The sequence below is a fragment of the Kitasatospora sp. SC0581 genome (assembly GCF_048159585.1).
GTDB lineage: Bacteria > Actinomycetota > Actinomycetes > Streptomycetales > Streptomycetaceae > Kitasatospora.
Map to the genome: position 1 here is coordinate 57672 of NZ_JBLRWA010000002.1, position 55392 is coordinate 113063.

The 55392-nt window shown below is 73.8% G+C and carries 53 protein-coding genes and 1 pseudogene (1 of these 54 cut by a window edge); 26 read left to right on the top strand and 28 right to left on the bottom strand.

Going from position 1 to position 55392, the window contains the following annotated elements; genetic code table 11:
* Positions 1-268 precede the first annotated feature (268 nt).
* The 4 genes from leuA (at position 269) to ACLWS4_RS03345 (ending at position 4808) form a co-directional block, all read left to right on the top strand.
* Positions 269-2065: a 2-isopropylmalate synthase gene (leuA, locus tag ACLWS4_RS03330; protein ID WP_375876395.1), complete on the top strand. Its 1797-nt coding sequence runs from the start codon at positions 269-271 to the stop codon at positions 2063-2065.
* A 239-nt stretch (positions 2066-2304) separates the two neighbouring features.
* Entirely contained in the window at positions 2305-3000 is a 696-nt protein-coding gene (locus ACLWS4_RS03335) for a hypothetical protein (RefSeq protein WP_049651094.1), read from the top strand.
* A gap of 223 nt (positions 3001-3223) precedes the next feature.
* Positions 3224-3970 carry a DNA repair protein RecO gene (gene recO, locus ACLWS4_RS03340; protein ID WP_049651095.1) on the top strand — a complete coding sequence of 249 codons (747 nt, stop codon included), beginning with the start codon at positions 3224-3226 and terminating at the stop codon, positions 3968-3970.
* Positions 3971-3974: 4 nt separating this feature from the next.
* A complete protein-coding gene (locus ACLWS4_RS03345) occupies positions 3975-4808 on the top strand; it encodes an isoprenyl transferase (RefSeq protein WP_049651096.1) in 834 nt (277 codons plus the stop codon).
* 77 nt (positions 4809-4885) lie between these two features.
* Here the strand turns inward: ACLWS4_RS03345 and ACLWS4_RS03350 are convergent, their stop codons facing one another.
* From ACLWS4_RS03350 to ACLWS4_RS03365, 4 genes are read right to left on the bottom strand one after another with little or no spacing between them, the layout of a single operon-like run.
* Complete coding sequence (locus ACLWS4_RS03350) at positions 4886-5296, bottom strand: Fur family transcriptional regulator (protein ID WP_049651097.1); 411 nt, start codon at positions 5294-5296, stop codon at positions 4886-4888.
* 35 nt (positions 5297-5331) lie between these two features.
* Complete coding sequence (locus tag ACLWS4_RS03355) at positions 5332-6261, bottom strand: metal ABC transporter permease (protein ID WP_049651098.1); 930 nt, start codon at positions 6259-6261, stop codon at positions 5332-5334.
* The gene (locus tag ACLWS4_RS03360; RefSeq protein WP_049651099.1) at positions 6258-7022 is read right to left on the bottom strand and encodes a metal ABC transporter ATP-binding protein; all 765 of its coding nucleotides are present in this window, start codon (positions 7020-7022) and stop codon (positions 6258-6260) included. Before ACLWS4_RS03360 ends, ACLWS4_RS03355 begins: the two co-directional genes overlap by 4 nt.
* A 14-nt stretch (positions 7023-7036) precedes the next feature.
* Positions 7037-8119: a metal ABC transporter substrate-binding protein gene (locus tag ACLWS4_RS03365; protein ID WP_416873317.1), complete on the bottom strand. Its 1083-nt coding sequence runs from the start codon at positions 8117-8119 to the stop codon at positions 7037-7039.
* A gap of 191 nt (positions 8120-8310) precedes the next feature.
* Between ACLWS4_RS03365 and ACLWS4_RS03370 the strand changes: the two genes are divergently transcribed.
* On the top strand, positions 8311-9693 hold the full coding sequence (locus ACLWS4_RS03370) for a glycine--tRNA ligase (RefSeq protein WP_030233601.1): 1383 nt from the start codon (positions 8311-8313) through the stop codon (positions 9691-9693).
* A gap of 176 nt (positions 9694-9869) precedes the next feature.
* Here the strand turns inward: ACLWS4_RS03370 and ACLWS4_RS03375 are convergent, their stop codons facing one another.
* The 9 genes from ACLWS4_RS03375 to ACLWS4_RS03415 all read right to left on the bottom strand — a co-directional run bounded on the left by ACLWS4_RS03375 (position 9870) and on the right by ACLWS4_RS03415 (position 17818).
* Positions 9870-11036, bottom strand: a complete 1167-nt coding sequence (locus ACLWS4_RS03375; protein ID WP_416873318.1) for a hypothetical protein — start codon at positions 11034-11036, stop codon at positions 9870-9872.
* Between the two features lie 68 nt (positions 11037-11104).
* Positions 11105-12265, bottom strand: a complete 1161-nt coding sequence (locus ACLWS4_RS03380) for a hypothetical protein (protein WP_416873319.1) — start codon at positions 12263-12265, stop codon at positions 11105-11107.
* A complete protein-coding gene (locus tag ACLWS4_RS03385; protein WP_079271723.1) occupies positions 12262-12840 on the bottom strand; it encodes an NADAR family protein in 579 nt (192 codons plus the stop codon). The genes ACLWS4_RS03380 and ACLWS4_RS03385 overlap by 4 nt, the downstream gene beginning before the upstream one ends.
* 88 nt (positions 12841-12928) lie before the next feature.
* The gene (locus ACLWS4_RS03390) at positions 12929-14038 is read right to left on the bottom strand and encodes a threonine aldolase family protein (protein ID WP_416873320.1); all 1110 of its coding nucleotides are present in this window, start codon (positions 14036-14038) and stop codon (positions 12929-12931) included.
* 27 nt (positions 14039-14065) lie between these two features.
* Complete coding sequence (locus ACLWS4_RS03395) at positions 14066-14722, bottom strand: hypothetical protein (protein ID WP_416873321.1); 657 nt, start codon at positions 14720-14722, stop codon at positions 14066-14068.
* Between the two features lie 91 nt (positions 14723-14813).
* On the bottom strand, positions 14814-15677 hold the full coding sequence (locus ACLWS4_RS03400; RefSeq protein WP_416873322.1) for an alpha/beta fold hydrolase: 864 nt from the start codon (positions 15675-15677) through the stop codon (positions 14814-14816).
* Between the two features lie 217 nt (positions 15678-15894).
* Positions 15895-16464, bottom strand: a complete 570-nt coding sequence (locus ACLWS4_RS03405; protein WP_416873323.1) for a DUF6939 family protein — start codon at positions 16462-16464, stop codon at positions 15895-15897.
* 110 nt (positions 16465-16574) lie between these two features.
* Positions 16575-17012 (bottom strand): nucleoside deaminase, encoded by a 438-nt coding sequence (locus ACLWS4_RS03410; protein ID WP_416873324.1) that lies wholly within the window; start codon positions 17010-17012, stop codon positions 16575-16577.
* Positions 17009-17818: an LLM class flavin-dependent oxidoreductase gene (locus tag ACLWS4_RS03415; protein ID WP_416873325.1), complete on the bottom strand. Its 810-nt coding sequence runs from the start codon at positions 17816-17818 to the stop codon at positions 17009-17011. The genes ACLWS4_RS03410 and ACLWS4_RS03415 overlap by 4 nt, the downstream gene beginning before the upstream one ends.
* Before the next feature lie 93 nt (positions 17819-17911).
* Here ACLWS4_RS03415 and ACLWS4_RS03420 point away from each other — a divergent pair, with 93 nt between their 5' ends.
* Both ACLWS4_RS03420 and ACLWS4_RS03425 read left to right on the top strand, forming a co-directional pair.
* The gene (locus tag ACLWS4_RS03420; RefSeq protein WP_416873326.1) at positions 17912-18358 is read left to right on the top strand and encodes an Lrp/AsnC family transcriptional regulator; all 447 of its coding nucleotides are present in this window, start codon (positions 17912-17914) and stop codon (positions 18356-18358) included.
* A gap of 176 nt (positions 18359-18534) precedes the next feature.
* Positions 18535-19662: a serine hydrolase domain-containing protein gene (locus ACLWS4_RS03425; protein ID WP_375876429.1), complete on the top strand. Its 1128-nt coding sequence runs from the start codon at positions 18535-18537 to the stop codon at positions 19660-19662.
* A 48-nt stretch (positions 19663-19710) separates the two neighbouring features.
* On the opposite strand, the gene ACLWS4_RS03430 is transcribed toward ACLWS4_RS03425, so the two are convergent.
* The 3 genes from ACLWS4_RS03430 to ACLWS4_RS03440 form a co-directional block, all read right to left on the bottom strand.
* The gene (locus tag ACLWS4_RS03430; RefSeq protein ID WP_049656043.1) at positions 19711-19944 is read right to left on the bottom strand and encodes a hypothetical protein; all 234 of its coding nucleotides are present in this window, start codon (positions 19942-19944) and stop codon (positions 19711-19713) included.
* Positions 19945-20095: 151 nt separating this feature from the next.
* Positions 20096-20629: a MarR family transcriptional regulator gene (locus tag ACLWS4_RS03435; protein ID WP_416873327.1), complete on the bottom strand. Its 534-nt coding sequence runs from the start codon at positions 20627-20629 to the stop codon at positions 20096-20098.
* Complete coding sequence (locus ACLWS4_RS03440) at positions 20626-21120, bottom strand: MarR family winged helix-turn-helix transcriptional regulator (RefSeq protein WP_074000738.1); 495 nt, start codon at positions 21118-21120, stop codon at positions 20626-20628. Before ACLWS4_RS03440 ends, ACLWS4_RS03435 begins: the two co-directional genes overlap by 4 nt.
* Before the next feature lie 153 nt (positions 21121-21273).
* Between ACLWS4_RS03440 and ACLWS4_RS03445 the strand changes: the two genes are divergently transcribed.
* Both ACLWS4_RS03445 and ACLWS4_RS03450 read left to right on the top strand, forming a co-directional pair.
* Positions 21274-22878: a sensor histidine kinase gene (locus tag ACLWS4_RS03445; protein ID WP_416873328.1), complete on the top strand. Its 1605-nt coding sequence runs from the start codon at positions 21274-21276 to the stop codon at positions 22876-22878.
* Between the two features lie 91 nt (positions 22879-22969).
* Positions 22970-23674 carry a response regulator gene (locus ACLWS4_RS03450; protein WP_074000739.1) on the top strand — a complete coding sequence of 235 codons (705 nt, stop codon included), beginning with the start codon at positions 22970-22972 and terminating at the stop codon, positions 23672-23674.
* A 222-nt stretch (positions 23675-23896) separates the two neighbouring features.
* On the opposite strand, the pseudogene ACLWS4_RS03455 reads toward ACLWS4_RS03450, so the two are convergent.
* A pseudogene (locus tag ACLWS4_RS03455) lies at positions 23897-24190 on the bottom strand (phosphatase PAP2 family protein); the annotation flags it as partial.
* On the opposite strand from ACLWS4_RS03455, the gene ACLWS4_RS03460 reads away from it, so the two are divergent.
* Positions 24156-24335: a hypothetical protein gene (locus ACLWS4_RS03460; RefSeq protein ID WP_375876430.1), complete on the top strand. Its 180-nt coding sequence runs from the start codon at positions 24156-24158 to the stop codon at positions 24333-24335. The pseudogene ACLWS4_RS03455 and the gene ACLWS4_RS03460 sit on opposite strands and share 35 nt — an antisense overlap.
* 320 nt (positions 24336-24655) lie before the next feature.
* The gene (locus tag ACLWS4_RS03465) at positions 24656-25252 is read left to right on the top strand and encodes an alpha/beta hydrolase (protein WP_416873329.1); all 597 of its coding nucleotides are present in this window, start codon (positions 24656-24658) and stop codon (positions 25250-25252) included.
* Between the two features lie 311 nt (positions 25253-25563).
* Here ACLWS4_RS03465 and ACLWS4_RS03470 read toward each other — a convergent pair whose 3' ends face one another.
* Genes ACLWS4_RS03470 through ACLWS4_RS03480 form a run of 3 tightly spaced genes read right to left on the bottom strand, consistent with a single transcriptional unit; the run spans position 25564 to position 27543 of the window.
* Entirely contained in the window at positions 25564-25980 is a 417-nt protein-coding gene (locus ACLWS4_RS03470; RefSeq protein ID WP_416873330.1) for a type II toxin-antitoxin system VapC family toxin, read from the bottom strand.
* Positions 25977-26270: a type II toxin-antitoxin system Phd/YefM family antitoxin gene (locus tag ACLWS4_RS03475; RefSeq protein ID WP_063780313.1), complete on the bottom strand. Its 294-nt coding sequence runs from the start codon at positions 26268-26270 to the stop codon at positions 25977-25979. The genes ACLWS4_RS03470 and ACLWS4_RS03475 overlap by 4 nt, the downstream gene beginning before the upstream one ends.
* Positions 26271-26301: 31 nt before the next feature.
* On the bottom strand, positions 26302-27543 hold the full coding sequence (locus ACLWS4_RS03480; protein WP_416873331.1) for an MFS transporter: 1242 nt from the start codon (positions 27541-27543) through the stop codon (positions 26302-26304).
* A 78-nt stretch (positions 27544-27621) separates the two neighbouring features.
* Between ACLWS4_RS03480 and ACLWS4_RS03485 the strand changes: the two genes are divergently transcribed.
* Both ACLWS4_RS03485 and ACLWS4_RS03490 read left to right on the top strand, forming a co-directional pair.
* Positions 27622-27993, top strand: coding sequence for a MerR family transcriptional regulator (locus tag ACLWS4_RS03485; protein WP_117487704.1), 372 nt, complete (start codon positions 27622-27624; stop codon positions 27991-27993).
* Between the two features lie 61 nt (positions 27994-28054).
* The gene (locus ACLWS4_RS03490; RefSeq protein ID WP_416873332.1) at positions 28055-28903 is read left to right on the top strand and encodes an alpha/beta fold hydrolase; all 849 of its coding nucleotides are present in this window, start codon (positions 28055-28057) and stop codon (positions 28901-28903) included.
* Positions 28904-29078: 175 nt separating this feature from the next.
* Here the strand turns inward: ACLWS4_RS03490 and ACLWS4_RS03495 are convergent, their stop codons facing one another.
* Positions 29079-30623 carry an MFS transporter gene (locus ACLWS4_RS03495; RefSeq protein WP_416873333.1) on the bottom strand — a complete coding sequence of 515 codons (1545 nt, stop codon included), beginning with the start codon at positions 30621-30623 and terminating at the stop codon, positions 29079-29081.
* A gap of 87 nt (positions 30624-30710) precedes the next feature.
* Here ACLWS4_RS03495 and ACLWS4_RS03500 point away from each other — a divergent pair, with 87 nt between their 5' ends.
* Positions 30711-31589: a helix-turn-helix transcriptional regulator gene (locus ACLWS4_RS03500; protein ID WP_416873547.1), complete on the top strand. Its 879-nt coding sequence runs from the start codon at positions 30711-30713 to the stop codon at positions 31587-31589.
* Between the two features lie 43 nt (positions 31590-31632).
* Here ACLWS4_RS03500 and ACLWS4_RS03505 read toward each other — a convergent pair whose 3' ends face one another.
* Together ACLWS4_RS03505 and ACLWS4_RS03510 are read right to left on the bottom strand one after the other, a co-directional pair.
* Complete coding sequence (locus ACLWS4_RS03505; RefSeq protein WP_049657058.1) at positions 31633-32022, bottom strand: hypothetical protein; 390 nt, start codon at positions 32020-32022, stop codon at positions 31633-31635.
* Positions 32019-32594, bottom strand: coding sequence for a hypothetical protein (locus ACLWS4_RS03510; protein WP_117487701.1), 576 nt, complete (start codon positions 32592-32594; stop codon positions 32019-32021). Before ACLWS4_RS03510 ends, ACLWS4_RS03505 begins: the two co-directional genes overlap by 4 nt.
* 135 nt (positions 32595-32729) lie before the next feature.
* On the opposite strand from ACLWS4_RS03510, the gene ACLWS4_RS03515 reads away from it, so the two are divergent.
* The 6 genes from ACLWS4_RS03515 (at position 32730) to ACLWS4_RS03540 (ending at position 40834) form a co-directional block, all read left to right on the top strand.
* Positions 32730-33944 carry a sensor histidine kinase gene (locus ACLWS4_RS03515; RefSeq protein ID WP_049650225.1) on the top strand — a complete coding sequence of 405 codons (1215 nt, stop codon included), beginning with the start codon at positions 32730-32732 and terminating at the stop codon, positions 33942-33944.
* Positions 33932-34579: a response regulator gene (locus tag ACLWS4_RS03520; RefSeq protein WP_074000749.1), complete on the top strand. Its 648-nt coding sequence runs from the start codon at positions 33932-33934 to the stop codon at positions 34577-34579. The genes ACLWS4_RS03515 and ACLWS4_RS03520 overlap by 13 nt, the downstream gene beginning before the upstream one ends.
* A gap of 2 nt (positions 34580-34581) precedes the next feature.
* Complete coding sequence (locus tag ACLWS4_RS03525) at positions 34582-35406, top strand: DUF4097 family beta strand repeat-containing protein (RefSeq protein ID WP_416873334.1); 825 nt, start codon at positions 34582-34584, stop codon at positions 35404-35406.
* Positions 35407-35606: 200 nt separating this feature from the next.
* Positions 35607-36776 (top strand): tRNA dihydrouridine synthase DusB, encoded by a 1170-nt coding sequence (gene dusB / locus ACLWS4_RS03530; protein ID WP_416873335.1) that lies wholly within the window; start codon positions 35607-35609, stop codon positions 36774-36776.
* A 564-nt stretch (positions 36777-37340) separates the two neighbouring features.
* Entirely contained in the window at positions 37341-40049 is a 2709-nt protein-coding gene (gene ppdK / locus ACLWS4_RS03535; protein ID WP_074000751.1) for a pyruvate, phosphate dikinase, read from the top strand.
* A 245-nt stretch (positions 40050-40294) separates the two neighbouring features.
* The gene (locus tag ACLWS4_RS03540; RefSeq protein ID WP_053111988.1) at positions 40295-40834 is read left to right on the top strand and encodes a ribonuclease; all 540 of its coding nucleotides are present in this window, start codon (positions 40295-40297) and stop codon (positions 40832-40834) included.
* 30 nt (positions 40835-40864) lie between these two features.
* Here the strand turns inward: ACLWS4_RS03540 and ACLWS4_RS03545 are convergent, their stop codons facing one another.
* Complete coding sequence (locus ACLWS4_RS03545; RefSeq protein WP_416873336.1) at positions 40865-41860, bottom strand: hypothetical protein; 996 nt, start codon at positions 41858-41860, stop codon at positions 40865-40867.
* A 112-nt stretch (positions 41861-41972) separates the two neighbouring features.
* Here ACLWS4_RS03545 and ACLWS4_RS03550 point away from each other — a divergent pair, with 112 nt between their 5' ends.
* Positions 41973-43247, top strand: a complete 1275-nt coding sequence (locus tag ACLWS4_RS03550; protein WP_416873337.1) for an ADP-ribosylglycohydrolase family protein — start codon at positions 41973-41975, stop codon at positions 43245-43247.
* Here ACLWS4_RS03550 and ACLWS4_RS03555 read toward each other — a convergent pair.
* Entirely contained in the window at positions 43237-43971 is a 735-nt protein-coding gene (locus ACLWS4_RS03555; RefSeq protein WP_049650219.1) for a GNAT family N-acetyltransferase, read from the bottom strand. The two genes, ACLWS4_RS03550 and ACLWS4_RS03555, sit on opposite strands and share 11 nt — an antisense overlap.
* 765 nt (positions 43972-44736) lie before the next feature.
* Between ACLWS4_RS03555 and ACLWS4_RS03560 the strand changes: the two genes are divergently transcribed.
* The 5 genes from ACLWS4_RS03560 (at position 44737) to ACLWS4_RS03580 (ending at position 51740) form a co-directional block, all read left to right on the top strand.
* Positions 44737-45681, top strand: coding sequence for a PAC2 family protein (locus ACLWS4_RS03560; RefSeq protein ID WP_117487697.1), 945 nt, complete (start codon positions 44737-44739; stop codon positions 45679-45681).
* 244 nt (positions 45682-45925) lie between these two features.
* Positions 45926-46933: an SGNH/GDSL hydrolase family protein gene (locus ACLWS4_RS03565; protein WP_053111987.1), complete on the top strand. Its 1008-nt coding sequence runs from the start codon at positions 45926-45928 to the stop codon at positions 46931-46933.
* Positions 46934-47106: 173 nt separating this feature from the next.
* Positions 47107-48417 (top strand): deoxyguanosinetriphosphate triphosphohydrolase, encoded by a 1311-nt coding sequence (locus ACLWS4_RS03570; RefSeq protein WP_049650217.1) that lies wholly within the window; start codon positions 47107-47109, stop codon positions 48415-48417.
* A gap of 101 nt (positions 48418-48518) precedes the next feature.
* Complete coding sequence (gene dnaG, locus ACLWS4_RS03575) at positions 48519-50426, top strand: DNA primase (protein ID WP_416873338.1); 1908 nt, start codon at positions 48519-48521, stop codon at positions 50424-50426.
* Between the two features lie 171 nt (positions 50427-50597).
* Complete coding sequence (locus ACLWS4_RS03580) at positions 50598-51740, top strand: RNA polymerase sigma factor (protein WP_416873339.1); 1143 nt, start codon at positions 50598-50600, stop codon at positions 51738-51740.
* A gap of 9 nt (positions 51741-51749) precedes the next feature.
* On the opposite strand, the gene ACLWS4_RS03585 is transcribed toward ACLWS4_RS03580, so the two are convergent.
* The 3 genes from ACLWS4_RS03585 to ACLWS4_RS03595 all read right to left on the bottom strand — a co-directional run.
* Positions 51750-52802, bottom strand: coding sequence for a DUF2690 domain-containing protein (locus ACLWS4_RS03585; RefSeq protein ID WP_416873340.1), 1053 nt, complete (start codon positions 52800-52802; stop codon positions 51750-51752).
* Positions 52803-53234: 432 nt separating this feature from the next.
* Positions 53235-54638 (bottom strand): glutamate decarboxylase, encoded by a 1404-nt coding sequence (locus ACLWS4_RS03590; RefSeq protein WP_074000755.1) that lies wholly within the window; start codon positions 54636-54638, stop codon positions 53235-53237.
* Positions 54639-54764: 126 nt separating this feature from the next.
* Positions 54765-55392: the 3' portion of an FGGY family carbohydrate kinase gene (locus ACLWS4_RS03595; RefSeq protein WP_380745223.1), read on the bottom strand. The gene runs 806 nt beyond the window's last position; 628 of the gene's 1434 nt are visible here — the last part of the coding sequence; its start codon lies off the right edge, out of view — the gene reads right to left on this strand; the stop codon is at positions 54765-54767.

The following is a 55392-nucleotide window of genomic DNA, read 5'->3' on the forward strand; positions in this document are numbered from 1 at the left end:
ACGGTGGCCCGGATCACTTCGGGGGCGCGCGGTGCTGGGTTACGCTGGGCCCATCATGCGCAACGGGCTGCTTCTTCTTAGCTGCCGCGTCGAGGGCCTGTAGTCCACTGGGGCCGGCACCCTCGCCGCGGGGAACGTGCTGTGCGCGCAATCGGCGATCCAAGGGTGTATCGCGAGCGGCAGCAGAGGCCGGCCAGTCGGTGTTGACCAGGTGTTGACCACCCCCGACCCGCCCGCACCACGCATCACAGGAAGCCGAGTCACCTCCATGACCGAGCAGAACTCCGCCGCGTCCGTCCCCGCCGGCCGCCCCTTCGTCGACCGCCCCACCCCGATCACCGCCGCCTCGGTGCGCCAGCAGCCCTCGGGCATGCGGCACGGGCGCTACCTGCCGTTCGGCACCGTCGACCTGCCGGACCGCACCTGGCCGGAGAAGGTGATCACCAAGGCGCCGCGCTGGCTGTCCACCGACCTGCGGGACGGCAACCAGGCGCTGATCGACCCGATGTCGCCGGCCCGCAAGCGCAAGATGTTCGACCTGCTGGTGGCCATGGGCTACAAGGAGATCGAGGTCGGCTTCCCCGCCTCCGGGGCCACCGACCACGCCTTCGTACGGTCGCTGATCGAGGAGGGGGCGATCCCCGAGGACGTCACCGTCTCGGTGCTGACCCAGGCCCGCGAGGACCTGATCGAGAAGACGGTGGAGGCGCTGGTCGGCGCCCCGCGGGCGACCGTCCACCTGTACGCCGCGACCGCGCCGCTGTTCCGCCGGGTGGTGTTCCGCAACGACCGGGCGGCCACCAAGGCGATCGCCACCGAGGGCACCCGGCTGGTGATGGAGTACGCGGAGAAGCTGCTGGGCGACGACACCGTCTTCGGCTACCAGTACTCGCCGGAGATCTTCGTCGACACCGAGCTGGACTTCGCGCTGGAGGTCTGCGAGGGCGTCATGGACGTCTGGCAGCCGGGCGAGGGCCGCGAGATCATCCTGAACCTGCCCGCCACCGTCGAGCGGGCCACCCCGAACGTCCAGGCCGACCAGTTCGAGTGGATGTCGCGCCACCTGTCCCGCCGCGAGTTCGTCTGCCTGTCGGTGCACCCGCACAACGACCGCGGCACCGCCGTCGCCTCCGCCGAGCTGGCCTACATGGCGGGCGCGGACCGGATCGAGGGCTGCCTGTTCGGGCAGGGCGAGCGGACCGGCAACGTCGACCTGGTGACGCTGGGGATGAACCTGTTCTCGCAGGGCATCGACCCGCAGATCGACTTCTCCGACATCGACGAGGTGCGCCGCACCGCCGAGTACTGCAACCAGATGGAGGTGCACCCGCGCCACCCGTACGCCGGCGACCTGGTGTACACCTCCTTCTCGGGCTCGCACCAGGACGCCATCAAGAAGGGCTTCGACGCCCTGGAGGCGGACGCGAAGGCGGCCGGGGTGCCGCTGGAGGAGCACACCTGGGGCGTGCCGTACCTGCCGATCGACCCGAAGGACGTCGGCCGCACCTACGAGGCGGTCATCCGGGTCAACAGCCAGTCCGGCAAGGGCGGCGTGGCGTACGTGCTGAAGAACGACCACAAGCTGGACCTGCCGCGCCGGATGCAGATCGAGTTCTCCCGGATCATCCAGGCCAAGACCGACGCCGAGGGCGGCGAGGTCAGCCCGGCCGAGATCTGGCGGGTCTTCGAGGACGAGTACCTGCCGACCACCGGCAACCCGTGGGGCCGGATCTCGCTGAGCGGTTCGCGCACCCTGACCACCGAGGACGGCCGGGACGCGCTGACCGCCGAGGCCCGGGTGGACGGCGTCCCGGTGACCCTGACCGGTACCGGCAACGGCCCGGTCTCGGCCTTCGCCGACGCGCTGGCCCGGATCGGCGTGGACGTACGCGTCCTGGACTACGCCGAGCACGCGCTGAGCGAGGGCGGCGACGCCCAGGCCGCCGCGTACGTGGAGTGCGCGGTGGACGGCAAGGTGCTGTGGGGCGTGGGCATCGACGGCAACACCGTGCTGGCCTCGCTGAAGGCCATGATCAGCGCCGTCAACCGCTCGCAGCGCGGCTAATTCGAACGGGTGGTATGCGAAGGGCCGTCCCACGGGGCGGCCCTTCGTCGTCCCCGCCCCGGATTGTGGCCTGCGCCACATTTTTTCGAATCGGAAGCCGTTCGAGGTACTGACACGTGCCGGTAACCGTGGCAACATCGATCCACCGGAAAGCCGGGTCGGTGGGACGGCCTCGGTGTCCGGTCGCGTGACCTGCCCATAGTCGAGCAGGCCGCCTGCCATGTCTGGGGAGTGGCGCCGTGACCAGGTTGTGGGGTGTTCGCCCGCGGTGGCGGACTGACGTTCTCGGTGACTTCTTCTGCCCGGGCTGCGGCGGGGACCGCAACTACCGCCGGCAGCACGGCCGGCGGTGGCTGCGGTTGCTGGGGACCCCGGTGGTCCCGCTCGGGCCGGTGCTCGGCAGCGTGCAGTGCACCAGCTGCCACGGCCGGTACGGCGTCGAGAGCCTGGAGCAGCCCACCTGCGTGCGCCTCGGCGCGATGCTGCGGGACGCCCAGTACACCATCGCGCTGGCCATGCTCGCGGCCGGCGGCACCGCCCACCGGGCGGCCCGCGAGGCGGCCTGCGCGGCGGTCCGCGAGGCCGGGTTCGAGGACTGCGGCGAGGCCCAGGTGCTGGCCGCGCTCGCCGCGCTCTCCGGGCTCGGCGGCGAGCTCTACCACGCCCACGACCTGGAGGCGCCCCCCGGCCGGGGGCTGGCGGAGGCCGGCGGCCTGGCCGTCGAACTGCACGCCGTGGTCGAACCGCTCACCCCGCACCTGGCCCACTCCGGCCGCGAGCGGCTGCTGCTGCAGGGCGCGGCGATCGCGCTGGCGGACGGCCGCTACCTGCCGCAGGAGCGCGAGGCGCTGGCCGCGGTCGGGCGCTGCCTGGACCTGCCGCGGTCCCGGGTCGGGGCGCTGCTGGAGGCGGCGACCAGGACGCCGTACCAGTAGCGACCGCCCTTCCGTACCGTCCACCTCCGAAGATCCGCGGACCACCTCAGACCACCTCGGAATCCCCCACAACGGGCCTGGCCTCCCCACCCCGGGCCCGCCGTGACCCGCACCGCCGTGGTCTCCCCCACGACCGCCGGTGCGGGCAACACGGCTGTCCGGAGCCCGGTGCGGGCGGGCGGGGCCGTCCGGAGCCGGGGGCGGGTGGGGGAGAATGGTCCCCATGAGTCTTTTCCGGGACGACGGCGTCGTGCTGCGGGCGCAGAAGCTCGGCGAGGCCGATCGGATCATCACCCTGCTGACCCGCCAGCACGGCAAGGTGCGGGCGGTCGCGCGCGGGGTGCGGAAGACCAAGTCCAAGTTCGGCGCCCGGCTGGAGCCGTTCTCGCACGTGGACGTGCAGTTCTTCAGCCGGGGGAGTGAGCTGTTCGGCCGCGGATTGCCGCTCTGCACCCAGGTGGAGACGATCGCCCCGTACGGCGGCTCGATCGTCACCGACTACGGCCGCTACACGGCCGGCACCGCGATGCTGGAGACGGCCGAGCGGTTCGCCGAGAACGAGGGCGAACCGGCCGTCCAGCAGTACCTGCTGCTGGTCGGCGGGCTGCGCACGCTGGCGGCCGGGGTGCACGAGTCGCACCTGGTGCTGGACGCCTTCCTGCTGCGCTCGCTCGCGGTGAACGGGTACGGCGCGAGCTTCACCGACTGCGCCAAATGCGGCCTGGAGGGGCCGAACCGTTTCTTCTCCCTCCCCGCGGGCGGGGTGCTCTGCGGCGACTGCCGAGTGCCCGGATGTGCCGTACCCTCCCCTGAGACACTGGTACTGCTCGGGGCGCTGCTGTCAGGGGACTGGCAGACGGCCGACGCCTGCGAGCCGCGGTACTGGCGGGAGGGCAGCGGCCTGGTCGCGGCCTATCTGCAGTGGCACCTGGAGCGGGGCATCCGCTCGATGAGATACGTGGAGAAGTGAGCACATGGCAGCGCGACGGCTCTTCGGCGGCGGCAAGCAGAGGACGTACGTCCCCCCGACCCCCCACCCCAGCGGCGCACAGCCCCCGAAGATCCCCGGCGAGCTGGTCCCCGACCACGTCGCCATCGTGATGGACGGCAACGGCCGTTGGGCCAAGGAGCGCGGACTGCCCCGCACCGAGGGCCACAAGGTCGGCGAGTCCGTGGTGCTGGACGTCCTCAAGGGCGCGATCGAGCTCGGGGTCAGGAACATCTCGCTGTACGCGTTCTCCACCGAGAACTGGAAGCGCTCGCCCGACGAGGTGAAGTTCCTGATGAACTTCAACCGGGACGTCATCCGCCGCCGCCGCGACGAGATGGACGCGATGGGCGTGCGGATCCGCTGGGCCGGCCGGATGCCCAAGCTGTGGAAGAGCGTCGTCCAGGAGCTCCAGGTCGCCGAGGAGCAGACCAAGGACAACGACGCCGTCACGCTCTACATGTGCGTCAACTACGGCGGCCGGGCCGAACTCGCCGACGCGGCGCAGGCGCTCGCCCTGGACGTCGCGGCCGGGAAGCTCGACCCGAAGAAGGTCAGCGAGAAGACCCTCGCCAAGTACATGTACCACCCGGACATGCCGGACGTGGACCTGTTCCTGCGCCCCAGCGGGGAGCAGCGCACCTCCAACTTCCTGCTCTGGCAGTCGGCTTACGCCGAGTTCGTGTTCCAGGACGTGCTCTGGCCGGACTTCGACCGCCGCGACCTGTGGCGCGCCTGCGAGCAGTACGCGATGCGCGACCGGCGCTTCGGCGGGGCGATCCCGAACGAGGTCGGCGCGCCGGTGCCGTCCCCGCGCTGACGGGCGCATACGACGGAGGGGACCTACCGGGCAGATCCCGGTGGGTCCCCTTCGCCGTACGCGCGCGCGGACGAGCCTCAGACCTTCTTGGCGCACTCCGCGCAGGTCCCGAAGATCTCCAGGGTGTGCGCGATGTCGCTGAAGCCGTGCTCGGCGGCGACCGAGTTGGCCCAGCGCTCCACCGCCGGACCCTCCACCTCGACGGTCGCGCCGCAGTGCCGGCAGACCAGGTGGTGGTGGTGCCCGCTGCTGCAGCGGCGGTAGACCGCCTCGCCGTCGGCGGTGCGCAGCACGTCCACCTCGCCGGCGTCCGCGAGCGACTGGAGCGTGCGGTAGACCGTGGTCAGACCGACGGAGTCCCCGCGGTGCTTGAGCAGGTCGTGGAGCTCCTGCGCGCTGCGGAAGTCCGCGATCTCGTCCAGGGCCGCCGAGACGGCGGCTCGCTGCCGGGTCGAGCGGGCGCGCGGCGACGGGCCTGCGGTGGTCACCGTGGGTCCTCCTGGGGTCGTGGGCGTCTCGCACATCATTGTGCCAGCCCCGCCCGCCCCTCAGGTGTGGTCGTGCCGGACGGTTCGCCGGAGGCCTGTTCCGGCAGTTCGACGTCGCACACCTTCGGCCCGTGTTCGCCGGTGCCGCGGTGGCGCCGCCGGGCGAGCGGCGCGGCGAGCAGGCTGAACACCGCGAAGACCGCGATGGCGAGCAGCACGATGGCCGGGCCGGAGGGCACGTCCAGGTGGTAGGAGCCGGTGACGCCGGCCAGCGAGACGACCACGCCGAGCGCGATCGAGGCGGCCTGGGTGGCGGCGAAGGACCGGGTGAGCTGCTGGGCGGCGACCACCGGGACCACCATCAGCGCGCTGACCAGCAGCAGCCCGACGACGCGCATGGCGACCGTGACGGTGACCGCGGCCATCACCGCGAGCAGCAGGTTGAGGGTGCGCACCGGCACACCGGTGACCCGGGCGAAGTCCTCGTCCTGGCAGATCGCGAAGAGCTGGCGGCGCAGGCCCACGGTGACCGCGACGACCACCGCGCCGAGCACCGCGATGGTGGCCAGGTCGGCGGGGGCGACGGTGAGGATCGAGCCCCACAGGTAGCTCTCCAGCGAGCCGGCCCCGGCCTGGGCGGACATCGAGACCAGCAGCTTGCCGCAGGCCATGCCGCCGTAGAAGAGCATCGCGAGGGCGATGTCGCCGCGCTGGTTGCCGCGCGAGCGGACCAGCTCCATGGTGACGGCGCCGAGCACGCAGACCAGCACGGCCATCCAGACCGGGCTGGTCTGGAAGATGAAGCCGAGGCCGACGCCGGTCATCGCGACGTGGCCCATGCCGTCGCCCATCAGCGCCTGGCGGCGCTGCACCAGGTAGATGCCGACGGCCGGGGCGGTGATCCCGACCAGGACGGCGGCGAGCAGGGCCCGCTGCATGAAGTCGTAGGAGAGCATCTCGGTCATGCCAGCAGCCTCGGCGGGGTCAGGTCGGCGTGCGGGTGGACGTGGTCGTGGCCGGGCAGCGCGTGCAGCCCGGTGTTGGGCACGGGCGGGCCGTCGTGGGCGACGCAGCCGTCCCGCAGCACCACGGCGCGGTCGATCAGCGGCTCCAGCGGCCCGAGTTCGTGCAGCACGAGGAGGACGGAGGCGCCGCGGCCGACCTCGGCGCGCAGGGTGTCCGCGAGCACCTGCTGGCTGGCGGCGTCCACGCCGGCCATCGGCTCGTCCATGATCAGCAGGTCGGGGGTGCCGACCAGGGCGCGGGCGATCAGCACCCGCTGCTGCTGGCCGCCGGACAGGTCGGCCACGCCGTCCCCGGCGCGCTCCAGCATGCCGACGGCGGCCAGCGCGCGGTCCACCGCCTCGCGGTCCCGGCGGCGGAAGGGCAGCAGCCGGTGCTGCGGCAGCCGTCCGGTGGAGACCACCTCGCGGACGGTGGCGGGGACGCCGGAGGCGGCGGTGGTGCGCTGCGGGACGTACCCGATCCGGTGCCAGGCGCGGAAGGAGCCGTACGGGGTGCCGAACAGCTCCAGGGTGCCCCGCTCCAGCGGGACGGAGCCGATCACGGCCTTGACGGTGGTCGACTTGCCGGAGCCGTTGGCGCCCAGCAGGGCGACGACCTCGCCGGGGCGGACGGTGAGGTCGACGCCGCGCAGCACCGGCCGGCCGCCGCGCGAGGCGACGGCGTCACGGAGGCGGACGGCCGGGGGTATCGGGTCGGTCATGGTGCTCGGTCCCGTCAGTTCGCGGGGGCGGGGGTGGTGGCGTCGGCCGTGGCGGGCGCGGTCGGGGCGGTGCCGGTGGTGCCGGCGGTTCCGGCGGTTCCGGCCGGGGCGCCGAGGGCGGCCTGGAGGTTGGCCAGGTTCTGCTTCATGACGGTCAGGTAGTCGTCCTTGGCGGGGTCCTTGACGCCCTCCAGCGGGTCCAGGACGGCGGTCTTGAGGCCGAGGTCCTTGGCGACGGTGTCGGCGAGCTTGGGGCTGACCAGGGTCTCGAAGAAGACGGTGGTGACGCCGTTGTCCTTGGCGGCCTTCTGCACGGCGGCGAGGCGGGCCGGGGTGGGCTCGGACTCCGGGTCGACGCCGTTGATGGCGACCTGGGTGAGGCCGTAGTGCTCGGCGAGGTAGCCGAAGGCGGCGTGGCTGGTGACGAAGGTCCGGGTCCCGGCGTCCTTCAGCCCGTCCCGGAACTCCTGGTCGAGCGCGGTGAGCTTGCCGACCAGCTCGTCGGTGTTCTTCCGGTAGTCCTCGGCGTGCGCCGGGTCGGCCTTGGCGAACTCGTCGCCGACGCTCTTGGCGATCGCCGCGTAGCGGGTCGGGTCGAGCCAGATGTGCGGGTCGCCGGCCGTGTCCTCGTGCTTGTGGCCGTCGGCCCCGTGGGCCCCGTCGGCGCCGCCCCCGGCCTCGGTGCCCTCGTCGAGGTGGTGGTCGACCAGCGGGCTGGCGGCGGTGGCGTCGATCTTGTGCTTGCTGGACGACTGCGCGACGGCCTGGTCGACGGTGGGCTGGAGGCCCTTGAGGTAGATGATCGCGTCGGCCTTCTGGACCGTGCCGACCTGCTTGGCGGTGAGCTCCAGGTCGTGCGGCTCGACGCCGGCGGCGGTCAGGTCGGTGACCGCGACGTGCTCCTTGCCGATCTGCTGGGCCAGGAACTCCATCGGGTAGAAGGACGCGACGACCTTCAGCCGGCCGCCGCCGCTGTCGGCGCTGCTGCTGCCTCCGCAGGCGGTGAGGGCGAGGGAGGCGGCGAGCGCGGTGGTGCCGAGGGCTATGGAGCGGCGGGTGCGGCGGGAGAGTCCGAGTCGAGGCAGTCCGATCATCATGACAATCATTCTCATCTCACATGGAAATGATTGTCAAATCACTCGGACGGGTGAACGGGAGGTGACGGAGGGTGGGAGCGGCCGGACGATACCGATTTGAATCACGTACCCGTATGGCCGGTAACCTGAGGTATTCGGGTACGCGCAACCAGCCGTGCCCTGACCGTGCCGTACGTACTGAAGAGAGCACTGTGGCCGCCGACAAGATCGACACGATCGTCAGCCTGAGCAAGCGCCGTGGCTTCGTCTACCCCTGCAGCGAGATCTACGGCGGCACGCGTGCCGCCTGGGACTACGGGCCGCTGGGCGTCGAGCTCAAGGAGAACATCAAGCGCCAGTGGTGGCGCGCGATGGTGCAGGCCCGCGAGGACGTCGTCGGACTCGACTCGTCGGTGATCCTCGCCCGCGAGGTCTGGGAGGCCTCCGGCCACGTCGCCACCTTCAACGACCCGCTGACCGAGTGCCTCTCCTGCCACAAGCGCCACCGGGCCGACCACCTGGAGGAGAAGTACGAGGCCAAGCACGGCTTCCCGCCGCCGAACGGCCTCAAGGACGTCAACTGCCCCGACTGCGGCACCAAGGGCCAGTTCACCGAGCCCAAGGACTTCTCGGGCATGCTGAAGACCCACCTCGGCGTCACCGAGGAGGCGAGCGGCCTGGCGTTCCTGCGCCCCGAGACCGCCCAGGGCATCTTCACCAACTTCAAGGCCGTCCAGACCACTTCGCGCAAGAAGCCGCCGTTCGGCATCGCCCAGACCGGCAAGAGCTTCCGCAACGAGATCACCCCCGGCAACTTCATCTTCCGGACCCGCGAGTTCGAGCAGATGGAGATGGAGTTCTTCGTCAAGCCGGGCGAGGACGAGCAGTGGCACGAGTACTGGCTCCAGCAGCGCTGGGACTGGTACGTCGGCCTCGGCCTGCGCACCGAGAACATGCGCTTCTTCGAGCACCCGAAGGAGAAGCTCTCCCACTACGCCAAGCGCACGGTGGACATCGAGTACCGCTTCAACTTCGGCGGTAGCGAGTTCTCCGAGCTGGAGGGCGTCGCCAACCGCACCGACTACGACCTCCGGGTGCACAGCGAGGCCTCCGGCCAGGACCTGAAGTACTTCGACCAGGAGTCCGGCGAGCGGTACTTCCCGTACGTCATCGAGCCGGCGGCGGGCCTCAACCGCGCCATGCTGGCCTTCCTGATCGACGCCTACTTCGAGGACGAGGCGCCGAACGCCAAGGGCGTCATGGAGAAGCGCGTCGGCATGCGGCTCGACCCGCGCCTGGCCCCGGTCAAGGTCGCCGTCCTGCCGCTGTCGCGCAACGCCGACCTGTCCCCGAAGGCCCGCGGCCTCGCCGCCGACCTGCGCACCGCGTGGAACGTCGAGTTCGACGACGCCGGCGCCATCGGCAAGCGCTACCGCCGCCAGGACGAGATCGGCACGCCGTTCTGCGTCACGGTCGACTTCGACACCCTCGAGGACAACGCGGTGACCGTCCGCGACCGCGACACCATGTCGCAGGAGCGCGTGTCGCTGGACCAGGTCAAGGCGTACCTGGGCGCGCGGCTGATCGGCTGCTAGCAGCGGGTGGCCGAGCTTCGCTCGGGGAGCCCTCGTCCGCCCTGGTGGGGCGGGCGGGGGCTCCTTGCTGTTCGGGGGCTTCGCGGGTCCCTTGGTGTGCCTCCTGCGCTTGCCCGTGGTCCTGCCCTCGGTCCTGCCCTCGGCCCTGTCCTCGGGCCGCCTGCCGGGTGCTGCCGCTACCGGCGCCCCCAGCGGGAGCGCGGGGCCGCGGGCGGGCGGGTCGGCAGGCCGGCGGTGCGCAGGGCGGCGAGGGTGGTGCGGTGGCGGGCCTCGTCGGCGAGCAGCGCGGCCAGCAGCTGCGCGTACAGCTCGGAGTTGCCCGCGCCGTCCAGGGCGGTGGCCAGCCCGACCACCTCGGCGGGCGGGCGCAGGACGGCCAGTTCGCCCAGCAGGAGGGTGGCGAGTGCGGGCGGCAGTCCGGTCGCGAGGGCGGCGAGGTCGGCGGTGGAGCGGCCGGCGGCCTGGCGCAGCAGCGTCCGGACGTCGTCGGCGCGGCCGTGCTGCTGGAGGCAGGCGGCCAGGGAGGTCAGCTCGGGCATCGGCGCCGACCCCCACTCCCAGAGCAGGGTCGCGCTGTCGGCGGCCAGTCCGGCCTGGTCCAGCGCGGAGAGCAGGCCGGGCACGGAGGCGGCCGGGTAGCCCCAGAAGGCGTGGAACACCTCGGCCGCCTCCTCGGCCAGGCCCAGTTCGCGCAGCTCGGCGAGCACGGCGACGGAGTGGTCGGGCGCGGTCCGGGCGATGCTGCGGGCGAGGTGGAGCGAGCCGCCGGTCGGGCCGTACCGGGCCAGCATGCCGACCAGCAGAGCGGCGTCGGCGGAGGTGAGGCGGGCGGCGGCCGTGTCGATCACCTCGGTGGCCTCGGCGAGGGAGCCGGCCCGGTGGAGGGCGGTGATCCGCTCGGTGAGGGCGCCGAGGTCGGGGCGGACGGGCGGCGGCGGGGCCTGGTGCCGGGGTGGCTGGTGGTGTTGTCGCGGCGGTTGCGGGGCCTGCGGGGCCGGTTGTTGTTGCTGTTGCTGCTGGGGGTGCTGGTGCTGCTGCTGCGGTGGCGGCTGGTGCCGGTGGCGGATCCGGCTCTCCAACGCCTCCAGCTGGTCGCTGAGTTGGAGGCAGCGGGCGCCCAGGCCCTCGCGCAGCGTCCGGGCCTGGGCGAGCTGGCGCAGTAGCTCCCCGTCCGGCCGCTGACGGCCCGGGGTCGCCCGGATCGCCTCGTTCAGGCGCCGTTCGCGTTGGCTCGCGTAGCGGCTCGCGCGGAGTAATTCGTCCAGCTCCGCGCGGAGTTCGGCGGCCTGCAGCTCGCCCTCCGGCTGCCCGCCCGCGGGTTGTTCCGTCGGCCGCATGCGCATGATCGCCCCAACCTGTCCATCCGGACCCTGACTGCGTGACATCTTGGCGACAGTATGTGGCTGGGGAGTTACGAGCGCACGACCAGTCGTGCCCGAGTGGTGTCAAGGAGCGCGCAGAGGGCGGTCGTTGCGAGAAGTGCGCCGGTCGCGCTCCGCAGGAGGGTCGCCTCGTAGTACGGGCCGGGCGCGAGGGCCGCGACGGCGTATCCGACCACCGCGCCCGCCAGGGCGGGCAGCAGGAGCCGCGGCGCGTCCCGGCGGGCCGCCGCACCGATCACCAGGAGCCCTGCCAGGGCGGCGAGTTCGGGAGTGCCGAAGGACTCCGCGTAGCGGATCGACAGGGCGGGGACGAGGAACAGCGCGAGCGCCCGACCGATCGTCCCCGCGAGGGTGGCGGTGTACGGGCCGGGTTGCGGGCGCGGGTGCGGGCCTCGGGGCGGGACGGTGCGGGTGGCGACGAGCACCGCCAACGCGGCTGCGGCGGACGGGAGATGGTCGCCGAGCCGGGCGAGGTTGTAGAGCAGCGCGGTGTCGTACAGCACCAGCATCAGCTGGCCGTACGCCCACAGGTCGAGGGCGAAGCGGAACAGGTTGCGGGTGGGTGCGGGTGCGGGTGTGGCCTCGGCGCCGGGCTCGGCTCCGGCTTCGGCTCCGGTTTCGCGTCGGGCCAGCCAGGCGATCAGGGGAGGGGTGAGGCAGGCCGCGAGCGTACGCAGGACGAGGTCGTCCACGGTGTACGGGTTCCGCAGGTCCCACTCCACCGCGCAGAACGCCACCGTGTACGAGGCGGCGGCCAGTGGGACCAGCGGCGAGCGGGCCAGCCGGACGTACAGCGCGCGGTCCAGCCGGCGGACGACGGCGACGAACGCCAGCAGTGCCAGCGGCAGTTCGAGGAACGCCTGGACCCGCAGGACGGACGGGGCGAGGAGCTCCGGGGCGGGGAAGCGGGCGGCGAGGGCGTCGAGGCGGGGCACGTCGAACCAGCCGGGCTGGAGGTAGCGGGTGATGAAGGAGACGTCGCCGTGGTGGACGCGGTTCACGTAGACCGCGACGAGCACCTGGTTGAGGTAGATCAGCGCGACGACGGCCGCCAGCACCGGCTCCGGCCCGTACGAGCGCCCGCGCCGCGCGGGCCCGGCCTCCCGCCGCAGCACCCTCGGCGCCAGGAACAGGGCGGCGGCGGCCGAGGCCACGACCGTCCCGTCCAGCAGCGGAGCGATCCCGCTCATGCGGCCAGTCGTGCCCGCGCCTCCATCAGGGCGAAGCCGAGCAGGTTCAACCCGCGCCACTCGGCGGGCTGTTGGGCCCGGATGTCGTCGGCGGCGAGCCCGATGCCCCAGATCCGGTCCACCGGGCTGGCCTCGACCAGCACCCGGTCACCCGTGCCCAGCAGGTAGCTGCGCAGCGCCTCGTCCTGCCCGAACTTCGCGACGTTGCCCGCCACCACCAGCTCGAACCGGCCGTCCACCCAGGCCTTCTCGTCGAAGTCCTTGACCAGCCGCCCCAGCTTCTTCGCCTCGGCGGGCGTTCGGGCCGCCAGCACCTGCCGCACGATCTCCTCGTCACCGAACATCCGGGCCTTGCCGGCCATCATCCAGTGCTCGGCGGAGGCGTACGCGACCCCGTCGACGGTGAACTCGCCGGGCCACCACTGGCTCAGGCACTCCTGCCGGGTCCCGCCGCCCTTGCGCTCGGTGTGCCCCCAGAACATCACCCACTTCGGCCGCACCCCGTCGGCCATCGCCACGGCCAACTCCTCGCGGCTGCGGACGGTGGACAGGTCCCCCACGTGCATCTCGCTCATATCGTCAGTCTGACATGAAGGGGTGGGTGCCGCGAACCGTTTCGCGGTGAATCACCCTCGGGGTGGTGACCCGGCGAGACTTCCCCGGTCAGGCCTTGGCGGCCATGTCCAGGAAGCGCAGGCCGACCTCAGTCACCTCGTCCGCCGTCCATCCCAGGGCCGGTTCGCCGAGGCTGACTTCGGCCATGGCGAGGCCGGGGGCGGCGTCCTCCCAGTGGGAGACGAACCAGATGCCCTCCTCCTCGGCCAGTGCCAGGTGGGCGGCGTTGAGGGCCTCGGCCGGGTGGGGGAGCCAGAGTTGGTACTCGTGGGTGGGCGGCACCTCGGGGTAGAGGCGGGCGCCGGGGAGGGCGGCCAGGGCCGGGGTGAGGGCGGTGGCGGCGTGGTGGATGTGGGCGGGGATGCGGGGGAGGGCGGTGTCCAGGCCATGGAGGGCGGCGAGGGCGGCCGGCCACTGCTGGGAGAGCTGGCCGCCGTAGCGGTGGCGCCAGGTGCGGGCGTAGGCGGTGAGGGCCTTGTCGCCGGCGAGGGCGGCGCCGCTGATGCCGCCGAGGTCCTTGTAGTAGGACACGTAGACGCTGTCGGCGAGGGCGGCGATCTCGTCGAGCCGCTTGTCGAAGTGGACCGTGGTGTTCCAGAGCCGGGCGCCGTCGAAGTGCACCCGGGCGCCGGTCTCGCGGGCCGCGGCGACGAGGGCGGTCAGCTCGTCCCAGGTGGGGAGGAGGTAGCCGGGGTCGCGCAGCGGGAGTTCGACGACGAGGGTGCCGAAGGGCTCGCCGACCGCGTGGAGTTCCCCGGGGGTCGGCTGGCGCTGTTCGGTGGTGGGCCAGAGGCCGCGCAGGCCGGTGAGCTGGGTGTAGGCGTGCCGCTCGTGCCGCTCGATGTGGCTGAGCGGGTGCAGCGCCACGGCCGGGTTGCCGGTGCGTTCGGCGTGGTGGCGGAGGGCGACCTGCTGGGCCATCGTCCCGGTGGGGAAGAAGACCGCGTCCTCTTGTCCGAGCAGTGCGGCGGTCCGTTCCTCCAGCTGCCGCACGGGCCCGTCGCTGCCGTAGAAGTCGGGCAGGACGTCCAGACCGTCCAGGGCGGAGAGTTGGGCGAGGCGTTCGCGGATGCTGAGGACGCGGTCGGTGGAGAGGAAGCGCTCGCAGGTCATGCGGGCCGCGCGGCGCCGGCGGAACTCACTCTGGTCGTCGGTCATCCGGCGATTGTCAGCCCGGTGGCGCGGTCAGACCAACCGCTTTTCCCACCGCAGGGCGGGGTGTCCGGGTACCCACGCCGTCTGGGTGTCCGCCGTGACGCGGAGCCGGACGGCGGTGAGGTCGGGGCGCCCGGCCTCCTGCCAGGCGGCGAGGAGCCGCTCGATCTCGTCCCAGAGGGCGGGCCGGCCGCCCTGGTGGACCGTCCAGCCGTAGGTGTCGTCCTGGACCTGGGCGGAGGCGCCGGGGACGGAGAGGCAGTAGACCGACTCCAGGTCCTCGCCCGTGGTGACCCAGAACCACGCCTCGGGGAAGGCGAGTTGGACCAGGAAGGCGGGCGTCGGGTCGTTGAGGAGGGTGGGGGAGGTGTCGGTCGGACGCCCGGTGTCGTCGGCGCCGGACCAGCCGGGCAGGAACGGCGGGCGGGACGGGCACGGGACGGCGGCCCGGCCGGTGACCCGGCCCTCGGCGGTGCCGTCGGGGAGCACGGTGAGCTCGACCCGGCCGGCGCCCTCCTGCCAGGTGCCGAGGACGGCCGAGACGGTGCCGCCGGGCCTGGTCTGCCGCACCCAGCTGTAGGGGATCAGGCGGACCGGGTCGGTGGCGCGGACCCCGTCGTACGGCGGGTGGGCGGCGGAGGTGGGGGAGTCGACCTCCAGGATGTTCCGCGGGCCGTCGGGGTTCATCGTCCTCCTCGAGGTGGGGCCGGAGCGGGTCGGGGCCGCGAGGCCGTCCGCCCACGCCGGGATCGACGCGGCGGACGGCCTCCGGCTCCGGTCAGGACTCGGCGGGCAGCAGCGCGGCGATGTCCCCCAGGAGCCGGGCCGCCGGCGCCGGGTCGACCAGCCACTTCAGGTGGCTGCCGGGGAGCGTGTGGACGTCGAAGGGGTTCTCCGGGGTCAGCGCGTCGCCCTCGCGGATCATGCGGTCCTGCATGGCGAGCGGGATGCCGGCGTCCTCGGCCAGCCGGACGTACGACCTGGGGATCCGTCCCCAGGTGTCGGGCCGGGCCCGGTCGTCGGGGGTGCCGGTGTCGAGGTTCTCGTCGGGCTGGAAGGTGTTGAGGAAGAGCATGAACTCGTCGTCCGTGCCGTCGGCGAGGAAGGACGCCTTGAAGGAGGCGAGGACGCCGGGGTCGGCGGTGCGGAAGTTGATGCGCAGCAGACCGAGTTCGGCCGGGTTCCCGACCAGCGCCGCCATCAGCCCCGCGGCGTCGGCCGTGGCCATCTCGGGCTCGGCGTAGTAGGCGTTGATGTCGAGGTCGACGGGGCACCAGGCGGAGACGTAGACGATGCGGTCGACCAGGTCGGGCCGCTGGTTGGCCGCGGCGGTGGCCGTCAGGCCGCCGCGGCTGTGGGAGACGAGGACGACGGGCCCGTTCCGCTTGGCCCGCTCCAGTATCCCGATGAGGTGCGCGACGTTGTCGGCGAGCGTGACGCCCTTGATGGCGCCGGGCGCGGTGGCGAGCCCTTCGAGGTCCTGCGGCGCCTGGTAGGCCCGGGGGTACGTCGCGGCGAAGCCGTGGCCGGGGAGGTCGACGGCGACGGAACGGTGCCCGAGGAGGCCGAGTTCGGCCTGGAGCGGCGCGAAGGAGAAGGAGTTCGCGAAAGCCCCGTGGACCAGGATGAAGGTGGGTTGCATCTGTCTACTGCTCACTTTCCGGTCCCCTGCGGCGCACTGGCCGGCCGCGGGGACTGCTTCGTGCGTGGCAGGCGCCGGCGGTCACCTGCGGACGCGCGAGGGCGGCGTGCGAACGGCTGCCCACGGTCCGGTGATTCACCCTACTCAGTGAATGATCATCAGCCCACCCTTCGGCGGCACGGCTTCGGTGCCCCACCGCCCACCGCTCACTCCGGGGTTACTCGGGGTGCGGGTCCGTGCCGTCCTCGGCGGGCCAGCTGCCCTCCGCGTACAGCCGGACGAGCGCGGCGTGGGAGAGCGGACTGGTGGGGTCGGCGACGTCGCCGTTGGTGGTGTAGTCCAGGAGCACGACCTCGTCCTTCTCCCGGAGCCGCTCGACCAGGTCGGCGGCGCGGTGTTCGAGGACCCATCGGTAGGCCGGCAGGTAGATCCGGCGGCGGGCCGTCTCGTAGGACAGGAGCCGGTCGCCGTGCAGGCCGGTCCGGTGGCCCTGGACGGGGCCGAAGCGGCGCGCCGTCCGCTTGAGGCCCTTCATCGAGGTGACGCGCAGCTTGGCGGGGTCGACATCGGCGTCCCGGAAGACCTTGAGGGCCTGCCAGATCCCCTCCACGGACTGGCTGGTCGCGCCGTCGCCGTAGGGGACCGGGATGCCGCCGTGCGGGTAGAACGGGCTCAGCCGCACCCACGGGTCCGGCGCCCTGGAGGTGACGTCGACGATCTCCGCGCCGGGGAACGCGGCGGTCAGTGCGGCCGCCGTACGGCGACGGCCGGCGATGTGGATCGGCATGTGCGGGCTCTCCTGCTCGACGGCGCGGGCCACCGAGTGTCCCCGGTGCCACTGACAGTCCTCGCCGGAGTGCGGGCGGACGGGAGCGGATTCGGCGCGGGGGCCGGTGGTCAGGTGCGCCGGTAGTAGGCCGCGACCGGGGCCCGGGCCTCCTCGGGCAGGGCGGGGCCGTCCGTCGGCACCGCCGGCCAGGCGCCCGAGTCGGGGTTGAGCTCGACGAGTTGCTCCGTGGCGAGCGCGTACACGACCCGGCCGATGCCGGAGCGGAGGATGCCCCCTTCGCACATGCCGCAGGGCTGGCAGCTGGTGTACATCGTGGTGCGCGCGGCGGCGCCCGGGGAGAGTTCGCGGGCGGCCCAGCGGGCGAGCTTCAGTTCGGGGTGGGCCGTGATGTCGTCGTCGCGCCGGACGGTGTTGTGGGCCTCGGCGAGGACCTCGCCGTCCGGGCCGGCCAGCAGGGAGCCGTACGGGGCGTCGCCGAGGGCGACCGCGTGGGCGGCGAGGGCGATGGCGCGGCGCAGCAGGGCCTCGTCGGCTTCGGTGATCACGCGGTCCTCCAGTGGGTGGCGACGGTGGTGAGGGTCCGCCAGGCCTGCCGCGGACGACGGGTGTCCTCCGGATCGCCGTGGTAGGGGTCGAACACGACGGTCTCGGCCCCGAGGTCGCGCAACTGGCGCAGGTCGTCGAGGACCTGGTCGAGGGTGCCGACGCCGGCGGGCCGTTCGGGGTCGTCGACCGGCGCGGTGGTCAGCCGCAGGGCGATGCGGGGGGCGAACCCCGGCAGCGGGTGCTCGGCCAGGACCGACCGCATCCGGGCGACGGGGAGCCGCAGCGGGTGCCAGGCATCGCCGAACCGGACCGCCCGGCGCAGCGCCGCCTCGCTGTGGCCGCCGACCCACACCGGTACCGGCCGGTGGCCCGAATCGCCCGCCCAGGTGTCGCGCAGCGTGGCCAGGTACTCGTCGGTCAGTCTGCCGCGGGCGCCGAACGGCACGCCGAGGGCCTCGAACTCCCGGCGCGCCCAGCCGATCCCCACGCCCAGGACGAACCGGCCGCCGCTGAGCCGGTCGAGGGTGCTCGCCGTCCGCGCCACCAGCAGCGGGTGCCGGTAGGGCAGGACGAGGACGGTCGTGCCCAGCCGCAGGCCGGGGGCGGTCCCGGCGAGCCAGGACAGCGTGGTGAACGGCTCGTAGAACGGCTCCGGGTACCGCTCGGCCACGTCCGGGGTCACCGCGACGTGGTCCGACACCATGAGGAGGTCGAAGCCGAGCCCCTCCGCGGTCCGGGCCCACTCGCGCAGCACGCCGGGGTCGGTCCCGGGGCCGAAGTTCGGTACGTTGACGCCAAGTTGCATGGATCGAGGCTATCCCCGTGATCATGGCGGACGGAACGGCATCCTCCCTCTGTCACCTGCGGATCGCCGAGGATTTCCCGGTAGATTCGCGCCATGGCCGCGAATCTTGACGACACCGACTGGGCGATCATCGAACAGCTGCAACAGGAGGCCCGCGTCTCGCTCAGCGAGCTGGGGCGGCGGGTGTCCCTCAGCCCGTCGGCGACCACGGAACGGGTGCGGAACCTGGAGTCGCTGGGCGTCATCACCGGCTACCACGCGACGGTGGACCTGGCGAAGGTCGGCTACCCGGTGCTCGCCGTCGTCCGGCTGAAGTACCCGGGCAACCGGCACGAGCCGCTGCGGCGACTGCTCGCCGAGCGGCGGGAGGTCCTGGAGTGCCTGCGGACCACCGGCGACGACTGCTACACCCTCAAAGTGGCGGCGACCTCCATGGAGCACCTGGAGACCCTGGTGGACGAGCTGGCCGGCTTCGGCAGCACCACCACGAGCGTCGTCTACAGCCGGACGCTGCCGCTGCGCGGGCCCGCTCGGCCCTGATGCCGGAGGGGCGTCGGAGGGGAGTCGTCGGAGGGGAGCCGGGAGGGAAAGGTGCTCCCTCGATCGGGGGAGGTCGGCCGGCCGTCGCGCGGACAGACTGGCGATCGTGACCGGGGGTTTCCTACCCCCCACGATTCCACAGGAGTTGACCCGTGCGTCGTTCGCGCATCCGCCACATGGCACTCGCCCTCACGCTCTCGACCGTCGGGGCCGTCGCGGCCGTCGGGGCGTCGGCACCGTCCGCCATGGCGGCACCGGCGGCCGCGCCGGCCGCGGCTTCTTCGGACGCCGTGCAGCAGGGACTGAACGCGCTGGTGCGGACGGACGGGATACCCGCCGCGCTCGCGACCGTCCGGGACGGGCGCGGCCGGACCCGCGACTACACCGCGGGGGTGGGGGACCTGGCCACCGGCGCCAAGGTCCCCGTCGACGGGCAGGTGCGGATCGGCAGCAACACCAAGACCTTCACCGCCGTCGTCGTGCTCCAGCTGGTCGGGGAGGGGAAGGTCGACCTCGACGCCTCCGTCGACACGTACCTCCCCGGCCTGGTCCGCGGCGAGGGCATCGACGGGCACGGCATCACCGTCCGGCAGCTGCTCCAGCACACCAGCGGACTGCCCGACTACGAGGGGCTGCTGGAGGAAACCGCCCTGCGGACCCGGTACTTCGAGCCCCGGGAGCTGCTGGACATGGCCTTCGGGCAGAAGCCCGCCTTCGCGCCCGGGGAGAAGTTCGGCTACAGCAGCACCAACTACGTGCTGGCCGGCCTGATCGTCCAGCGGGTGACCGGACGGCCGATCGCCGAGGAGATCGACCGGCGGATCATCCGGCGCATCGGGCTGCGGCACACCTACTTCCCGGCCGTGGGCGACCGGACGATCCGGGAGGCCCACCCCAAGGGCTACCGAAGGGATTCCGCCGACGCGCCGCTGACCGACTTCACGGAGCTGGACCCGTCGGCGGCCTGGGCGGCCGGGCAGATGATCTCCACCAACTCGGACCTCAACCGCTTCTTCACCGAACTGCTGGTCCCGGACCGCCTGCTGCCCGCGGCCCAACTCGCCCAGATGCGCACCACTGTCCCGGTCGGCGACGGCATGGCCGCCGGACTGGGCATCTTCAGCCGGACGCTCACCTGCGGCGGGGTCTACTGGGGGCACGGCGGCGACATCCCGGGCTACGAGACCCGGGGCGGCGCCACCGACGACGGCCGCGCCGTGAACATCGCGATGACCACCATCCCGGCTGACTACGCCGTCACCCGGCACCTCGAAGGCGTCGTCGACGCCGCCCTGTGCCGCTGAGGTGATAGCCGCCCTGTGCCGCTGAGCTGGTAGCCGGGCCGTGAGCGGTCAGGAGCGGTGGTGGTTCCCCTCGTCGCCGATAACACCGTTCCCGTGGTGGACGGACACGCTGGAGTACGTCGCCCGCATGCGCGTGGCGTGAGCCGTCCGGTGCTGTTCGATCAGCATTCCCTCGGCGTTGTCGGACTGGTGCCGCCGCGCGCGTTCCCGGAGTACCAGGAAGGCCGTGGCACCGACGATGGCGCCGACGAGCGCGACCAGGAACACCGTGACGAAGACCATGCCGTCACCTTCCCCCCGTTCGAATGCGTCCAACCTTTATCTCACGGGCGTAGGGCGGTCGCACCCGAGTCGTCGGAACAGCCGGAACAGTCGGGTGGTCGGGACGGCAGACCGTCGCGACGGCCGACTGTTCCGGCGACCGTACGGGGCGTCAGGGGCGGGCCTGTTCGGCGTTCGCGCGCTCCGTGACCAGCGCCAGGACGCGGCCCGCGACGGCGAGGTCCTCGGCCGGGATGCCGGTGTACAGGCGGGCGGTGATCCCGGCGGCCTCGGTGGTGGTGCGCTCGTACAGTTCGCGGCCGGCCGCCGTGAGGTGCAGCCGGGACGCCTCCGCCGGGTCCTGCGAGAGCAGCCCGGCGGAGGTCAGTTCCCCGATCACGCCGTGGACGACCGACTCCTCGGCCTTCAGCGACCCGGTGACGTCGCGGACGAGCGCGTCCCGGGCGATGGAGCCGCCCGCGACCGTGACGACCCGGAGCGTCACGCTCTGGTGGAAGGTCGCTCCGTGGCGGTCCAGCACGCCCTCCAGGAGGGCGCGCGCCGCGTAGTGGGCCAGAGCGATGACCCGGCCGTTGACGGCGGTGGGGGCCGTGGGGGCCGTGGGGGCGGCGGGGGCCGTCGCCGGTGCGGCGTTGGCCGTGGCGGCGGTGTTGGTGGCGGTGTCGGGCGCGGCGGCGGTGGTCATGACGGCTCCTCGGCGTTCTCGACGGTCTCGGCGTGCGGCGGATCCAGAGGTGCGTCGAGCAGGGCGGCCAGTTCGCGGGTGAACTCCCGGGCGCGGGGGCTGTCCTGGCCGCCGAGCGGCGCCAGCAGCTGGTCCAGGAGGCCCTGGACCACCGTGATCGCGCGGCGGGTGACGTCGCCGCCCTGCTCGGTGAGCGACAGCTGCATGGCGCGCGGGTCGTCCGGGTCCCGGGTGCGGGCCACCAGCCCGGCGGCCTCCAGGGCGCGGGCGAGCTTGGAGACGTAGAGCGCTTCGAGGCCTGTGTGGTCGGCGAGGCGGCGCTGGCTGGGGCGCAGCCCGGAGCGCGACATGCCGTACAGGGAGGCCAGCACCGCGTACTGGGCGTGCGTCAGGCCCAGCGGTGCGACCGCCCGGTCGACCGCCACCCGCCACTTCATCGACAGGCGCCAGACCAGGAATCCTGCGGTGGCGCCCTCAGCTGTTGAACTCACGGCGGATACAGTACATAGCTACTATGTCCATGGCTATTATTTTTCGGGGCCGGGGCCGGGGCCGGGGAATGGGGCTCGGGGTGCCGGGCGGAGCGCCTCGGGCATGACTTTCGACAGATCCGGTGCGGCGGCGGCCCTCGTAGGGTCGTGGGCATGCGGATGAGTGGGGCGGCGCTGCCCGTGGTGGCGTCGGTGTGTATCGGGCTCGGTGTCACGAGCCTCTGGTGGGCGCTGCCGGCGATCGGGTTCTCCTTCCTGGCCGGGCTGCGGATGGAACGGGTGCGGCCGGCGGCGGTGGTGTTCGCCGTGCTGGTCGCGGCCGGGGTGCTGGTGGTCGGGGCGGTGCCCTCCTGGATCGTCCTGGGGCTGCGGTTCGTCGCGCTCGCCGTGAGCACCGGGATGGGCCCGTGGCTGCTGGGCCGGTTCTGGCGGCAGTCGCAGGAACTCGTGCGCGCCGGGTGGGAGCGGGCCGAGCGGCTGGAGCGCGAGCAGCAACTCGTCGCCGAGCAGGCCCGACTGCGCGAACGGGCCCGGATCGCCCAGGACATGCACGACGCCCTCGGCCACGACCTCAGCCTGATCGCCCTGCGCGCCGGGGCCCTCAAGCTCGCCCCCGACCTGGCCCCGCCCCACCGGGAGGCCGTCCAGGAGATCCGGGCGGGCGCGGCCGCCGCCGTCGACCGGCTCGGCGAGGTGATCGGCATCCTGCGCGACGGGGACGAGAGCGGCGCCGCCGCCCGCGCGGCCCACGGACCGGCCGACTCGGACATCCCGCACCTGGTCGCCGAGGCGGCCGCCGCCGGCCTGGACGTCCGCTCGGAGATCACCGGTGAGCCGGACGGACTCCCGCGCGCCACCGAGCACGCCGCGTACCGGGTGGTGCAGGAGGCGCTGACCAACGCCGCCAAGCACGCACCACGAGCGGCCGTCACCGTGGAGGTGGCGTACTCGGCCGACGGCGCCCGCCTCCGGGTGGCCAACGGCCCCGCGCCTGTGCCCGCGGCCGTGCCCATGCCCGCACCTGCGCCCGTGCCCGCGTCCGCGCCCATGCCCGCACCTGTGCCCGCGCTCACCGTCGCCCGGGCGACGGGCTCGGCACCTGCGTCAACCCCGCGCGGCGCAACGCCCACCGGAACGTTCACCGGAGCGTTCGTCGGCACGTCCGCCGCACCCGCCGGAAGGTCCGCCTCGACGCCTGCCGTGCCGCCCACCGGTGGCCGCGGCCTGGTCGGGCTGGCCGAGCGGGTCCGGCTCGCGGGCGGCACCTTCGCCCACGAGGCCCGCCCGGACGGCGGGTTCGAGGTCGCGGCCACTCTGCCGCGCCGCGCCGCCGGGCCCGTCCCGCTGCCGCCCGCCGCCCCGTCGTCGCCAGTGCGCGAGCTGCGACGGGCGCGGCGCAGGGTGGGCCGTACGCTGGCCGCCGTGGTGCTCGTCCCGCTGGGGACGGCCGTACTGCTGACCGTGGCGCTGCGAGTATGGACGCTCTACGTGGTCAGCCTGTCGGTGCTGGACCCGGAGGTCTACGCCGCCCTCCAGGTGGGGCAGGACCAGGCCTCCGTCGAGCGTCTGCTGCCGGGCCACCGGCTGCCGTACCGCCCGCCGAGCGGGCCGGCGACGCCCGCGCCGCCGCCGGGGGAAGGGGTCTCGTGCGCGTACTACGCCATCACCGCCCAGCTGTTCGTGGACCGGGCCGGCGATGCCTACCGGCTCTGCTTCCAGGACTCCCGGCTGGTCTCGCGGGACGTGCTCGTCTCCTGAAGCCCTGCCTTCCGGCCTTCCAGGTCCCGCGCTCCCGCCGCAACTCCCTTTCCCCACCACCTCCGTACCGAGCGACCGACAGGAGCCGCCGATGACCACCGCACCGATCCGGGTGCTGCTCGCCGACGACGAGCCCATGATCCGCGCGGGACTGCGCGCGGTGCTCGCCACCGACCCGGGCATCGAGATCGTCGCCGAGACCGGGGACGGCCGGGAGGCCGTCGAACTGGTCCGGCGCCACCGGCCGGACGTCGCCGTACTGGACATCCGGATGCCCGGGACGGACGGCATCACGGCCGCCGCCGAGATCCGCCGGAACGGCCTGGCCACCGGAGTACTCATGCTGACCACCTTCGGTGAGGACGACTACATCCTGCGCGCGCTCAGCGGCGGCGCGAACGGCTTCCTGATCAAGTCCGGCGAGCCCGAGGAACTGCTCGCCGGGGTGCACGCGGTGGCCGGAGGGGCGGCCTACCTCTCACCCAAAGTGGCCGCCCGGGTGGTCGCCCACCTGGCCGCCACCGGGGCCGGCGGCCCCGCCGACCGGCGTGCCGGCGCCCGGGAGCAGGTGGCCGCCCTGACCACCCGGGAACGGGACGTGCTGACGCTGATCGCCGCCGGGCTGTCCAACGGTCAGATCGCCCGTCGGCTGGGGGTGGTGGAAGGCACCGTGAAGGCCCATGTGAGCTCCATCCTGGCCCGGTTGGGCGTGGCCAACCGGGCGGCCGCCGCCGTCCTCGCGCACGAGGCCGGACTGACCCTCGGCGCGACCTGCGCGGGCGGCCCACGGGACTGAGGCCGCCGCGCCCGGGGCGGTGCCGGAGCCGGAGCCCGCGCCTGAGCTGGAGCCCGGCCCCGGGCCCGGGGCCGACGGTATCGGCGGTGCCGACAGCAGCCGCCCGAGGACCGGCACCCCGGCCAGCGCCGTCACGGCGGTGGTGGCCGCCGGCCGCAGGGCGAGGACCGCCGCCGCCGTGACCGTGCCGCCGAGCGCGGCACCGGCGATCACGTCGTGCGGGTAGTGCACCCCGGCCGCCACCCGCAGCACTGCCGTGGCGCCGCCGACGGGTATGACCAGCACCGCCCAGCGCGGGCGCAGCAGCACCAGCCCCGTGGCCAGCGCGACCGCCAGGGTGGCGTGGTTGCTGGGGAAGGACCAGTCGCCCGGCGGCGGACACGCGGCGACCGCCGTGCCCGGCAGCCCGGTGAGCGCCCGGCAGGGCCGCTCCTCGTCGAGGACCACCTTCAGCACCTCGCTCGCCCCGTAGGCCAGCACCGTGCCCAGCCCGACCAGCGCCACCGCCGCGACCACCCCGGTGGCCCGCCGGGCCCGGGCCGTCCACCAGCAGAACGCCAGCAGGAGACCCAGCACCAGCAGCCCGACCTCGGTGGCCGGCTCCAGCAGCGAGGCCATCGCGTGCGGGGCCTCGCCGACGGCTTCCGCCACCCGCCGGTAGCCGCCGGCCGACCACCCGGCCGACACCCGCACCGGCCCCGCCCCGCCACCCCGCTCCGGCGCCAGCCACGCCACCACCCCGGCCCCCGCGCAGAGCAGGGCCACGGCGAGGACGGGCCTGGGCCTCACCCCGGGTTTGGCCCTGGGCCTGGCGGTGGCCCTGGTGGCGCCGGTCTGCCTCGAATCCCTGTCCGTGTACGTCATGGTCCGGACGGTAGAGGCCGAAACCCCCTTGCCACCTGACCCGAAAGTCAAGCAATGCCCCTGACGATGGTCAGGGTTGACATCGCGTCACAGCGGCCGGCCACGTACCCTGCGCCCATGCCGGATCCCTCCCCGCTCGCCGTCCCCACCCGCTTCGACGGAGCCCCCGACCGTGTCGCGCTCGTCGTCCCGGGCATCGGGTACACGCCCGCCAGGCCCCTCCTCCACTTCGCCCGCTCGGTGCTCCTCCGGCACGGCTGGACGGTCCAGGAGCTGTGGTGGCAACTCCCGGACGAGTTCCGGGCGTTCGAGCCGAAGGACCGGACCGCCTGGGTCGAGCGGCAGGTCGCCGAGGCCGTCGACGCCGAGCGCGGCGCCTGCCGCCTGCTCGTCGGCAAGTCCCTGGCCTCCTTCGCCTGCGGCGTCGCCGCCGACCGCGGCCTCGCCGCAGCCTGGCTGACCCCCGTCCTGACCTCCAAGCCGGTCGCCCGCGCCCTCGCCCGCGCCGAAGCCCCGACCCGCCTCGTCGGCGGCGGCGCCGACAAGCTGTGGGACCGCCGGACCGCCGAATCGACCGGACACGAGGTCCTGGAAGTACCCGCCGCCGACCACGGCTTGGAGCTACCGGACGACCCCCTGGGCTCGATCGACGTCCTGCGGCAGGTCACCTCCTGCCTGGACCGCTTCGTCGCCTCCCTGGCGAAGGGAGAGTAGGGAAGGAAGCCCCGGAGGAAGAGACAGCCGTGGTCGTTACCGGACGACCTCCGGAGCCCGGCCGTCGGCTGCCGGGCGACCGGGGCTGTCCGCAGGGGAGCCTGTTCGTGTCGCATACCGGGATCCAAGGGGATCGGCTGCCGCCGCTGCCGCACGCGATTCCGCGCATCCGTGGCGGTTGTTCCCCGACCGCGGTTACGACGTCGACAGGTATCACTGCCTGGTTTCGTGGAAGCGCGGCAGCGAGCCGGTCACCGCCCGCCGGTGCCACCGTCCGGCGCCGACGTGGCCAAGGGCGCCCGGGCGCCCGCTTACCGGGAGCCGGTCGGCCGTCCGGGCGCGACCACTGGCAGGTCTCGCTCCTCGGCTGCGTCGGCCAGGCGCTTGTCGTAGGTGACGAAGGCGGTGAGCGCGTGCTCGAGGTGCTCGGCAGTGGCGAGGTGGATGGCGTCGAGGGTGCGGAGGTGTCGGGTGGGGAACTGGCAGGCGGCCCTGAGGACGGGATCGGAGAGCCGGACGCGGAGAAGCCGGTCGAACAAGTCCACCGACGCGTCCAGCAACTCCTGTGGTGCACCGACCCGGATCAGCGCGCGCGGCACCTCGACCTGGGCCAGCGCGCTGGTCGCGTGGCCCTCGGAGCCGTGCGAGGAGAGGAACGTGCGCAGTGCGGTGGATTCGTCCTCAGGCACCAGAAGTTTGAGGATCGCGCATGAGTCGAGGTAGATCAATGGCCTTCCTCCTCCCGCATGGCGTGCAGGGCGTCGGCGGCCGACGCGAGCCCGGCGCCGGATTCGGGCAACGTCCAGTCGGCCAGGCCACGCGCGGTGGCGGCGTTCTCGGGGGCGATCGTGCCGTCTCGAACGAGGTCCTCCAGCACCCGCTGTTCCGGGTCGGGCGGCGCGAGGACGGCGATCAGCCGCCCGTTGCGGGTGATCTCCACGCGTTCGCCGGCCGCGACCCGGTCGATCAACTCGCTGGCGTGCTGCTGGAGCTGTCGGATGGGGACTCTGGCTGTCATACGACTCACGGTAGAGCCAAGCGTGCGGCGATCACGAAGAATGTGCGTCGATTTCACACGAACGAGTGCCGCCATGCCCCGGGAAGCCGTGCCGGCGCCCGCCGATGGTGGTGGCGAGGGCGGCGGCCAGCAGGACGAGGGCGGACCAGGGTAGGGCGGTCGGCCCGGCGTGGTCGAGGAGGAGGCCGCCGGCCAGGCCGCCGACGGCGATGCCGAGGTTCCAGCAGGTGACGAGCAGCGACTGGGCGATGTCCCCGGCCGGGCCGGCCGCGTCGGCGACGGCGGTCTGGAGGAGGGTGGCGGCGCCGCCGAAGCCGAGGCCCCAGAGCGCGGCGGCGGCGTAGGCGGGCCGGCCGGCCGAGCCGAGCAGGGCGGCGGCGAGGAGCAGGGCCGCGGCCGCGAGGAGGACGGAGGCGGCGATGGTCAGGGGGCGCAGGTACCGGTCGATCAGGGCGCCGGTGCCGAGGATGCTCACCAGTGAGGACAGTCCGATGACGAGCAGGACGGTGTCCGTCCGGCCGTCGAGCCCCAGCGGCGCGAGCAGGGCGGCGACGTACGTGTAGAGGACGTTGTGGGCGAGCACGAAGGTCGCGGTGACGGCCAGGACGGTGGCCACGCCCGGCGTCCGCAGCACCCGTCGGACGGGGACGCGGGCCTGGTCGGCGCGGCCGGGCAGTGGCGGGAGCGCTAGCAGCATCCAGCCGGTCAGTGCCACGGCGATCACGCTCATCAGCCCGAAGGTGACCCGCCAGCCCACCAGGCCGGCAAGCAGGGTGCCGGCGGGTACGCCCACCGACAGGGCGACCGTCGAGCCGGCCATGGCGACGGCCATCGCCCGTCCGCGCTGCTCCGGCGCGACGATGCCCCGGGCGTACCCGGCCAGTAGTGCCCAAAGCAGTCCCGCGACCAGGCCGGCCGCGAACCGGGCGGCCATGGTGAGCGGGTAGTCGGGTGAGACGGCGGTGACGGCGTTGGCCGCGGCGAAGCCGCCGACGGCGACCAGCAGCAGGCGCTTGCGCGGCAGGCGGCCGGTGACGGCGGTCAGCGGGATGGCGGCCGCGATGGAGCCGACGGCGTAGAGGGTGACGGACTGCCCGGCGGCGGACTGGCCGACGCCGAGGTCGGCGCTCATCGCGGGCAGTACTCCGGCGGGCAGGGCCTCGGTCATGATCGTGACGAATCCGGCGGTGCTCATGGCCAGCAGTGCGGGCCAGGGCAGCCTCGGGGCGGGGGCCACCGGCTGTGCGGGGGTGCGGAGTTCGGGAGTGGGCATGGGCCCGATCGTCTATCGTTGACATTCGTGTCAAGGTCCAGCCGGGATGGCGCCGGCCAGGGGTGAGGGTAGTCACACATGCGCATCGGCGAGCTCGCCCGGCGGGCGGAGACCACTCCGCGCCTGCTGCGCTACTACGAGCAGCAGGGGCTGATCACACCGCGCCGTGAGGCGAACGGCTACCGCGCGTACGACGAGTACCTCGTGGACCGGGTGCTGCAGATCCGCGGGCTGCTGGACGCGGGGCTGCCGACCCGGATCATCAAGCAGATCCTGCCCTGCCTGGACACCCTGGACGCCCCGCGGACGATCCACTTCGCCGACGCCACACCGGAGATGCTCGCCACCCTGGAGTCCGAGACAGACCGGATGACCCGCCGGATCCTGTGCCTGACGCGCAACCGGGACGCCATCCGGGAGTACCTGGACGTGGTCAAGGGCCTCTCCTGATCCACCACCCGAACTCGACGGCTTGACCTTGCCACGGGTGTCAGGGTTGGACGCTGCCGTCATGACCGACACGACCGACCTGAACGACGCCGTCGCCGCGACCGACACGACCGACACGACCGCCCCTGCGATCCACCACACCGCCTTCGGCGACGGCACCCCGATCGTCCTGATCCACGGCTACACCGTCGACCACCGCGTCCTGCTCCCGCTCGAACCCGCCTTCGCCGACCGCCCCGGCTGGCGGCGCCTCTACCTCGACCTCCCCGGCCACGGCGCCAGCCCCCGGCTGCCGGGTCCGACCTCGGCGGCCGCCCTGGCCGAGGTGCTCTCCGAGTGGATCGAGGCCCAGGTCGGCGGGCGGCCCTTCGCCGTGGTCGGGCAGTCCTTCGGCGGCCAGCTGGCCCGGGCGGTGACCGCGCGCTTCGGCGAGCAGGTGCTGGGCTCGGCGCTGCTGGTGCCGGTGGTGCGCTGGGGGGCCGACCGCGACCTGCCGGAGGAGTCCGTGGTCGAACGCGACGAGGACCTCCTCGCCCGGCTCCCGGCGGCCGACCGCGACCTGTTCCGGTACGTCATGGCCCGCCACACCGGCCCGAGTTGGGAGCTGTTCCAGCGGTACGTCCGGCCCGGCTGGGAGGCGCACGACCGGGCGGCCGCCGCCGAGCTCGAAGCCGACTTCCTGCTGCCGCACTGGCCCGAGCACCGGGCCGCGCGGCACCGCGGCCGCCACCTGCTGGTCACCACCCGGCAGGACGCCCTGGTCGGCTGGCGTGACCAGCTCGCCCTGCTCGACCACTACCCCCGGATGGCCGCCGCCGTCCTCGACGGGGTCGGGCACAACCCCCAGGTCGAGGCCGCCGGCACCGTCCGCACGCTGGTCGGCCGCTGGCTCGACGCACTCCGGCGCTGAGGGCCGGCCCCGGGAACGCCGACGGCCCCGCGACCGGTCGTACCGGTCGCGGGGCCGTCCACCGCCGCCGCAGGAGCCCGGAGCCCGGAGCCCGGAGCTCGGAAACCGGACCCGGAAGCAGGAGCTCGGAGCTCGGAACCCGTGAACCGGCCCCCGGAGCCCCCGGAGCCACGGCTCAGCCGATGGAGCGGGGCAGGCGGGTGGTCAGGTACAGGATGGTGAAGGACCCGAGGAGCTGGATGCCCAGGCAGAGGGCGAGCGCGCGGTCCATGCCGAGGACGGGGGAGAGGGAGAGGTAAAGGGTGCCGAGGGTGGCGACGCCGAGCGCGAGGCTGGACTGCTGGCCGGTGGCGAGGACGCCGCTGCCGACGCCGGCCCGGGCGGCGGGCACCTTGGCGAGGACGACCCGGAACAGCGGGGTGCCGATCAGGCCCTGCCCGATGCCGGCGAGGGCGACGCCCGGGGCCATCCGCAGCGGGGAGAAGTGCGACCAGTCGGCCAGGACGGTCAGGGCGAGGGTGGCGAGGCCGGCGGCCTGGACGACGGCGCCCGCGCTGAGCACCCGGCTGCCCCAGCGGCCGATCAGCCGCGGGCCGGCGAGCGAGGCGGAGAAGTAGCCGACGGCCATCGGGACGAGCGCCCAGCCGGCCGCGACCGGGCCGAGCCTGAGGCCCTGCTGGAGGGCGACCGCGATGACGAACATGAAGCCGCCGAAGCCCGCGAAGTAGGGGAGCGCGATGCCGAGGCCGCGCCGCATCTCCGGGATGCGCAGCAGGGACGGCGGCACCAGCGGGGTGTCCCCGCGCTGCTCGGCGCGCCGCTCGACGACACCGAAGGCGACGGCGAAGACGGGGAACAGCGCCAGCAGCACCCAGGACCAGAGCGGCCAGCCGGCGGCCCGGCCCTCCATCAGCGGGACGAGCAGGGAGAGCAGGGTGGCGGTGAGCAGGACGGTGCCGGGGACGTCGACCCGGGCGGCCGTGGTGGACCGGCTCTCCGGGACGTAGCGGACCGCGAGCACCACGGCGAGCAGCGCGAACGGCACGTTCAGCAGGAACACCGAGCGCCAGCCGGTGCCGAACAGGTCGGCGGCGACCAGCATCCCGCCGAGCACCTGCCCGATCACCACCGAGATCCCGCCGACGGCGCCGTAGACGCTGAGCGCGCGGCCGCGCCGGGCGCCCTCGGTGGCGGCGGTGATGGTGCCGAGCACCTGCGGGATCAGCAGTGCGGCCGAGGCGCCCTGGGCGGCCCGGGCGGCGACCAGGGACCACGCGCCGGGGGCGAGGCCGCAGGCCAGCGAGGTGAGGGCGAAGGCGACGGCGCCGATGACGAAGAGCCGGCGGCGGCCGTAGCTGTCGCCGAGGCGTCCGCCGAGGACGAGCAGGACGGCGAAGGCGATGCCGTAGCCGGCGGCGACCAGTTCCAGGACGGCGGGTCCGGCGGCCAGGTCGTGGTCGATGGTGGGCAGGGCGACGTTGACGATGAAGAAGTCGAGCATCGGCAGGAAGGCGCCGAGCAGGACGGTGACCAGTCCGGCGGTGCCGAGGGTGGCGGCGGGACCGGTGGAGCCGGTGGCGGGACCGGCAGGACCGGTGGAGCCGGCCGGCCCGGTGCCGGAGGTACGGGCGGCCGCGCTGCCCGGGGTGGTGGCGGCGCGGCTCGATGCGGGGGCGACGGTGAGTGGTTGGGTCACGGGTCCTACGATCCGCCGCGCCATACCCTGGTACCAGAGTGTGGTTATCCAGGTATAAGAAGTACCTGGCAACAGGCTTACGGCTGGCGCATGCTGGGGAGCATGAGCCTGATGACCCCCGCCGCGCAAGACGCCGCGCACAGCGCCGCACAGCGCCGGAGCGCCCCCGGCGACGCCCGTCGGCACGAGCTGGCCGCGTTCCTGCGCAGCCGCCGCGAGCGCCTCGGGCCCGAGCAGGTGGGCCTGCCGATGACCGGCCGCCGCCGGACACCGGGGCTGCGCCGGGAGGAGGTCGCCCAGCTCTCCGCGGTCGGGGTGACCTGGTACACGTGGCTGGAGCAGGCGCGGGACATCCAGGTGTCGGCCCAGGTGCTGGACGCGGTGGCCCGGGCGCTGCTGCTGGACCCGAGCGAGCGCGCCCACCTGTTCACCCTGGCCGGCACGGACGACCCGGCGCCGGTGAAGGAGTGCCCCTCGGTGACCCCGAGCGTGCGGCTGCTGCTGGAGCGGCTGGCGCCGTACCCCGCCGTGGTGCTCAACTCCCGCTACCAGGTGCTGGCGTACAACGCCCAGTACACCGCGGTCGTCGGCGACCTCGACCGGATGGCTCCCGAGGACCGGAACCTGATGTGGATGGCGTTCACGCCCTCGCAGTTCCGCGAGGTGCTGATCGACTACCGCACCGAGCGCCTCGGCATGGTGGCCCGGTTCCGCTCGGCGATGGCCGACCACAGCTCGGAGCCGGCCTGGAAGGCGCTGCTGGCCCGGCTGCTCAAGGCCTCTCCGGACTTCGCGGAGGTCTGGCAGCGGCACGACGTGATGCGGCCGGGCAACGGGATCAAGCGCTTCCAGGTGCCGGACGTCGGGCTGCTGCGCTGCGAGTACACCAACTTCTGGCTCAGCCCGCAGCTGGGGACACGGATGATCACGTACACCCCGCTGGACGACGAGACCCGCGCGCTGATGGACCGCCTGCCCACCGGGGCCTAGGGAGTTCCTCGGGCTCGCGTCGGCCGGGCGGCGTCGACGTGCCTCAGCCCCGTACCGCCGCGTCCCGCCCGAGCCGCAGGCACACCACGGCGAGCGGCAGTTCTATGCAGGAGGCCATGACCAGCGCGGCGAGCACCGCGTGGCCCGGCCCGGCGCAGGCGATGTCGGCCAGCGCGTCCCCGGTGAGCAGCAGGGCCACCGCCGCGCCCGCCCACAGCGCGGCGGGGCTGCGGCGGCGCAGCAGCGCGTCCAGCGAGAGCAGGGCGGCGAACTCGGTGAGGTCGAGCACGACCCACGGGGTCTCGTGGCAGACGGCGAGGACCGCCAGCCAGGGCAGCAGCGCGACCGCGGCCAGGACCGGGACCTGGGCGAAGCGCGCGGGCAGGACGGACGAACGGGCGGGGCCGAGGGCAAGGGCGAAGGTGCCGCTCACGCCGCACCCCGGCCGCGCTCCCGGACCCGCTCCAGCGGCAGCCGCTCGGCGGCCCCGCCCGCCGTGTGCTCGACCCGCACCGCGTCGAACGGCCCCTCGGCCCAGGCGACCCAGAACCGGTCGGCCACCGTGACCGCCTCGGCCGTCGAGCACACCCGGCGGAAGGGCCGCCGCCCGGTGAACACCACCGCGGGCGCCGTGCCGTCGGCCGCCAGCCGGCCCCAGGCCAGCACGTGCCGGCTCCGCCCGGCGGAGGGGCAGTGCCGGGCCCCGCGCAGCAGGTGCGGGGTGAGCCGGGCGGCGACCAGGACATCGGCCAACTCCCCGTACTGGTACAGCTCCAGTGCGGCGCGGCCGCGGCCGGACGCGACGCAGCGGACCGACCAGGGGCCGGCCCCGGCGGGCAGCGCGCCCTCCGGCAGCTCCCCTTCCTGCAGCGTCTCCTCCGGCAGGGCTCCTGCCGGCAGCGCCCGCTCCGGCAGCGCCTCCTGGGCCGCCGCCGCTCCGGCGGCACTCCCGGGGCCGGGCCGCCCGTGCGGCGGAGTGGCGGAGTGCGATGCAGTGCTCGTCATGCCCTCAAGCCTTCCGCCCGGACCCCCCTCCTGTCGGTGGTGCTCCACACCGAATCGGGGGTGTAGCTAGCTACACCCCCATCGGGAACCCCCCTTCATGGCGGCTCGTGATCACCGGGCCCTACGCTGTCGGCCATGCCCTCCACCACGTTGCGCCGAGCGTTCGTCAGGAGCCTCCGGCGCCCCCCGTGGTCGCCCGAGGTCTGGCGGGACGTCCGCTTCACCGCCGCCGGGATACCCGTGGCGCTGCCGGTCTGGCTGGCCGTCACCGAGTCGAAGCTGCTCTTCCCGGTGCTCGCCGCCGTCCTGCTCTGCACCCACCCGCTGACCGTCGTCCAGCGCGGCCGGCTGCGCGCCCTGTACGGGGTGGAGGTGCCGCCGCTGCGCCCGCCGACGGGGCGCCGGGTCTGGCTGCTCGGGGTGACCTGGCGCCAGGTCCTCCACCACCTGGTGGCCGGCCCGCTGCTGGCGGCGGGCGCCCTGGTGGTGCTGTACGCCTGGGCGGCCGCCGTGGTGCTGGCCACCGTGTACGGCTGGATCTGGCTGCTGCCCGCCGGCACCGCGCTGCGCACCGGCCTCGCCGGGGAGGACGTCCTGCTCACCCTCGGCGGGGTGCTGCTGCTGGCGGTGCTCCCGCTGTCGGGCACCCAGCTGGCCCGGCTGGAGGTGTGGGTGGCCCGGCGGCTGCTCGGCCCGGACCGGGCGGAGGCGCTGGAGCGGCGGGTCGAGGAGATCGCCGAGAGCCGGGCCGGCCTGGTCGACGCGGTGGACGCCGAGCGCCGCCGGATCGAGCGCGACCTGCACGACGGCGCCCAGCAGCGGCTCACCTCCCTCGCGATGAACCTGGGCCTGGCCCGGCGCACCCTCAAGGACGTGCCGCCCGAGGTGATGCAGGTGATCATCGACGCGCACGAGGAGGCCCAGGCGGCCATCGACGAGCTGCGCGACCTGGTCCGCGGCCTGCACCCCGCCGTCCTGGAGGACCGCGGCCTGGACGCGGCGCTGTCCGGCATCGCCGCCCGGGCCCCGTTGCCGGTGCACCTGGACGTCGACCTCTCCGAGCAGATCGCCCCGACCGTCGAGGCGGTCGCCTACTTCACCGTCTCCGAGGCGCTCACCAACGTGGCCAAGCACGCCAGGGCCCGCCGGGTCGACCTCTCGGTGCGGACGACCGGCGGCCGGCTGCGCCTGGTCATCAGCGACGACGGCGTGGGCGGCGCGGACGCCTCGCGCGGCACCGGGCTCACCGGTCTGCGCAAGCGCGCCGCCTCGGTCGACGGCACGATGTCCGTTCTCAGCCCCCTCGGGGGCCCCACCACCATCACCGTGGAGTTGCCGTGCGCGCTGTGATCGCCGAGGACTCGGTCCTGCTGAGGGTCGGCCTGGTCAAGGTCCTGGAGGCGGTGGGCTTCGAGGTCGTGGCCGCCGTCGGGGACGCCACCGAACTGCTGGCCGCCGTCGAGGAGCACCGCCCGAAGGTGGTGGTGGCCGACGTCCGGATGCCCCCGGGCTTCAGCGACGAGGGGGTGAAGGCGGCGATGGTGATCCGCCGGCAGTGGCCGGACACCGCCGTCCTGCTGCTCTCCCAGTACGTGGAGGAGCGCTACGCCGCGGACCTGCTGGCGACCAACACCAGCGGCGTCGGCTACCTGCTCAAGCAGCGGGTCGCCAACGTCGACGACTTCGTGGACGCGCTCCAGCGGGTCGCCGAGGGCGGCACCGCGCTGGACCCGGAGGTGGTCGCCCAGCTGCTGGTGCGCCGCCGGCACCGGGACCCGGTGGAGAAGCTGACCCCGCGCGAGCGCGACGTGCTCGCCCTGATGGCGGAGGGCCGCTCCAACGCGGCGATCGCCGGCTCGCTGGTGGTCAGCGACAGCGCGGTGGCCAAGCACATCAACTCGATCTTCACCAAGCTCGAACTGCCGCAGGCCGAGGACAGCCACCGCCGGGTGATGGCGGTGCTGCGCTTCCTGGAGGTCGGGTAGCGGTGAAGGGGGTGAAGGGCTGGCGGGCCACCGGGACGCTCGTGATCGTCCTGGTCATGATCGGTGCCGGACTGCAGACCTGGTCGATGGCGGTGCAGCAGCGCACCAGCAGCAGTCGGCCGTACGACGAGGAGATCCACCGGGTCCAGCTGGAGACCGGCCCCGCGTCGGTCCGGGTGCGGGCCGGACGGGAGGGCCACGTGGTGGTCCGGCAGAGCCTGGACTGGCTGGTGCGCAAGCCGGTGGTGTCCGCCGTCTTCGACAAGGGCGTGCTCACGGTCGGGATGCACTGCCGGCTGGTCCTGCCGTTCGTGGACCTCGGCTGCGGTGCCGAGATCGAGCTGGAGGTGCCGGCCGCGACCGAGGTGTCCGGCTCGGTGACCTCCGGCTCCGTCCAGGTGGAGGGCCTGAGCGGGGACGTGAGGCTGGACCTGACCTCCGGCCAGCTGCTGCTGTCCGACACCTCCGGGAACGTGACGGTGCACGCCACCTCCGGTCTGGTGCAGGGCACCAACCTGAGCGCCCCGCGGTTGACGGCGCAGCTCACCTCGGGCTCGGTGCAGCTGAGCTTCGCGAGGGCGCCGCGCGAGGTGGACGCCACGGCCACCTCCGGCTCGGTGGAGATGAGCCTGCCGAAGGACAGTCGCTACGCCGTCTCCAGCGAGGTCGGCAGCGGCAACGGCCGGATCGACCCGGGGCTGGCGGACTCGGCGAGCCCGAACCGGGTGCACGCCGCGGTCACCTCCGGGTCGATCTCCATCGCTCCGGCGCCGGCCTCGTCGGCGCCCACCGCCCCGGCGGCTCCGTCGGCCTCGTCGGCCCCGTAGCGGAGGCGGCCCGTTCCGGAGGCGTCCGGCCGAGGAGGTGGCCGGTAGCGGAGGTGGCCGGTGGCGGAGGCGGCCGGTAAGGGGAGGCGGGCGGTGGCCGAGGCGCCCCGTAGCGGGGGAGCCCCGGCGCGGGCGGAGGCCGCTCACCCGGGTGGGGGACAATGGAGAGTCCCGTCCCCACCACCCGAGGTCAGCCGCGCATGTCAGTCACGCCCGCACCCACCGCGTCCGGCACCGAGTTCGCGCCGCTCGACATCGGCCCGATCCAGGTGTGGCCGCCCGTCGTGCTGGCGCCGATGGCCGGCATCACCAACGCGCCGTTCCGCACCCTGTGCCGCGAGCAGAGCGGCGGCAAGGGGCTGTACGTCTCGGAGATGATCACCACCCGGGCGCTGGTCGAGCGCAACGCCAAGACCATGCAGCTGATCAAGTTCGACCCGAGCGAGAAGCCGCGCTCCATCCAGCTGTACGGGGTGGACCCGGTGACCGTCGGCAAGGCCGCCCGGATGATCTCCGAGGAGGGCCTGGCCGACCACATCGACCTCAACTTCGGCTGCCCCGTCCCCAAGGTCACCCGCAAGGGCGGCGGCTCGGCGCTGCCGTACAAGCGCAACCTGCTGCGCGAGATCCTGCGCGAGGCCGTCGCCAACGCGGGCGACCTGCCGGTGACCATGAAGATGCGCAAGGGCATCGACGACGACCACCTCACCTACCTGGACGCCGGCCGGATCGGCGCCGAGGAGGGGGTGGCCGCGATCGCCCTGCACGGGCGCACCGCCGCCCAGCACTACGGCGGCACGGCCGACTGGTCGGCGATCGCCCGGTTGCGCGAGTCCGTCCCGGCGCACATCCCGGTGCTGGGCAACGGGGACATCTGGTCGGCCGACGACGCGCTGCGGATGATGCGCGAGACCGGCTGCGACGGCGTGGTGGTGGGCCGCGGCTGCCTGGGCCGGCCGTGGCTGTTCAAGGACCTGGTCGCGATCTTCGAGGGCGACGTGGACTACGCCCGCCCCGACTTCGGCTACGTGGCCGCGGCGATGGTGCGGCACGCGCAGCTGCTCGGCGAGTGGCTGGGCGACGAGGCGCGCGGCGTGATCGACTTCCGCAAGCACGTGGCCTGGTACACCAAGGGCTTCTCGGTCGGCTCCGAGCTGCGGGTGCGGCTGGCCGGCTCCTCCTCGTTGGCCGAACTGGCCGAAACCCTCGCCCAGGTGGAGCAGTCCCAGGGCTGGCCGGACGGTGCGGACGGCCCGCGCGGGCGGACCAGCGGCAACAACCGGGTGGTCCTGCCGGAGGGCTGGTTGGACGATCCGTACGACTGCGCCCGCCCGGGTGCTGACGCCGAATCGGACACCTCCGGCGGATGATCTGTACGACCTGGCGAAAATGACCCGTTCGGGTCGATGGCCACCTGGTCCCAGCCCTCTTGTCCATCCTGGACAAGAGGGCTCCTTTTCGGCGTCCGAATGTCACGGAGCGGGCACGTTTCTGGACACAGTGCGACGATCGGCGCAGGCGCTCTACGTTCGACCGGTGAGACGCTCTGGTGACGCTTGCCACACGCGGCGGGGGCTGACGGCCGGTCAGTGGACGAAATGGACAGGTCGGCTGTGAATCGCTTCCCGAAGTCGGTCGACCGGTGATCGGGCGATCCGGGTGCAGGAAATCAAGCCGGGGCAACGCCATGGACCCGCGGTCGCTACGGTGCGTCCGGATCGCACGATCTTCGCGGGTGCATGCCTTCAAGAGTTGAATGCTTGCTCGCGTCAGGCGGACGATTTCACCAACAGAGGTGAACGCCTTTATGTGCTTTCGATCTAGCGGGTTACCGCTGGGTACCAGCCTCGGGTGGCCTATTCAGGGCAGAGAAGTGCCTTCGAAATGGGTATGTTCTCCGGCGTCAGGGCAACCGCGTACGAGGAGACCGACCCGTGCCGTCCCAGCAGAAGTTTGTTTACTCCTTCACCGAAGGAAACAAGGACCTCAAGGATCTTCTTGGCGGCAAGGGCGCGAACCTGGCCGAGATGACCAACCTGGGCCTCCCCGTCCCTCCGGGGTTCACCATCACCACCGAGGCCTGCAAGGTCTTCCTGGAGACCGGCAGCGAGCCGTCCTCCCTGCACGAGGAGATCAGCGCCCACCTGGACGCCCTCGAGCAGGAGATGGGCAAGAAGCTCGGCCAGGCCGACAACCCCCTCCTGGTCTCGGTCCGCTCCGGCGCGAAGTTCTCCATGCCCGGCATGATGGACACCGTCCTCAACATCGGTCTCTCCGACGCCTCGGTGGCCGGCCTCGTCGCCCAGTCCGGCAACGAGCGCTTCGCCTGGGACTCCTACCGCCGCCTGGTCCAGATGTTCGGCAAGACCGTGCTGGGCGTCGACGGCGAGCTGTTCGAGGAGGCCCTGGACGAGGCCAAGCACGCCAAGGGCACCGTCAACGACCTGGACCTGGACGCCGCCGACCTCAAGACGCTGGTCGAGGTGTTCAAGGGCATCGTCGAGCGCGAGACCGGCCGGGCCTTCCCGCAGGACCCGCGCGAGCAGATGGACCTCGCGATCCACGCCGTCTTCCACTCCTGGAACGGCGACCGCGCCCGGCTGTACCGCCGCCAGGAGCGCATCCCGAACGACCTGGGCACCGCGGTCAACGTCTGCAGCATGGTCTTCGGCAACCTCGGCGAGGACTCCGGCACCGGCGTCGCCTTCACCCGCGACCCCTCCACCGGCACCCAGGGCGTCTACGGCGACTACCTGTCCAACGCCCAGGGCGAGGACGTCGTCGCCGGCATCCGCAACACGCTGCAGCTGTCCGAGCTGGAGAAGCTCGACAAGAAGTCGTACGACGAGCTGATGGCGATCATGCAGACGCTCGAGAACCACTACCGCGACCTCTGCGACATCGAGTTCACCATCGAGCGCGGCAAGCTCTGGATGCTCCAGACCCGGGTCGGCAAGCGCACCGCCGCGGCCGCCTTCCGGATCGCCGTCCAGCTGGTCGACCAGGGCCTGATCGACCTGGACGAGGCCCTGATGCGGGTCACCGGCGGCCAGCTCTCGCAGCTGATGTTCCCGCGCTTCGCCCCCGACTCCGAGTCGAAGCAGATCGCCAGGGGCCTCGCGGCCTCGCCCGGCGCCGCGATCGGCAAGATCGTCTTCGACTCCTACACCGCGGTGAAGTGGTCGCGCTCCGGCGAGAAGGTCATCCTGGTCCGCCGCGAGACCAACCCGGACGACCTGGACGGCATGATCGCCGCCGAGGGCATCCTCACCTCGCGCGGCGGCAAGACCTCGCACGCCGCCGTCGTCGCCCGCGGCATGGGCAAGACCTGCGTCTGCGGCGCCGAGGAGCTGGAGGTCGACACCAAGCGCCGCCGGATGACCACCGCCGACGGCCTGGTGCTGGAGGAGGGCGACGTCGTCTCGATCGACGGCGCGACCGGCAAGGTCTACCTCGGCGAGGTGCCCGTGCTCCCCTCCGCGGTGGTGGAGTACTTCGAGGGCACCCTGCACGCCGGCGCCGACGTCCAGGGCGGCCTCGTCCAGGCCGTGCACCGGCTGATGTCGCACGCCGACGGCCGCCGCCGCCTCGCGGTGCGCGCCAACGCCGACAACGCCGAGGACGGCGGGCGCGCCCGCCGCTACGGCGCCCAGGGCATCGGCCTGTGCCGCACCGAGCACATGTTCCTCGGCGAGGAGCGCCGCAAGGAGGTCGAGCACCTGATCCTGGCGGACAACGACAAGGACCGCGAGCTCGCCCTCTCCACCCTGCTGCCGCTGCAGAAGGGCGACTTCCTGGAGCTCTTCCAGGCGATGGACGGCCTGCCGGTCACCGTCCGGCTGCTCGACCCGCCGCTGCACGAGTTCCTGCCGGACATCACCGAGCTGTCGGTGCGCGTCGCCCTCGCCGAGGCCCGCAAGGACCCGAACGAGAACGACCTGCGCCTGCTCCAGGCGGTGCACAAGCTGCACGAGCAGAACCCGATGCTCGGCCTGCGCGGCGTCCGCCTCGGCCTGGTCATCCCCGGCCTGTTCGGCATGCAGGTCCGGGCCATCGCCGAGGCCGCCGCCGAGCGCCGGCTGGCCGGCGGGGACCCGCGCCCCGAGGTGATGATCCCGCTGGTCGGCACCGTCCAGGAGCTGGAGCTGGTCCGCGACGAGTGCGAGCGGGTGCTCGCCGAGGTCGCCCGGACCACCGGCGTCAAGCTGGACATCAAGCTCGGCACCATGATCGAGCTGCCGCGCGCCGCGGTGACCGCCGGGCAGATCGCCGAGGCCGCCGAGTTCTTCTCCTTCGGCACCAACGACCTGACCCAGACGGTCTGGGGCTTCTCCCGGGACGACGTGGAGGCCTCGTTCTTCACCGCCTACCTGGAGAAGGGCATCTTCGGGGTCTCCCCGTTCGAGACCATCGACCGCGACGGCGTCGGCTCGCTGGTCAAGCACGCCGTCGAGGCCGGCCGGGCCACCCGCCCCGACCTCAAGCTCGGCGTCTGCGGCGAGCACGGCGGCGACCCGGACTCGGTCCACTTCTTCCACGAGGTGGGGCTGGACTACGTCTCCTGCTCCCCCTTCCGGATCCCGGTGGCGCGCCTGGAGGCAGGCCGCGCCGCCATCGAGACGGCGGGCAGCGACTCGCGCTGAGGAGGGTAGGCATCCCCACCTCACGCGCGGGCACGACTGACCGCTTCCCCTCCCGTCGGGAGGGCGTACACCGGAGCTCGGCGCAGGAGAACCGGCGTACGTGACACGGCCGGGCGGGAACGGACAACGGCGTCCGTTCCCGCCCGGCCGTACGTCCGCGTACGGACCGGCGCACCGGCCGGTGTGGCGGCGGCCACGTGTGTAGCCGGCCCGGCCCGGCCCGGCCGCCTGCCAAGCTGGACCGCATGACCAACCGCAGAAACCCGCTCGTGGCCGTGGCCGTGCTGATCCTGGCGGTCCTGGCCGGGGCCGGGTACCTCCTCGCCAACCAGGGGAGCGGCCACCCCAAGGCCGCCGCGAGCGCCACCACGAGCGCGGCCGCCGGTGCCACGACGTCCGGGGCCACGGCGCCCAAGCCCTCGGCCCCCAAGCCGAGCCCGCCCGCCGGGGGCGCCGGCACCACCCCCGCCGCGGCCGGCACCTGGGTCCCGACCGACCCGGCCATGGCCGACGTCTGCCGCACCAAGCTCCCCAGCCAGGCCCAGGACACCCTCGGCCTGATCGCCAAGGGCGGCCCCTACCCGTACAACCGCGACGGCATCGTCTTCGAGAACCGCGAGAGCCGCCTCCCCAAGAAGTCCGGCGGCTACTACCACGAGTACACCGTCGTCACCCCCGGCTCCAACGACCGCGGCACCCGCCGCGTGGTGACCGGCGACTCCGGCGAGCAGTACTGGTCCGCCGACCACTACGCCACCTTCCAGGAGATCGACTCCCGCTGCTGAGCGGGGCCTCGGCAGCCCTCGCCGCGCCCCTCACCGGGCCCGGCGCCAGGTGATGCGGGGGTGGGGGGCGTGCGGGCCGGTGGTGACCAGGGCGGTCAGCTCGTGGAGCACCGGGGCCGGGTCGCGGCGGAGCTGGACCGGGGTGGTGCGGACCACCGGGAGGCCGGCGGCGGTGAGGCGGTTGGCGCGGGCGAGGCCCCGTTCGTGCTCGGCGGGGCGCAGGTGCCAGGCGCGGGAGTCGATCTCCAGGGCCACGCAGGCGTGCGGCCAGTAGGCGTCCGGGACGGCGAGGAAGCGGCCGTCCAGGAAGAGCACCGGGTTCCACAGCGGCTCCGGCAGCCCCGCGTGCGCCAGCAGTTCGCGGGCCTCGCCCTCCACCACCGACCGCACCCCGACCGTCAGGTCCTCCACCACCCGGGCCACCTGGGGCAGTCCGAGCGCACCCGGGCGGGACAGCAACTGGTCGAGCAGCTCGCCGAGTTCGCAGTGCCGCCGCTGGACGGCCTCCGCGCACAGCGCCCGGAACCGGCGCTGCCCGGTCTCCCTCGGCGCGAGGTCGGCCAGCGCCCGGGCGACGGTGGTGCTCCACAGCCCGTCGTCCCGCTCGAAGCCGCCCGGCATCGCCCCGGAGGCCCGGTGGATCCGGACGAACTCCCTGTCCCCGACCCGCCGTTGAGTCGGGATCAGGATGTCCACGGCGTTCAGGTCGGACGGGTGCCCGGCGCTCGGCAGCCCGGCCTCGGCCAGCACCGCGAAGCCGGTCAGCAGCACCTCCCCGGCCCGCGGGTCGCGGCCCTTCGGCGTCGCGTACGCCAGCGCGGCCCGCAGCTTCTGGTGGAACGTCAACCGGCCGCTCTGGAGGCAGATCACCCGGGGCAGGACCTGTTGCCAGGGCCCGCCCGGCCGCAGCCGGTGGGCGATGGTGCCGGAGGGCACCCCGAGCCGGCGCAGCTGCGCCCGGGTGGCGATGTGCTGCTGGTCGGCGCCGAGCAGGGCGACCGGGTCGAGGGGGTTCGCGCGGGTCATGCCCCGGTGCCTGCCCGCCGGAATCGGAGGTATGCGAAACATCCCCCGTCGGTGGGGACACCGGCCACGGGTGTTGACGGGACGGCGGTCAACCCGCTGAGCTGGAGGGCATATGACCATTCCATCCACGCACACCGGCCCCGCGCTGGACTCCCTCAACGGCCTCTCCGTGGGCGACGCCCTCGGCGCCCAGATGTTCGTCCCGGAAACCGCCCGGGCCCACCTCGCCGCCCGCACCGAACCGCCCGGTTCCTGGCCCTGGACCGACGACACCGAGATGGCCTGCTCGGTCCACGCCGCCCACACCGAGCGCGGCGCGATCGACACCTTCGACCTCACGCACGCCTTCGCCCTCCGCCACGACTTCGACCGCGGCTACGGCCCGGCCGCCTACCGGCTGCTCCGGCTGGTCCGCGAGGGCGGCGACGCCCGGCGGCTGGCCGCCGAACTCTTCGACGGCCAGGGTTCGTACGGCAACGGCGCCGCGATGCGGGCCGCCCCGCTGGGGGCGGCGTACGCCGAGGACCCGGCCGCCGTCGTCCGGCCCGCCGCCGACACCGCCGTCATCACCCACACCCACCCGCAGGCCGTGGACGGCGCGATCGCGGTCGCGGTGGCGGCCGCGTACGCGGTGCGGGCGCGGGCGGAGGCCATGACGCCGGAGGCCTTCCTGGCGGCGGTCGCCGACCTCACCCCGAACGGGGCGGTCAGGGACGGCCTGGAGGAGGCCCGCGGGCTGCTCGCCCGGCCGGACTTCCGGCTCGCCGCGCAGGTGCTCGGCAACGGCAGCCGGACCTCCGCGGCCGACACCGTCCCGTACGCCCTGTGGTGCGCCGCCCGGAACCTGGCCGACTACCGCACCGCCGTGTGGGAGGCGGTCGCGGCCGGCGGCGACATGGACACCGTCGCCGCCATCACCGGGGGAGTGGTGGCGGCGCACACCGGCACCGGAGGCATTCCGCGGGCCTGGCTGGCCGCCCGGGAGCCGCTGCCCGCGTGGGCGTTCCCGGAGCCGGGCGGCGTCCGCGCGGCCGGGGAACCGCACCTGACGCCGATCCGCCTGCCCCGCCCGCACCCGGTGCCGGACCTGCTCTGGTCGGACGCCGACTGGGAGCGGATCAGGCGCGGCCTGCGGGCCCGGGACATGGACGAGCGCTGGGTGTCCGTGGTCTCCGAGGGCGTGCTGCACCTGCACCGCGGCGTGGGCGGCGCGGAGGTCTACCGGGTCCGGGTGTCCCGGGTGCGGGGCGGCTGGCGGCCGGTGGAGGCGCTGGTCGAGGCGCACCCGGGACGCCACCGGGCCTGGGACGACCGCACGACCCTGCCGGCCGTCCTGGGCTTGGCGCGCCTCGGCTACGAGCCGCTCCGGGCCGGCCTCAGACCGTGATCATCAGCTGCCCGGCGCCGCTGCCGCCCTGTCTAAGGCACTCCTGGTTGATCGCCGGATCCGGGGCGCTCGGCGAGGTGGCGGCGGCGATCCGCAGCTCGATGATGTCCCGGACGGCCGGCCACTCGTCGTCGAGGATCGAGTAGAACGCGGTGGAGCGCACCACCCCGTCCAGCCCGCGCGAGTGCGCCCGGCGGACGCCCTCGGAGGTCGCGCCGAGCCGCTCGATGGCGGCGCGCGAGCGCATGTTGCGGGCGTCCGCGCGCATCGAGATCCGCTGCACGCCCCAGGTCTCGAAGGCGTGGCGCAGCATCAGCAGCTTGGCCTCGGTGTTGATGCCGGTGCCCTGGGCGCGCGGCGAGAGCCAGCTGTTGCCGATCTCGGCCGCGTCCGGGACGGCCGTGGCCGGATCGCCGAACGGGACGCCGGGCACGGGCGGCCACACCATCGGGCCCTGCCAGTAGTCGAGTTCCAGGAAGCGGGTGGAGCCGACGACCCGGCCGTCGGCGACGTTCACCGTCGCGAACGGCAGCGACCGTCCCGCGGCCTGGTCGGCGAGCGCCCGCGCGACGTAGTCGCGGGCGGCTTCCAGGCCGTGCGGGACGGGGGTGAAGGCGTAGGTCGTACGGTCCTCGGCGCCGGCCTCGGCGATGGCCTCGGCATGGTGCGCGGCGAGGGGCTCCAGCCGCACGGTGCGGCCGGTGAGGGTGACAGGTACGGGCACGGAACCTTCTGTCCTTCATCGGTCGGAGGGAGCCTCCCGGGCCGGGGTACGGCACGGGGTGCGCTGGACATGGGTACGCCTGGGCCCGGGTCCGTCCGCCGGGTACCCGCGCACGCCGGAGGTCCGGTCGAACGGGGTGGGGGCGGCGGCCCGGAGCGGGCGGCGCGGGGGTGCCGGAACGGACACGGGTCCTCGGACCGGTCCGGCGGGAACAGCGAGGGGACAGTGTGCGTCCGCGAAATGGCCGAAGAGGAGACGAGAGCGCGAAGGGAAGCGGGCGGCCAGGTGAAGGCAAGATGCGTCGTGGGGGCTGGCCGAGCAGCGGACCGGGACGTGGCCGACGGCGTTACGGACGACGTGGCGACGACGCGACGATGCGAGGCAGCGAGAGGACGATACCCGCCAGAAGGCGGTGCGTCACTTCGCGGCACGCGAATGGCCGCGCGGGCCGTTCCGGGGCCCCGCGGACGGGCCTCCCGCGAGGGCGCTACCAGGGCCGTGACCAGGGGCTCTTCGGTCGGGTGCGATCATGGTCCGGAGCGGTCGGCCGAGGCCGTCGGGCGCGCCCCCCGGGGAGCCGTCGGACGGGTACCGGAGCGGCCGTGGAGCGGCTCCGGAACGGCCCCGGCGCGGCCCCGTGGACGTGTCCGTCCGCGGGGCGGGGGCGGGGCGGGGCCGGGGCGGGAATTCCGGCGGCGCCCGGCACGCTGCAGAGGACGAGAAGCCGGTCGACCGGAACGAGCAGGGAACGGGGTTGGGTGCGCGGTGCGTGACTTCCAGGCGTTGTACGAGCTGGATCAGCAGGGCGTGGCCGCCGTCGCCGCGGCCAACGAGCAGTTGCGCGACACCGGTGCCGGCCTCGTGCTGCTGCAGCACTACGAGGGCTTCATGGACGCCGGGGAGGCCGGCGGCCAGGTGGTGGCCCACCTGCTGGAGACGGGCTCGCCGCAGGTCGTGGCCCGCTTCGACCACGACCGTCTGGTGGACTACCGGGCCCGCCGCCCGGCGATGGTCTTCGACCACGACCACTGGACGTCCTACGACCCCCCGGAGATCCTGCTCCAGCTCGTCCACGACGCCGCCGGCGCGCCGTTCCTGCTGCTCAGCGGCCCCGAGCCGGACGTCGAGTGGGAGCGCTTCGCGCGGGCCGTCCGCGAGCTGGTGGAGCGCTTCGAGGTCCGGCTCTCGATCGACTTCCACGGCATCCCGATGGGCGTGCCGCACACCCGCCCGGTCGGCATGACGCCGCACGGCAACCGGCTGGACCTCGCCCCGGGCTACCCGCAGTGGTTCGAGCAGGCGCAGGTGCCGGGCAGCGCCCAGGCGCTGGTGGAGTACCGCCTGGCCGAGGCCGGGTGCGACGTCCTGGGCTTCGCCGTGCACGTCCCGCACTACGTGGCCCGCTCCGCCTACCCGGCGGCGGCCGTGCAGGTCCTGGAGGCGGTGCAGTCCGCCACCGGGCTGGTGCTGCCCGGCACCGGGCTGCGCGAGCAGGTCTCCGAGGTCTACGCCGACATCGAGGAGCAGCTGGCCCAGGGGGACGGCGAGTTGCGCTCGGCGATCCGCGGCATGGAGGGCCAGTACGACGCCGTGGCGGGCGCGGAGGGCCGGGAGAGCCTGCTGGCCGAGCCGGTGGACCTGCCCTCGGCGGACGAACTGGGGCGGCGCTTCGAGCAGTTCCTGGCCGAGCACGAGCGCGGCGCGGAGTAGTCGACGCGGAGCGGCCGACGCGCACGCGGTTTCGTAGTGCGCCGGCCGGAGAGGGCGCGCGGAGGCGGTCGGAAGCCGGTGCCCGGACGGCCCCGGGGTCGGTTTCCGGCCGGTTCGGGCCCGCCGGAAGGCGATTCGGCCGGGGCGGGAGTCATCGGCCGCGATCGTTCGTTGGCCCCTGATGTGCCCGGGGGACGGGCCGCCGCAAGGAGCCGACCGTGACCCGTATCCCCGGGGGGAGACCATGCCGAGGACCGTTCGCCCGACCATCGCCCTGACCGTCGGACTGGCCGCAGCGCTGCTGGCCGGCTGCACCGACAACACCGCTTCGGACAGCGGGGCCGGCGGCGCCGCGGGCACGGCGTCCGACCGCGCGCGGGCCGGCGCGGCCGCGTCGCCGACCGCCGCCCCGCCGCCCACCGGCCCGTACGTCGCGCTCGGCGACTCGTACACCGCGGGGATGAAGATCTCCCCGCAGGTCGGCGAGCCGGGCGCCTGCTACCGCTCCGGGGCCAACTACCCGTCCCTGGTGGCGAAGGGGCTCTCGCTCGCCGCCGACCAGTTCAAGGACGTCAGCTGCAGCGGCGCCCGCACCGGGGACCTGACCGGCCCGCAGAAGGTCGCCGACGGCACCAACCCGGCCCAGCTGGACGCGCTCACCGCGGACACCCGGCTGGTCACCCTGGGGATCGGCGGCAACGACGCCGGCTTCATCGAGGTCGTGACGGAGTGCGCCAAGGCCAACCTGGTGGACATCGTCAAGGGCGTGATCAGCGACAGCGCGGACCGGATCAGCGACTCGCCCTGCCGCGACCACTACGCCGCCGGCAGCGGCACCGACGAGGTCCAGCGCAAGGTGGACGCGGCCGGCGACCGGATCGGCCAGGTGCTCCAGGACGTCAAGAAGCGCTCCCCGAAGGCCAAGGTGTACGTGATCGGCTACCCGGGGCTGCTCCCGGCCGACCCGGCGAACTGCCTGCCGGTGCTGGGCAACGCGGTGGCCGCCTCCGACCTCGCCTTCCTGGTGGAGAAGCAGCAGCAGCTCAACGGCATGCTCAAGAAGCGCGCGGACGCGGCCGGCGCGGTGTTCGTCGACCTCGCCGGGCCCTCGGCCGGGCACGACATGTGCGCGGGGGAGGACAAGCGCTGGGTGGAGCCGCCGCTCCCGGCCCAGGGGTCGGCGCCGATCCACCCCAACGCCAAGGGGCAGGAGGCGATGTCCGGGGTGGTCCTGAAGGCGATCAAGGGCTGAGGACGCCCGCGCCGGGGCGCGGGACGGAGGGGGCACGAGGGGTGCGCCGGCCGGGTGGGGCCGACCCACCGGGGCGGGCACCCGCGCGCCGCGCACCGTTCACGCCCCGGCCCGCACCCCTTCGTGCGCGGCACACCCCGCGTGTCGGGGGCGCGGCGTACGGTGAAGGACATATGGACGACACCACGCACCGCCTCGCCGCCCCGATCACGTACGACCACGCCGCCGAGGCCCGCTGGGTCCCCGAACCCGACAAGCGCCCGGGCCGTACGGCCTTCCAGCGGGACCGCGCCCGGGTGCTGCACTCGGCGGCGCTGCGCCGACTGGCCGGCACCACCCAGGTGGTCGCCCCGATGCGCAGCGACTTCCCGCGCACCCGCCTCACCCACTCCCTCGAATGCGCCCAGGTCGGGCGGGAGTTGGGCGCCGCCCTGGGCTGCGACCCGGACCTCGTGGAGACCGCCTGCCTGGCCCACGACATCGGCCACCCGCCGTTCGGCCACACCGGCGAGGAGGCCCTCGACCAGGCCGCCGAGGCCTGCGGCGGCTTCGAGGGCAACGCCCAGTCGCTGCGCATCCTGACCCGGCTCGAACCCAAGCGCTTCGCGCCCGAGGGGGAGCAGCCGGCCGTCCGGCTCGCCCCCTGGCCGGGCCGCAGCGTCGGCCTCAACCTGAGCCGGGCCGCGCTCGACGCCGCCGGCAAGTACCCGTGGACCAAGGGCGCCCACCCCACCGACCCGGCCTCCTCCAAGTACGGCGTCTACGCCGACGACCTGCCGGTCTTCCGCTGGCTGCGGGCCGGCTCCCCGGCCGGGCGCAAGTGCTTCGAGGCCACCGTGATGGACTGGTCCGACGACGTGGCCTACTCCACCCACGACGTCGAGGACGGCCTCCAGGCCGGCCACATCGACCCGGCCGTGCTGCGCGCCCCCGGCGAGCGCGCCGAACTCTTCAAGGTCGCCGAGCGCTACGCCCCCGACGCCGAGCCGGAGGAGCTGGCCGCCGCCCTGGACCGGCTGCTCGCCCAGGAGTGGTGGCCCCGCTCCTACGACGGCACCGCCCGGGCCCGGGCCGGGCTCAAGGACCTCACCAGCCAGCTGATCGGCCGCTTCTGCCTGGCCGCCGAGCAGGCCACCCGCGCCCGCTACGGCCCCGGCCGGCTCACCCGCTACGCCGCCGAGCTGGTGGTGCCGAGGGACGTCCGGCTGGAGTGCGCGGTGCTCAAGGCGGTCGCCGTCCGCTTCGTGATGCAGCGCGACGAGCAGGCCCAGCTGCGGGCCCGCCAGCGGATCGTGATCGCCGAGCTGGCGTACGTCCTCACCCAGCGCGCCCCCGACGGGCTGGACCCGGTGTTCGCCGCGATGTACCACGAGGCCGAGGACGACCGCGCCGCCCTGCGCACGGTCGTCGACCAGATCGCCACCCTCACGGACGCCTCCGCCCTGGCCCTGCACGCCAAACTCGTCGGCGCCGCCTGGGCGTAGCCGCCGGGCGCGGCCGCGACGGCTCCGGTGCGGCCGTGTCCCGACCGGGGCCGAGCCCTCGGCGCGGCCGGAATGCCCCGCCGCCCCAGTAGACTTCCGGGGTGGCCGGGCGGATCAGGGACGAAGACGTACAGGCGGTGCGCAGCGCACTGCCGATCGACGCGGTGGTCGGCGACTACGTACAGCTGACCAACGGTGGCGGTGGCGAGTACAAGGGCGTCTGCCCCTTCCACGACGAGAAGTCCGCCTCCTTCTACGTGAACCCCGCCAAGGGCGTCTTCCACTGCTTCGGCTGCCAGGAGAACGGCGACACCATCGCCTTCCTGATGAAGATCGAGCACTTCACCTTCGCCGAGGCCGTCGAGCGGATGGCCGCCCAGGCCGGCATCACCCTGCGCTACGAGGAGGGCGGCTACAGCCCCCGCCACCAGCAGGGCGAGCGCACCCGGCTGGTCGAGGCGCACAAGGTGGCCGCCGCCTGGTACCAGGAGCAGCTGGCCTCGCCGGAGGCGGAGATCGGCCGCCGCTTCCTGGCCGAGCGCGGCTTCGACGAGGAGGCCGCCAAGACCTTCGGCGTCGGCTACGCCCCCGCGGGCTGGGAGCACCTGGTCCGCTACCTGCGCGGCAAGGGCTTCACGGACAAGGAGATCCTGCTGGGCGGCCTCGCCTCGCAGGGCCAGCGCGGCGGCCTGATCGACCGCTTCCGGGGCCGGCTGGTCTGGCCGATCCGGGACATCGCGGGCGAGGTGGTCGGCTTCGGCGCCCGCCGCCTGCGCGAGGACGACAACGGCCCGAAGTACCTCAACACCCCCGAGACGCCGATCTACAAGAAGTCCCACGTGCTGTACGGGATCGACCTGGCGAAGAAGGAGATCGCCAAGTCGGGCCGCGCGGTGGTGGTCGAGGGCTACACCGACGTGATGGCCTGCCACCTGGCCGGGGTCACCTCGGCGGTGGCCACCTGCGGCACCGCCTTCGCCGAGGACCACATCAAGATCATCCGACGGCTGCTGATGGACACCTCGCAGTACCGGGGCGAGACCGTCTTCACCTTCGACGGCGACGCGGCCGGGCAGAAGGCCGCCCTGCGCGCCTTCGAGGACGACCAGAAGTTCGCCGCCAAGACCTCCATCGCGGTCAGCCCGGGCGGCATGGACCCGTGCGACCTGCGCCTGGCCCAGGGCGACGAGGCGGTCAAGCACCTGATCGACAACCCGGTCCCGCTGTTCGAGTTCGCGCTGACCTCGGCGGTCGCCCGGCACCGGGTGGACACCCCGGAGGGGCGCTCGGCGGCGCTGGAGGAGGCGGCCCCGATCGTCGCCAAGATCAAGGACCGCTCGATCCAGCACGAGTACGCCGTCCGCCTGGCCGGCATGCTCGGCATCCTGGACGAGCAGTTCGTCGTCCGCCGGATCTCCCAGCTGGCCCGCTGGGACCGCGAGCGCCAGCAGAACCCGCGCGGCGCGGCCGCCCAGCGCCGCCCCGAGCCGGCCCAGCCGCAGCGCGCCGCGCAGCCCGTCTACCGGCTCAACCCGCGCGACCCGGCCCAGTTCGTCGAGCGGGAGCTGCTCAAGCTGGCGCTCCAGCACCCGGACCTGGTCAGCCCGGCCTTCGACCACTACGGCGAGGACGAGTTCCCGACCCCGCCGTACACCGCCGTCCGGCAGGCCGTCGCCAAGGCCGGCGGCGCCGCGTACGGGGCGACCCTGCCCGACTTCACCAGCGCGGTGCGCGAGGCGGCCCCGGACGACCAGGTGCGCTCGCTGGTCACCGAGCTGACCGTCGAGCCGGTCCGCTCGCGCCGCAAGGCGGACGCGATCTACGCGGGGGAGTTCCTGGTCAAGCTGCGCCTGCTGGCGGTGGACCGGCGGATCACCGAGGTCCGCGGCTACCTCCAGCGGCTCGGCCCCCGGGCCGAGGCCGAGCAGCTGCACGCGGTGCAGACCGAGCTGTGGCAGCTCCAGCAGTACGGGCAGCAGCTGCGCAGCCAGGGCGCGGCGGCGCTGTAACGCGCCCCGCGGCACCCGCCGCCCGGACGCGGTGTCCGGACCCGGCGCCCGAACCCGGGCGCAGAAAGTCGGCGCACGAGTCTCGGCCACGGAGCGTGGCGTACCGCACACTGGAGGGCGTCCCACCTCCGTACTGCGCGGGTCCGCCAGAGTCGCGCCCGCCCCGAGGGGATGCCCGTGGAGCAAGGCGTCGTCGCAGCGACCACCACCAGTACGAGAGCGAACCCCGCCGAACCGGACGGGGAGCAGGACACCCACCACGGCCGGGCCGGGGCGGTGCCCCCGGACGGTGCCCGGATCCCCGCCCAGGGCCTGCCGGAGGGCCATCCGGACAGCCCGGACCCCGAAACCGGGTCCGGCGCCGAGGACCCGGACGAGCGCCGCGGGCCCGGCGACGACACCGGGCCGGCCGCCGACCTGCTGCGCCAGTACCTGCGCGAGATCGGCCGGATCCGCCTGCTCACCGCCGAGGAGGAGGTCGAGCTGGCCCGCCGGGTGGAGGCCGGCGTCTTCGCCGAGGAGCGGCTGAACGGCGACCCGCCGCCGCCCGACCCGCTGGGCGGCGAGCTGGACACCCTGGTGGTGCGGGGCCGGATCGCCAAGCGCCGGCTGATCGAGGCGAACCTGCGGCTGGTCGTCTCCGTCGCCAAGCGCTACGTCGGGCGCGGGCTGACCCTGCTGGACCTGGTCCAGGAGGGCAACCTGGGCCTGATCCGGGCGGTGGAGAAGTTCGACTACACCCGCGGCTTCAAGTTCTCCACGTACGCGACCTGGTGGATCCGGCAGGCGATGAGCCGGGCCCTGGCCGACCAGGCCCGGACGATCCGGGTGCCGGTGCACGTGGTCGAGCTGATCAACCGGGTGGTCCGGGCGAAGCGCGGCCTGCTCCAGGAGCGCGGCCTGGAGCCGACCGCGGCCGAGATCGCCGCCGCCCTGGAGCTGACCGAGGAACGGGTGCGCGAGCTGCTCCGGCTGGCCCAGGAGCCGATCTCGCTGCACACCCCGGTCGGCGAGGAGGAGGACGTCGCGCTCGGGGACCTGATCGAGGACGCCGACGCCGCCTCGCCCGCCGAGTCCGCGACCTTCCTGCTGCTGCGCCAGCACCTGGAGGCCGTCCTGGCCACCCTGGGAGATCGGGAGCGCCAGGTCGTCCAGCTCCGCTACGGGCTGGACGACGGCCGCCCGCGCACGCTGGAGGAGATCGGTGCGGTGTTCGGCGTGACGCGGGAGCGGATCCGCCAGATCGAGTCGAAGACCCTGGTCAAGCTCCGCGACCACGCCTGCGCCGAGCAGCTGCGCGGGTACCTCGACTGAGCCCGGACCCTAGAGCGGGGTCGGCGACGCGGCCGACGCCGACGGGTCGGCCGGTGCGGGGTCGGTCGGAGCGGGGTCGGCCGGTGTGGCCGGGGCCGGGGCCGGGGTCGTGGACGCGCCCGCGCCGGTGCCCGGCGGGGGAGAGGCGGGCCCGATCGGGATCGGGGTGGAGGCCACCACCATGGCCAGGTCGGAGACGACCGCGGTGCAGTCGTGGCCGGCCGGCTGGTAGCCGCAGACCTGGAAGGTGACGGAGGGGTCCGCCGCGTCCAGCATCGCCGAGTAGTTGTCGTAGCCCCAGTGGATGAGCGCCGTCTCGCTCTCGCCCGTGCCGTCGGTGATCGTCGCGTAGTCCTTCGGCTGGCCCTCGGTGATGGCCGCCCAGGCGGCCCGGCAGGTCTGGCTGTACCGGAGGTAGACGACCACCTTGCCGACCACCTGGGTCTGCAGGGTCCGGGCGTCCTTGCCGCAGCCGGTGGTCTTCGGGTCCTTGTGCGCGCAGCCGACGGCCTGACAGGCCGGGGCGGTGGGCCCGGGCTTGGGAGCGGCGGAGGCACCGGTCGTCGCGGCGGGCCGGTCGGCCGCCGCGGCCTGCCCGTCGTGCCGGCTGATCCGCAGGCCCACCAGGACCAGCAGCAGCGCCAGCGCGGCCGCACCGGAGACCAGCGCCGCCGGGCGCCGCCACCAGACGGCGGGGGCGGGCCCGGGCTCCTGCCCGGCCACCGGCGCCTCCGTGACGGAGACGGCCTCCTCCACGGCGGCATCCTCGGCGCCCGAGGGCCCGTCAGCGACGGCCTCCGGCCCGGCCACCGCCCGCCGCCACAGCGCCCGCAGCGCGGCCCCGTCGCACTCGACCGCCCCGGCCAGCGCGTCCAGCGCCTGCTCGGTGACGACCCGCTTGCCGTTGAGCCAGCGCTCCCAGGAGGCCCGGCTGTAGTGGGTGCGGGCGGCCAGTTCGGACAGCGACAGTCCGGCGGCGTCCTTGACGGCCCGGAGCTCCTCCGCCAGGCGTCTGGCGGGCTCGGACAGCTCGTCGGGCAGCTGCTTCCAGGCGGAACCCACGGCGGCGCTCCAAACTCGAGAAACGGGGGGCGGGGAACGGGGGAGCGGCAGGGTCCCGGTCCGGGCCGTTCGGCGTCTCCGCTTCTCCAACCTGATCGGCCTGGCGTCCCAAACCCCAGGTCATGGCGCTGAGACGGACGGAAGTGTCTCACAACCCCCGGAGACGCTCGAACATCCATGTGGTCATCGTGCAGAGTTCTCTGGCCGGTGCGGTCCACCCGTCGGTGGAACCGTTCGGACCCCGATCGATCACCCGTCGTCGGTCCGCACCCGCTCCCGGCCCCCACCGGTCCGGGGCAGCCTCGCGGGGGGAGGCTGCCCCGGGTCCGCCGGGATGCTCCGGCGGGGAGGGCGCTTCGCTGCGCCCTCCCCGCCGTGACGTTCTCCCGGTCGTACGACCGGCCGGATGCACGCCCGGCCGCGCGAACGGGGTCAGTGGTGGAAGCCCGGCCGGGGCGGCACCCCGAGCTCCCGGAGCGGGACGGGCTGGCGCCGCAGCTCCGGCAGCAGCCGGTCGAGGTCGGCCAGCAGCAGGTCGGCGAGGTCCCGGGAGAAGCCGTTGCGGCAGACCACCCGGAGCACCGACAGGTCCTCCCGGTTCGCCGGGAAGGTGTACGCGGGGACCTGCCAGCCGCGCTCGCGCAGCCGCCGTGAGACGTCGAACACGTCGAACGGGACGTCCCCCTCGGTGGTGAGGGCGAACACCGGGACCTGGTCGCCCCGGGTCAGCAGCCGGAAGCCGTCCAGCTTCCCGATCCGCCCGGCCAGGTAGGTGGCGACCTCGCGGCAGGCGCCCTGGACGGCCCGGAAGCCCTCCCGGCCGAGCCGCAGGAAGACGTAGTACTGGGCCACCACCTCGGCGCCGGGCCGGGAGAAGTTGAGGGCGAAGGTCGGCATCTCGCCGCCCAGGTAGTTGACCCGGAAGACCAGCTCCTCCGGCAGCGCCGCCCGGTCGCGCCAGAGCGCCCAGCCCACGCCGGGGTACACCAGGCCGTACTTGTGGCCGGAGGTGTTGATCGAGGCCACCCGGGGCAGCCGGAAGTCCCAGAGCAGCTCCGGGTCGAGGAAGGGCGCCACCATGGCGCCGGAGGCGCCGTCCACGTGCACCGGGACGTCGGTGCCGGTGCGCTCCTGGTAGGCGTCCAGGGCCGCGCAGATCTCCGCGACCGGCTCGTACGAGCCGTCGAAGGTGGAACCGAGCACGCCGACCACCCCGATGGTGTCCTCGTCGCACAGGGCGACCGCCCGCTCGGCGTCCAGGTGGAAGCGGGTGCCCTCCATCGGCGCGGTGCGCGCCTCGATCTCCCAGAAGTTGCAGAACTTCTCCCAGCACACCTGCACGTTGACGCCCATCACCAGGTTGGGCCGGGCCCCGGCGGCGTAGCGGTCGGCGTTGCGGTGCATCCAGCGGCGCTTGAGCGCCATGCCGGCCAGCATGCAGGCCTCGCTGGAGCCGGTGGTGGAGCAGCCGACCGCGCCGTCCGGGTCGGGGGCGTGCCAGAGGTCGGCGAGGATCGCCACGCAGCGCCGCTCCAGTTCGGCGGTCTGCGGGTACTCGTCCTTGTCGATCATGTTCTTGTCGAGGCACTCGGTCATCAGCCGGGTGGCCTGGGCCTCCATCGAGGTGGTGACGAAGGTCGCCAGGTTGAGCTTGGCGTTGCCGTCCAGCATCAGCTCGTCGTGGATCAGCTGGTACGCGGTCTCGGCCGCGACCGGGACCTCGCCGAGCCGGTGCAGCGGCGGGGCCAGCTTCATCGCGCCCAGCGGGTCGGCGATGGTCGGGTACGGGCCGATGCTCAGCCGGCGGTCGCCGCCGGCCCCCTTGTGCAGCGCCATGGCGTCCTGCCGTCCTTCGGGTCGGTGGCCGTGTCCCGTCCCACGCTGCCACCGGGTGCCGGGCGACGCATCCGCGCGGTCCGCCGCCCCCGCTCCGGGGCTCGGTCCGCCGCCCCCGCTCCGGGGTCAGGCCGCCGCCTCCGGGTGGACCTGGTCGCGGGCGGCCCGGTACTGCTGACGCACCGCCGAGCCGATCGCCAGGTCCTGCTCCCCGTCGGGCTCGACGGTCTCGGCGTCGGGCAGCTCCCACTCCGGGGGCTGCGGGGTGCCGGCCAGCGCCCAGGCGGCCTGCCGGGCGGCCCCGCGGGCGGCGTGCGCGCCGGGCGGCGGCACCACGACCGGGACGCCGAACAGCATCGGGGCGATGTGCCGGACGGCGGGCAGCCGCCCGGCCGTGCCGAGCAGGAACACCCGCTTCACCGGGACGCCCCGGGCGCGCAGCACGTCGAGCGCGTCGGCGATGTTGCAGAGCATGCCCTCGACGGCGGCCCGGGCCAGGTGCTGAGGGGTCATCGCCTCGGCCCGCAGGCCGGTCAGGGTGCCGGCCGCGTGCGGCAGCGCGGGGGTGCGCTCGCCGTCCAGGTACGGCAGCAGCACCAGGCCGTAGGCGCCGGGGGAGGAGTGCAGGGCGAGGTCGCTCAGGCCCTCCAGGTCCCGGCCGAGCAGGGCGGCCGTGGAGCGCAGCACCTGGGCGGCGTTGAGGGTGGCGACCATCGGCAGGTGCCGGCCGCTGGCGTCGGCGAAGGAGGAGACC

Excerpts from the sequence above, each read along its gene's own strand:
- ACLWS4_RS03485 (WP_117487704.1), top strand. The coding sequence starts at position 27,622 with ATGCGCATCGGCGAGCTCGCCCGGCGGGCGGAGACCACTCCGCGCCTG.
- ACLWS4_RS03450 (WP_074000739.1), top strand. The coding sequence starts at position 22,970 with ATGACCACCGCACCGATCCGGGTGCTGCTCGCCGACGACGAGCCCATG.
- ACLWS4_RS03545 (WP_416873336.1), bottom strand. The coding sequence starts at position 41,860 with ATGACCCGCGCGAACCCCCTCGACCCGGTCGCCCTGCTCGGCGCCGAC.
- ACLWS4_RS03390 (WP_416873320.1), bottom strand. The coding sequence starts at position 14,038 with ATGACCGACGACCAGAGTGAGTTCCGCCGGCGCCGCGCGGCCCGCATG.
- ACLWS4_RS03425 (WP_375876429.1), top strand. The coding sequence starts at position 18,535 with ATGGCACTCGCCCTCACGCTCTCGACCGTCGGGGCCGTCGCGGCCGTC.
- ACLWS4_RS03345 (WP_049651096.1), top strand. The coding sequence starts at position 3,975 with ATGGCAGCGCGACGGCTCTTCGGCGGCGGCAAGCAGAGGACGTACGTC.
- ACLWS4_RS03480 (WP_416873331.1), bottom strand. The coding sequence starts at position 27,543 with ATGCCCACTCCCGAACTCCGCACCCCCGCACAGCCGGTGGCCCCCGCC.
- ACLWS4_RS03590 (WP_074000755.1), bottom strand. The coding sequence starts at position 54,638 with ATGGCGCTGCACAAGGGGGCCGGCGGCGACCGCCGGCTGAGCATCGGC.
- recO (WP_049651095.1), top strand. The coding sequence starts at position 3,224 with ATGAGTCTTTTCCGGGACGACGGCGTCGTGCTGCGGGCGCAGAAGCTC.
- leuA (WP_375876395.1), top strand. The coding sequence starts at position 269 with ATGACCGAGCAGAACTCCGCCGCGTCCGTCCCCGCCGGCCGCCCCTTC.
- dusB (WP_416873335.1), top strand. The coding sequence starts at position 35,607 with ATGTCAGTCACGCCCGCACCCACCGCGTCCGGCACCGAGTTCGCGCCG.
- ACLWS4_RS03365 (WP_416873317.1), bottom strand. The coding sequence starts at position 8,119 with ATGATGATCGGACTGCCTCGACTCGGACTCTCCCGCCGCACCCGCCGC.
- ACLWS4_RS03495 (WP_416873333.1), bottom strand. The coding sequence starts at position 30,623 with ATGGCGCGGCGGATCGTAGGACCCGTGACCCAACCACTCACCGTCGCC.
- ACLWS4_RS03550 (WP_416873337.1), top strand. The coding sequence starts at position 41,973 with ATGACCATTCCATCCACGCACACCGGCCCCGCGCTGGACTCCCTCAAC.
- ACLWS4_RS03360 (WP_049651099.1), bottom strand. The coding sequence starts at position 7,022 with ATGACCGACCCGATACCCCCGGCCGTCCGCCTCCGTGACGCCGTCGCC.
- ACLWS4_RS03375 (WP_416873318.1), bottom strand. The coding sequence starts at position 11,036 with ATGCGCATGCGGCCGACGGAACAACCCGCGGGCGGGCAGCCGGAGGGC.
- ACLWS4_RS03385 (WP_079271723.1), bottom strand. The coding sequence starts at position 12,840 with ATGAGCGAGATGCACGTGGGGGACCTGTCCACCGTCCGCAGCCGCGAG.
- ACLWS4_RS03565 (WP_053111987.1), top strand. The coding sequence starts at position 45,926 with ATGCCGAGGACCGTTCGCCCGACCATCGCCCTGACCGTCGGACTGGCC.
- ACLWS4_RS03405 (WP_416873323.1), bottom strand. The coding sequence starts at position 16,464 with ATGCCGATCCACATCGCCGGCCGTCGCCGTACGGCGGCCGCACTGACC.
- ACLWS4_RS03500 (WP_416873547.1), top strand. The coding sequence starts at position 30,711 with ATGACCCCCGCCGCGCAAGACGCCGCGCACAGCGCCGCACAGCGCCGG.
- ACLWS4_RS03465 (WP_416873329.1), top strand. The coding sequence starts at position 24,656 with ATGCCGGATCCCTCCCCGCTCGCCGTCCCCACCCGCTTCGACGGAGCC.
- ACLWS4_RS03570 (WP_049650217.1), top strand. The coding sequence starts at position 47,107 with ATGGACGACACCACGCACCGCCTCGCCGCCCCGATCACGTACGACCAC.
- ACLWS4_RS03580 (WP_416873339.1), top strand. The coding sequence starts at position 50,598 with ATGCCCGTGGAGCAAGGCGTCGTCGCAGCGACCACCACCAGTACGAGA.
- ACLWS4_RS03355 (WP_049651098.1), bottom strand. The coding sequence starts at position 6,261 with ATGACCGAGATGCTCTCCTACGACTTCATGCAGCGGGCCCTGCTCGCC.
- ACLWS4_RS03445 (WP_416873328.1), top strand. The coding sequence starts at position 21,274 with ATGCGGATGAGTGGGGCGGCGCTGCCCGTGGTGGCGTCGGTGTGTATC.
- ACLWS4_RS03400 (WP_416873322.1), bottom strand. The coding sequence starts at position 15,677 with ATGCAACCCACCTTCATCCTGGTCCACGGGGCTTTCGCGAACTCCTTC.
- ACLWS4_RS03435 (WP_416873327.1), bottom strand. The coding sequence starts at position 20,629 with ATGACCACCGCCGCCGCGCCCGACACCGCCACCAACACCGCCGCCACG.
- ACLWS4_RS03420 (WP_416873326.1), top strand. The coding sequence starts at position 17,912 with ATGGCCGCGAATCTTGACGACACCGACTGGGCGATCATCGAACAGCTG.
- ACLWS4_RS03415 (WP_416873325.1), bottom strand. The coding sequence starts at position 17,818 with ATGCAACTTGGCGTCAACGTACCGAACTTCGGCCCCGGGACCGACCCC.
- ACLWS4_RS03395 (WP_416873321.1), bottom strand. The coding sequence starts at position 14,722 with ATGAACCCCGACGGCCCGCGGAACATCCTGGAGGTCGACTCCCCCACC.
- ACLWS4_RS03430 (WP_049656043.1), bottom strand. The coding sequence starts at position 19,944 with ATGGTCTTCGTCACGGTGTTCCTGGTCGCGCTCGTCGGCGCCATCGTC.
- ACLWS4_RS03380 (WP_416873319.1), bottom strand. The coding sequence starts at position 12,265 with ATGAGCGGGATCGCTCCGCTGCTGGACGGGACGGTCGTGGCCTCGGCC.
- ACLWS4_RS03510 (WP_117487701.1), bottom strand. The coding sequence starts at position 32,594 with ATGACGAGCACTGCATCGCACTCCGCCACTCCGCCGCACGGGCGGCCC.
- ACLWS4_RS03515 (WP_049650225.1), top strand. The coding sequence starts at position 32,730 with ATGCCCTCCACCACGTTGCGCCGAGCGTTCGTCAGGAGCCTCCGGCGC.
- ACLWS4_RS03540 (WP_053111988.1), top strand. The coding sequence starts at position 40,295 with ATGACCAACCGCAGAAACCCGCTCGTGGCCGTGGCCGTGCTGATCCTG.
- ACLWS4_RS03490 (WP_416873332.1), top strand. The coding sequence starts at position 28,055 with ATGACCGACACGACCGACCTGAACGACGCCGTCGCCGCGACCGACACG.
- ACLWS4_RS03475 (WP_063780313.1), bottom strand. The coding sequence starts at position 26,270 with ATGACAGCCAGAGTCCCCATCCGACAGCTCCAGCAGCACGCCAGCGAG.